The 57,488-nt window shown below is 57.7% G+C and carries 51 protein-coding genes, 4 tRNA genes and 3 pseudogenes (1 of these 58 running past the window's edge); 44 read left to right on the top strand and 14 right to left on the bottom strand.

Going from position 1 to position 57,488, the window contains the following annotated elements; all coding sequences use genetic code 11:
• The 12 genes from rfbB to HA43_RS05480 form a co-directional block, all read left to right on the top strand.
• On the top strand, positions 1–950 hold the 3' portion of the coding sequence (rfbB, locus tag HA43_RS05535; RefSeq protein WP_094111165.1) for a dTDP-glucose 4,6-dehydratase. The gene continues 127 nt to the left of window position 1, outside the view; the window shows 950 of its 1,077 coding nt (coding positions 128–1,077); the start codon falls outside the window, past its left edge; the stop codon is at positions 948–950.
• 22 nt (positions 951–972) lie between these two features.
• On the top strand, positions 973–1,854 hold the full coding sequence (gene rfbA / locus HA43_RS05530; protein ID WP_094111164.1) for a glucose-1-phosphate thymidylyltransferase RfbA: 882 nt from the start codon (positions 973–975) through the stop codon (positions 1,852–1,854).
• Positions 1,832–2,530, top strand: coding sequence for a dTDP-4-amino-4,6-dideoxy-D-galactose acyltransferase (gene rffC / locus HA43_RS05525; protein WP_039381720.1), 699 nt, complete (start codon positions 1,832–1,834; stop codon positions 2,528–2,530). Before rfbA ends, rffC begins: the two co-directional genes overlap by 23 nt.
• Positions 2,527–3,657, top strand: coding sequence for a dTDP-4-amino-4,6-dideoxygalactose transaminase (gene rffA, locus HA43_RS05520; RefSeq protein ID WP_071668217.1), 1,131 nt, complete (start codon positions 2,527–2,529; stop codon positions 3,655–3,657). Before rffC ends, rffA begins: the two co-directional genes overlap by 4 nt.
• Entirely contained in the window at positions 3,657–4,910 is a 1,254-nt protein-coding gene (wzxE, locus tag HA43_RS05515; RefSeq protein ID WP_094111163.1) for a lipid III flippase WzxE, read from the top strand. Before rffA ends, wzxE begins: the two co-directional genes overlap by 1 nt.
• On the top strand, positions 4,907–5,977 hold the full coding sequence (wecF, locus tag HA43_RS05510; protein WP_039381728.1) for a TDP-N-acetylfucosamine:lipid II N-acetylfucosaminyltransferase: 1,071 nt from the start codon (positions 4,907–4,909) through the stop codon (positions 5,975–5,977). The genes wzxE and wecF overlap by 4 nt, the downstream gene beginning before the upstream one ends.
• Positions 5,974–7,317, top strand: coding sequence for an ECA oligosaccharide polymerase (gene wzyE / locus HA43_RS05505; protein WP_039381732.1), 1,344 nt, complete (start codon positions 5,974–5,976; stop codon positions 7,315–7,317). Before wecF ends, wzyE begins: the two co-directional genes overlap by 4 nt.
• Positions 7,318–7,336: 19 nt before the next feature.
• Positions 7,337–8,080 (top strand): lipopolysaccharide N-acetylmannosaminouronosyltransferase, encoded by a 744-nt coding sequence (gene wecG, locus HA43_RS05500; protein ID WP_175540443.1) that lies wholly within the window; start codon positions 7,337–7,339, stop codon positions 8,078–8,080.
• Positions 8,081–8,238: 158 nt separating this feature from the next.
• Positions 8,239–8,315 (top strand) — tRNA-Arg (locus HA43_RS05495).
• Positions 8,316–8,405: 90 nt separating this feature from the next.
• A tRNA-His gene (locus tag HA43_RS05490) sits at positions 8,406–8,481 on the top strand.
• 16 nt (positions 8,482–8,497) lie between these two features.
• Positions 8,498–8,584: transfer RNA gene (locus HA43_RS05485), tRNA-Leu, on the top strand.
• A gap of 37 nt (positions 8,585–8,621) precedes the next feature.
• Positions 8,622–8,698 (top strand) — tRNA-Pro (locus tag HA43_RS05480).
• A 670-nt stretch (positions 8,699–9,368) separates the two neighbouring features.
• On the opposite strand, the gene hemY is transcribed toward HA43_RS05480, so the two are convergent.
• From hemY to hemC, 4 genes are read right to left on the bottom strand one after another with little or no spacing between them, the layout of a single operon-like run.
• On the bottom strand, positions 9,369–10,565 hold the full coding sequence (gene hemY, locus HA43_RS05475) for a protoheme IX biogenesis protein HemY (RefSeq protein ID WP_071668214.1): 1,197 nt from the start codon (positions 10,563–10,565) through the stop codon (positions 9,369–9,371).
• A 2-nt stretch (positions 10,566–10,567) separates the two neighbouring features.
• The gene (gene hemX, locus HA43_RS05470; protein WP_094111162.1) at positions 10,568–11,698 is read right to left on the bottom strand and encodes a uroporphyrinogen-III C-methyltransferase; all 1,131 of its coding nucleotides are present in this window, start codon (positions 11,696–11,698) and stop codon (positions 10,568–10,570) included.
• 23 nt (positions 11,699–11,721) lie between these two features.
• Complete coding sequence (gene hemD / locus HA43_RS05465) at positions 11,722–12,462, bottom strand: uroporphyrinogen-III synthase (RefSeq protein ID WP_094111161.1); 741 nt, start codon at positions 12,460–12,462, stop codon at positions 11,722–11,724.
• On the bottom strand, positions 12,459–13,400 hold the full coding sequence (gene hemC / locus HA43_RS05460; RefSeq protein WP_094111176.1) for a hydroxymethylbilane synthase: 942 nt from the start codon (positions 13,398–13,400) through the stop codon (positions 12,459–12,461). Before hemC ends, hemD begins: the two co-directional genes overlap by 4 nt.
• Positions 13,401–13,708: 308 nt before the next feature.
• On the opposite strand from hemC, the pseudogene HA43_RS05455 reads away from it, so the two are divergent.
• The 10 genes and pseudogenes from HA43_RS05455 to HA43_RS05415 all read left to right on the top strand — a co-directional run bounded on the left by HA43_RS05455 (position 13,709) and on the right by HA43_RS05415 (position 24,610).
• Positions 13,709–16,263: pseudogene (locus HA43_RS05455) on the top strand (class I adenylate cyclase).
• A 112-nt stretch (positions 16,264–16,375) separates the two neighbouring features.
• Positions 16,376–16,579, top strand: a complete 204-nt coding sequence (lptM, locus tag HA43_RS05450) for an LPS translocon maturation chaperone LptM (protein WP_039381747.1) — start codon at positions 16,376–16,378, stop codon at positions 16,577–16,579.
• Between the two features lie 29 nt (positions 16,580–16,608).
• Positions 16,609–17,433 carry a diaminopimelate epimerase gene (dapF, locus tag HA43_RS05445; protein ID WP_094111175.1) on the top strand — a complete coding sequence of 275 codons (825 nt, stop codon included), beginning with the start codon at positions 16,609–16,611 and terminating at the stop codon, positions 17,431–17,433.
• Entirely contained in the window at positions 17,430–18,134 is a 705-nt protein-coding gene (locus HA43_RS05440) for a DUF484 domain-containing protein (protein WP_094111160.1), read from the top strand. The genes dapF and HA43_RS05440 overlap by 4 nt, the downstream gene beginning before the upstream one ends.
• Positions 18,131–19,033 carry a tyrosine recombinase XerC gene (gene xerC, locus HA43_RS05435; RefSeq protein ID WP_094111159.1) on the top strand — a complete coding sequence of 301 codons (903 nt, stop codon included), beginning with the start codon at positions 18,131–18,133 and terminating at the stop codon, positions 19,031–19,033. Before HA43_RS05440 ends, xerC begins: the two co-directional genes overlap by 4 nt.
• The gene (gene yigB / locus HA43_RS05430) at positions 19,030–19,746 is read left to right on the top strand and encodes a 5-amino-6-(5-phospho-D-ribitylamino)uracil phosphatase YigB (protein WP_094111158.1); all 717 of its coding nucleotides are present in this window, start codon (positions 19,030–19,032) and stop codon (positions 19,744–19,746) included. The genes xerC and yigB overlap by 4 nt, the downstream gene beginning before the upstream one ends.
• A 167-nt stretch (positions 19,747–19,913) precedes the next feature.
• A pseudogene (gene uvrD / locus HA43_RS05425) lies at positions 19,914–22,075 on the top strand (DNA helicase II).
• A gap of 75 nt (positions 22,076–22,150) precedes the next feature.
• The gene (gene ysgD / locus HA43_RS19415; RefSeq protein WP_349919670.1) at positions 22,151–22,204 is read left to right on the top strand and encodes a YsgD/CorL family protein; all 54 of its coding nucleotides are present in this window, start codon (positions 22,151–22,153) and stop codon (positions 22,202–22,204) included.
• Between the two features lie 186 nt (positions 22,205–22,390).
• Positions 22,391–23,344, top strand: coding sequence for a magnesium/cobalt transporter CorA (gene corA / locus HA43_RS05420; protein WP_039381760.1), 954 nt, complete (start codon positions 22,391–22,393; stop codon positions 23,342–23,344).
• Positions 23,345–23,557: 213 nt separating this feature from the next.
• Positions 23,558–24,610: an AbrB family transcriptional regulator gene (locus HA43_RS05415; protein ID WP_094111157.1), complete on the top strand. Its 1,053-nt coding sequence runs from the start codon at positions 23,558–23,560 to the stop codon at positions 24,608–24,610.
• On the opposite strand, the gene rarD is transcribed toward HA43_RS05415, so the two are convergent.
• Both rarD and HA43_RS05405 read right to left on the bottom strand, forming a co-directional pair.
• Positions 24,581–25,480, bottom strand: coding sequence for an EamA family transporter RarD (rarD, locus tag HA43_RS05410; RefSeq protein ID WP_094111156.1), 900 nt, complete (start codon positions 25,478–25,480; stop codon positions 24,581–24,583). The two genes, HA43_RS05415 and rarD, sit on opposite strands and share 30 nt — an antisense overlap.
• A 41-nt stretch (positions 25,481–25,521) precedes the next feature.
• Positions 25,522–25,992 carry a thioesterase family protein gene (locus HA43_RS05405; RefSeq protein ID WP_039381765.1) on the bottom strand — a complete coding sequence of 157 codons (471 nt, stop codon included), beginning with the start codon at positions 25,990–25,992 and terminating at the stop codon, positions 25,522–25,524.
• A 166-nt stretch (positions 25,993–26,158) separates the two neighbouring features.
• On the opposite strand from HA43_RS05405, the gene pldA reads away from it, so the two are divergent.
• The 3 genes from pldA to rhtC are packed head-to-tail and all read left to right on the top strand — an operon-like array spanning position 26,159 to position 29,519.
• Positions 26,159–27,037 carry a phospholipase A gene (gene pldA / locus HA43_RS05400; protein WP_039381766.1) on the top strand — a complete coding sequence of 293 codons (879 nt, stop codon included), beginning with the start codon at positions 26,159–26,161 and terminating at the stop codon, positions 27,035–27,037.
• 19 nt (positions 27,038–27,056) lie between these two features.
• Positions 27,057–28,883, top strand: coding sequence for an ATP-dependent DNA helicase RecQ (gene recQ, locus HA43_RS05395; RefSeq protein ID WP_039381770.1), 1,827 nt, complete (start codon positions 27,057–27,059; stop codon positions 28,881–28,883).
• A 12-nt stretch (positions 28,884–28,895) separates the two neighbouring features.
• Positions 28,896–29,519: a threonine export protein RhtC gene (gene rhtC / locus HA43_RS05390; RefSeq protein WP_094111155.1), complete on the top strand. Its 624-nt coding sequence runs from the start codon at positions 28,896–28,898 to the stop codon at positions 29,517–29,519.
• 62 nt (positions 29,520–29,581) lie between these two features.
• Here the strand turns inward: rhtC and rhtB are convergent, their stop codons facing one another.
• Positions 29,582–30,205, bottom strand: coding sequence for a homoserine/homoserine lactone efflux protein (gene rhtB / locus HA43_RS05385; RefSeq protein WP_094111154.1), 624 nt, complete (start codon positions 30,203–30,205; stop codon positions 29,582–29,584).
• Between the two features lie 104 nt (positions 30,206–30,309).
• Between rhtB and pldB the strand changes: the two genes are divergently transcribed.
• Together pldB and yigL are read left to right on the top strand one after the other, a co-directional pair.
• Complete coding sequence (gene pldB, locus HA43_RS05380; RefSeq protein ID WP_094111153.1) at positions 30,310–31,305, top strand: lysophospholipase L2; 996 nt, start codon at positions 30,310–30,312, stop codon at positions 31,303–31,305.
• Between the two features lie 32 nt (positions 31,306–31,337).
• Positions 31,338–32,138: a sugar/pyridoxal phosphate phosphatase YigL gene (gene yigL / locus HA43_RS05375; RefSeq protein WP_094111152.1), complete on the top strand. Its 801-nt coding sequence runs from the start codon at positions 31,338–31,340 to the stop codon at positions 32,136–32,138.
• A gap of 33 nt (positions 32,139–32,171) precedes the next feature.
• On the opposite strand, the gene glpT is transcribed toward yigL, so the two are convergent.
• Positions 32,172–33,512 (bottom strand): glycerol-3-phosphate transporter, encoded by a 1,341-nt coding sequence (glpT, locus tag HA43_RS05370; RefSeq protein WP_039381779.1) that lies wholly within the window; start codon positions 33,510–33,512, stop codon positions 32,172–32,174.
• Between the two features lie 402 nt (positions 33,513–33,914).
• Between glpT and HA43_RS05365 the strand changes: the two genes are divergently transcribed.
• The gene (locus tag HA43_RS05365) at positions 33,915–34,775 is read left to right on the top strand and encodes a carboxylate/amino acid/amine transporter (RefSeq protein WP_039385681.1); all 861 of its coding nucleotides are present in this window, start codon (positions 33,915–33,917) and stop codon (positions 34,773–34,775) included.
• Positions 34,776–34,813: 38 nt separating this feature from the next.
• Here HA43_RS05365 and HA43_RS05360 read toward each other — a convergent pair whose 3' ends face one another.
• The 3 genes from HA43_RS05360 to HA43_RS05350 form a co-directional block, all read right to left on the bottom strand.
• Entirely contained in the window at positions 34,814–35,296 is a 483-nt protein-coding gene (locus HA43_RS05360) for a YehS family protein (RefSeq protein ID WP_071668203.1), read from the bottom strand.
• Between the two features lie 94 nt (positions 35,297–35,390).
• The gene (gene metR / locus HA43_RS05355; protein ID WP_039381784.1) at positions 35,391–36,326 is read right to left on the bottom strand and encodes an HTH-type transcriptional regulator MetR; all 936 of its coding nucleotides are present in this window, start codon (positions 36,324–36,326) and stop codon (positions 35,391–35,393) included.
• A 180-nt stretch (positions 36,327–36,506) separates the two neighbouring features.
• Positions 36,507–37,343, bottom strand: a complete 837-nt coding sequence (locus HA43_RS05350) for a dienelactone hydrolase family protein (protein ID WP_071668202.1) — start codon at positions 37,341–37,343, stop codon at positions 36,507–36,509.
• Positions 37,344–37,643: 300 nt separating this feature from the next.
• Here HA43_RS05350 and udp point away from each other — a divergent pair, with 300 nt between their 5' ends.
• The 10 genes from udp to tatD all read left to right on the top strand — a co-directional run bounded on the left by udp (position 37,644) and on the right by tatD (position 46,925).
• Positions 37,644–38,405 (top strand): uridine phosphorylase, encoded by a 762-nt coding sequence (gene udp, locus HA43_RS05345; protein ID WP_039381790.1) that lies wholly within the window; start codon positions 37,644–37,646, stop codon positions 38,403–38,405.
• A gap of 99 nt (positions 38,406–38,504) precedes the next feature.
• The gene (locus tag HA43_RS05340) at positions 38,505–39,776 is read left to right on the top strand and encodes a tetratricopeptide repeat protein (protein WP_094111151.1); all 1,272 of its coding nucleotides are present in this window, start codon (positions 38,505–38,507) and stop codon (positions 39,774–39,776) included.
• Between the two features lie 91 nt (positions 39,777–39,867).
• Entirely contained in the window at positions 39,868–41,355 is a 1,488-nt protein-coding gene (gene rmuC, locus HA43_RS05335; protein ID WP_094111150.1) for a DNA recombination protein RmuC, read from the top strand.
• 74 nt (positions 41,356–41,429) lie between these two features.
• Positions 41,430–42,188 carry a bifunctional demethylmenaquinone methyltransferase/2-methoxy-6-polyprenyl-1,4-benzoquinol methylase UbiE gene (gene ubiE / locus HA43_RS05330; protein ID WP_039381797.1) on the top strand — a complete coding sequence of 253 codons (759 nt, stop codon included), beginning with the start codon at positions 41,430–41,432 and terminating at the stop codon, positions 42,186–42,188.
• A gap of 6 nt (positions 42,189–42,194) precedes the next feature.
• The gene (gene ubiJ, locus HA43_RS05325) at positions 42,195–42,800 is read left to right on the top strand and encodes a ubiquinone biosynthesis protein UbiJ (protein WP_094111149.1); all 606 of its coding nucleotides are present in this window, start codon (positions 42,195–42,197) and stop codon (positions 42,798–42,800) included.
• Positions 42,797–44,434 carry a ubiquinone biosynthesis regulatory protein kinase UbiB gene (ubiB, locus tag HA43_RS05320; protein WP_039381801.1) on the top strand — a complete coding sequence of 546 codons (1,638 nt, stop codon included), beginning with the start codon at positions 42,797–42,799 and terminating at the stop codon, positions 44,432–44,434. Before ubiJ ends, ubiB begins: the two co-directional genes overlap by 4 nt.
• 104 nt (positions 44,435–44,538) lie before the next feature.
• Positions 44,539–44,784 (top strand): twin-arginine translocase TatA/TatE family subunit, encoded by a 246-nt coding sequence (tatA, locus tag HA43_RS05315; RefSeq protein WP_039381803.1) that lies wholly within the window; start codon positions 44,539–44,541, stop codon positions 44,782–44,784.
• Positions 44,785–44,793: 9 nt separating this feature from the next.
• Positions 44,794–45,303 carry a Sec-independent protein translocase protein TatB gene (gene tatB, locus HA43_RS05310; protein WP_094111148.1) on the top strand — a complete coding sequence of 170 codons (510 nt, stop codon included), beginning with the start codon at positions 44,794–44,796 and terminating at the stop codon, positions 45,301–45,303.
• Between the two features lie 2 nt (positions 45,304–45,305).
• Complete coding sequence (gene tatC / locus HA43_RS05305) at positions 45,306–46,052, top strand: Sec-independent protein translocase subunit TatC (protein ID WP_039381808.1); 747 nt, start codon at positions 45,306–45,308, stop codon at positions 46,050–46,052.
• 90 nt (positions 46,053–46,142) lie between these two features.
• Positions 46,143–46,925: a 3'-5' ssDNA/RNA exonuclease TatD gene (tatD, locus tag HA43_RS05300; protein ID WP_039381811.1), complete on the top strand. Its 783-nt coding sequence runs from the start codon at positions 46,143–46,145 to the stop codon at positions 46,923–46,925.
• Here the strand turns inward: tatD and rfaH are convergent.
• A complete protein-coding gene (rfaH, locus tag HA43_RS05295; RefSeq protein WP_039381813.1) occupies positions 46,922–47,410 on the bottom strand; it encodes a transcription/translation regulatory transformer protein RfaH in 489 nt (162 codons plus the stop codon). The two genes, tatD and rfaH, sit on opposite strands and share 4 nt — an antisense overlap.
• Positions 47,411–47,646: 236 nt before the next feature.
• Between rfaH and ubiD the strand changes: the two genes are divergently transcribed.
• Together ubiD and fre are read left to right on the top strand one after the other, a co-directional pair.
• Positions 47,647–49,131, top strand: coding sequence for a 4-hydroxy-3-polyprenylbenzoate decarboxylase (gene ubiD / locus HA43_RS05290; protein WP_039381814.1), 1,485 nt, complete (start codon positions 47,647–47,649; stop codon positions 49,129–49,131).
• A 31-nt stretch (positions 49,132–49,162) separates the two neighbouring features.
• Positions 49,163–49,864 (top strand): NAD(P)H-flavin reductase, encoded by a 702-nt coding sequence (gene fre / locus HA43_RS05285; protein ID WP_094111147.1) that lies wholly within the window; start codon positions 49,163–49,165, stop codon positions 49,862–49,864.
• 63 nt (positions 49,865–49,927) lie between these two features.
• Here the strand turns inward: fre and fadA are convergent, their stop codons facing one another.
• Both fadA and fadB read right to left on the bottom strand, forming a co-directional pair.
• A complete protein-coding gene (gene fadA, locus HA43_RS05280) occupies positions 49,928–51,091 on the bottom strand; it encodes an acetyl-CoA C-acyltransferase FadA (protein WP_094111146.1) in 1,164 nt (387 codons plus the stop codon).
• 9 nt (positions 51,092–51,100) lie between these two features.
• Complete coding sequence (fadB, locus tag HA43_RS05275) at positions 51,101–53,284, bottom strand: fatty acid oxidation complex subunit alpha FadB (RefSeq protein WP_094111145.1); 2,184 nt, start codon at positions 53,282–53,284, stop codon at positions 51,101–51,103.
• Between the two features lie 186 nt (positions 53,285–53,470).
• Here fadB and pepQ point away from each other — a divergent pair, with 186 nt between their 5' ends.
• The 4 genes and pseudogenes from pepQ (at position 53,471) to hemG (ending at position 57,442) form a co-directional block, all read left to right on the top strand.
• Positions 53,471–54,802 carry a Xaa-Pro dipeptidase gene (gene pepQ, locus HA43_RS05270; protein ID WP_071668198.1) on the top strand — a complete coding sequence of 444 codons (1,332 nt, stop codon included), beginning with the start codon at positions 53,471–53,473 and terminating at the stop codon, positions 54,800–54,802.
• A pseudogene (locus HA43_RS05265) lies at positions 54,802–55,418 on the top strand (IMPACT family protein). The gene pepQ and the pseudogene HA43_RS05265 overlap by 1 nt, the downstream one beginning before the upstream one ends.
• Before the next feature lie 17 nt (positions 55,419–55,435).
• Entirely contained in the window at positions 55,436–56,887 is a 1,452-nt protein-coding gene (gene trkH / locus HA43_RS05260; RefSeq protein WP_065647777.1) for a Trk system potassium transporter TrkH, read from the top strand.
• Positions 56,888–56,905: 18 nt separating this feature from the next.
• Complete coding sequence (gene hemG, locus HA43_RS05255; RefSeq protein WP_039381821.1) at positions 56,906–57,442, top strand: menaquinone-dependent protoporphyrinogen IX dehydrogenase; 537 nt, start codon at positions 56,906–56,908, stop codon at positions 57,440–57,442.
• Positions 57,443–57,488: the final 46 nt, after the last annotated feature.

The following is a 57,488-nucleotide window of genomic DNA, read 5'->3' as shown; positions in this document are numbered from 1 at the left end:
CGCTGGCGGGCGTGCAGCAGCATCCGCGTTTTGCCTTTGAACAGGTTGATATCTGTAACCGGCCGGAGCTTGATCGGGTGCTGGCGCAGTATCAGCCCGACTGCGTAATGCATCTGGCAGCAGAAAGCCACGTCGACCGCTCGATTGATGGGCCATTTGCCTTTATCGAAACTAATATTGTCGGCACTTATCATCTGCTGGAAGCGGTACGCCACTACTGGCAGGCGATGGAGAGCACGCGCAAAGCTGGCTTCCTGCTGCACCATATTTCCACAGACGAAGTCTTTGGCGATCTGCACGGTACGGATGATTTTTTCACCGAAACCACGCCGTATGCGCCGAGCAGCCCCTACTCCGCATCAAAAGCCAGCAGCGATCATCTGATGCGTGCCTGGATGCGAACGTATGGACTGCCGGTGATCGTCACCAACTGCTCCAATAATTATGGCCCGTGCCATTTTCCGGAGAAGCTGATCCCGCTGACTATCATCAATGCGCTGGCGGGCAAGGCGCTGCCGGTCTACGGCAACGGCAGCCAGATCCGCGACTGGCTCTATGTGGAAGATCATGCGCGCGCGCTCTATACCGTTGTCAGTCACGGCAAAGCAGGAGAGACCTACAATATTGGCGGGCATAATGAGCGACGTAATCTTGAGGTAGTGCACGCCCTGTGCGATCTGCTGGATGAGCTTGCCGCCGGGCAGCGTCCTGCGGCGATTAACAGCTACCGTGAGCTGATCGCCTTTGTTAGCGACCGTCCCGGACACGATCTGCGTTACGCCATCGATGCCAGCAAAATTGCCCGCGAGCTGGGCTGGACGCCACAGGAAACCTTCGAGAGCGGCATACGTAAAACGGTAGAGTGGTATCTGGCCAACCCGCAGTGGTGGCAGGCTATTCTCAACTGCAGCTATCGCGCTGAACGCCTCGGCTTAACCGCTTCGCGCTGAAGCAGAGCCAGAAGGAGCAATGATGAAAGGTATTATTCTGGCGGGTGGTTCAGGAACGCGCCTGCATCCGATTACCCGCGCAATTTCCAAGCAGCTGCTGCCGGTGTATGACAAGCCGATGATCTATTATCCCCTTTCTGTCCTGATGCTGGCAGGCATCCGCGATGTGTTGATCATTACCACGCCTGAAGACCGGGCGCACTTTGAGCGTCTGCTGGGGGATGGCAGTGAGTTTGGTGTCCGGCTCTCCTATGCTGAACAGCCAAGCCCCGATGGACTGGCGCAGGCGTTTATTATTGGTGAATCGTTTATTGGTGACGACCACTGCTGTCTGGTGCTGGGCGACAATCTCTACTTTGGTCAGGGTTTTAGTCCGAAGCTGAAAAAAGTGGCTGCCCGAACGGAAGGCGCGACGCTCTTCGCTTACCAGGTGATGGATCCCGAGCGGTTCGGCGTGGTGGAATTTGATGAGGCGTTTAATGCGCTTTCAATCGAAGAGAAGCCGGCGCAGCCAAAATCGCGCTGGGCGGTGACCGGACTCTATTTTTACGATCGCCGCGTGGTGGAGTTTGCAAAGCGCGTCCAGCTCTCGGCGCGCGGTGAGCTGGAGATTACGGCGATTAACCAGATGTACCTGGAGGCTGGCTCACTCTCTGTTGAGCTGCTGGGTCGCGGGTTCGCCTGGCTGGATACCGGTACGCATGACAGCCTGGTTGAAGCCAGCGTCTTTGTGCAGACGGTAGAAAAGCGGCAGGGATTCAAGATAGCCTGCCTGGAAGAGATTGCCTGGCGCAACGGCTGGCTGAGCGATGCTCAGCTACAGGCGGCAGGCGAGGCGTTAACCAAAACCGGCTACGGCCAGTATCTGCTGGATATTTTACATGCCCGTCCGCGTCAGTATTGATCCCCTTGAGTGGGAGAGTGACTTCTTTCATCAGCCCACGGCGCGCCTGACGCTGCAGGGTGAACTAACGTTGCCGCAGGCGCTGCAGCAGGCGACAGGCCTGCTGCAGATAAAAGTGCCGGCAGAGCAGACCGCGGCGATTGATGCGGTCTGCCAGCACGGCTTTCAGCTGGTTGAGGGAGAAGCCGATCTGACGTTACCGCTGACGCAGACGGCGCGTCAGCCTGGCGTACGAATTGCGCGTGAGGCGCAAATCCCGGCGTTGCGTGCCGCCGCTGCAGAAGCCTTCAGCCAGAGCCGGTTTCGTGCCCCGTGGTTTGACGCGGCCGACAGCGGCCGGTTTTATGCGCAGTGGATTGAAAACGCGGTGCGCGGCACCTTCGATCACCAGTGTCTGATCGCCTGCGATGAACAGGGCAGCCTGCAGGGCTTTGTCTCCCTGCGTGAAGTGAACGGCGATGTGCGTATCGGACTGCTGGCGGTGCTGCCTGATGCCCGGTCGCAGGGTATTGGCCAGCGTCTGCTGCTGGCTGCGGCTGACTGGGGCCGGGTGCGCCAGCTGGCGCAGCTGCGCGTTGCCACGCAGCTCAGCAATCTTGCAGCGATGCGCCTCTATTTACGCTGCGGTGCCCGGCTGGAAAGCACCGCCTACTGGTTTTACAGGAAAGCATCATGATCCCTTTTAACGCGCCCCCTGTGGTGGGCACTGAAACAGACTATATGCAGTCGGCGATGGCCAGCGGCAAGCTGTGCGGTGACGGCGGCTTTACCCGCCGCTGCCAGCAGTGGATGGAGCAGCATTTTGGCAGTAAAAAAGTGCTGCTGACGCCCTCCTGCACCGCCTCGCTGGAGATGGCCGCGCTGCTGATCAACATCGAGCCCGGTGATGAAGTGATCATGCCGAGCTATACCTTTGTCTCCACCGCAAACGCGTTTGTGCTGCGCGGCGCCACCATTGTCTTTGTTGACGTGCGCCCGGATACGATGAACATCGATGAGACACTGATTGAGGCTGCAATCACGCCGAAAACGCGCGCTATCGTACCGGTACACTATGCGGGCGTGGCGTGTGAAATGGACACCATTATGGCGCTGGCCGCAAAGCATCAGCTTTATGTCATTGAAGATGCTGCACAGGGCGTCATGTCACAGTATAAAGGCCGCGCGCTTGGCACCATCGGGCACATCGGCTGCTTTAGCTTTCACGAAACGAAAAATTACACCGCCGGAGGTGAAGGCGGCGCGACGCTGATAAATGATGCGGCGCTCACCGAGCGTGCTGAAATTATCCGGGAAAAAGGCACCAACCGCAGTCAGTTTTTCCGTGGTCAGGTGGATAAATACACCTGGCGCGATATCGGCTCAAGCTACCTGATGGCCGATCTGCAGGCAGCCTATCTCTGGGCGCAGCTGGAAGCGGCGCAGACCATCAACCAGCAGCGACTGCGACTGTGGCAGCGCTACTACGACGCGCTGCAGCCGCTGGCGGCTCAGGGGCGGATCGCGCTGCCGGCAGTGCCGGATAGCTGCCGTCATAATGCGCATATGTTCTATCTGAAACTGCGCGATAGTGACGATCGCGAAGCGCTGATACGCTGGATGAAAGAAGCGGAGATCCTCACGGTGTTTCACTACATTCCGCTGCATACGTCGCCTGCCGGTGAGCGGTTTGGCCGCTTCCACGGTGAAGATCGCGTCACCACGCGCGACAGCGAGCGCCTGCTGCGCCTGCCGCTGTTCTATAACCTGTCAGATAACAATCAGCGTACCGTGATTAGCTCTCTGCTGAGCTACTTTGCCTGATGTCGCTGGCAAAAGCATCGGTCTGGACCGCGGCCTCCACGCTGGTAAAAATTGCGGCTGGCCTGCTGGTGATAAAGCTGCTGGCGCTGAGTTTCGGTCCGGAAGGCGTCGGGCAGGCGGGTAACTTCCGGCAGCTGATTACCGTGCTCGGCGTACTGGCTGGCGCAGGCATTTTTAATGGCGTGACCGCCAGCGTGGCGCAGCTGCAGCATGAACCTGCGCAGCTGCGGGCGCTGACCGGTACGGCCTCTGCGATGGTGCTGGGCTTTTCGGCGCTGCTGGCCGCGGGTCTGCTGCTGGGTGCGGCACCGGTCAGCCGGATGCTGTTTGGGCACGAGCACTACCAGAGCGTGGTGCGCATCGTGGCGTTTCTGCAGTTTGGCATCGCCTGGGCGAATCTGACACTGGCGCTGCTGAAAGGCTTTCGCGATGCGCGCGGCAATGCGCTGGCGCTGATAACCGGCAGCCTGACAGGGGTGGCCGGTTATATTATTTGCTGGTGGCTGGGCGGTTATCAGGGGGCGCTGGCGGGACTGGCGCTGGTCCCGGCGCTGCTGGTGATACCGGCGCTGATTATGCTGCGGCGCCATCGTGCGGTGCTGCCGCTGCGCTGGCTCAGACCAGTATGGCAGCCGGAACTGGCACGCAACCTGGCAAAATATACGCTGATGGCGCTGATGACGTCGATCACGCTGCCGGTTGCGTGGGTGATGATGCGTAATCTGCTGGCGGAACAGCAGGGCTGGGCGCAGGTGGGATTATGGCAGGGCGTGACGACGATCTCTGACGCCTATCTGCAGTTTATTACCGCTACTTTCAGCGTCTGGCTGCTGCCGACGCTGGCACGCCTGGAGCATAAGCCGCAGATTGCACGGGAGATAGGCCGCGCGCTGCGGTTTGTACTGCCGGCGGTGGCGGCCGCCAGTTTCGCTGTCTGGCTGCTGCGCGACATGGCGATCTGGCTGCTGTTTTCCCCGCAGTTTAGCGGCATGCGCGATCTTTTTATCTGGCAGTTATGTGGCGATCTCTTTAAAGTCGGCGCCTATGTTTTCGGATATCTGGTGATCGCCAAAGCGTCGCTGCGCTTCTATATACTCACCGAGATCAGCCAGTTTGCTTTGCTGACGCTGTTTTCGCGCTGGCTGATCCCGCTTCACGGCGCGACTGGCGCAGCGCAGGCGTATATGGCGACCTATATACTCTATTTTGCCCTTTGCTGTGGCGCTTTCCTGATTTATTGCCGGACAAAATGACGTTATTTCATGTGCTGGGATCTGATATCCCGCATCACAATCAGACGGTGCTGCGTTTCTTTAATGACGTGATAGGCACTGAATTGCCTGCCGCCGCGCCGCGCCGCTTTATGGTAGTTGCTGCGCCTGGCTCGCTGCCCGCCTGTAGCCAGCTGCAGATCGAAACTTTCGCTACTAAAGCCGCGCTGGCGCAGGCGGTAATAGCGCGCGCCGCCGATCGCTCCCGGCGCTTTTTCTTTCACGGACAGTTTAACCCGCGTATCTGGCTGGCGCTGCTCAGCGGAAAGATCCGCCGCCATCAGGCGTTCTGGCATGTCTGGGGAGCTGACCTGTATGAAGAGGGTGCCGGGCTGAAATATCGTCTGTTCTATCTGCTGCGCCGCATCGCGCAGGGGCGTATGGCACAGGTGTTTGCTACGCGCGGCGATCTCTTTTTTTATCAGCAGCGGCATCCGCAGGTGCCGGCGTCACTGCTCTATTTTCCGACGCGCATGCCTGATATTGCGCTGCCGGCAGCCACAGCATCGGACAGTGCGCTGACGATCCTGCTGGGCAACTCCGGCGACCGCAGCAACCGGCACATTGAAGGATTGCAGGCGATACGCCGGCAGTTTGGCGAGCAGGTCAGCGTGCTGGTTCCGCTCGGCTACCCGGCCAACAACTATGCCTATATTGATGAGATCGATGCGGCGGCGCAGCGTCTGTTTCCGGCCGGGCAGGTTACGCTGATCCGCGACAGGCTCGATTTTCCAGCCTACCTGCAGTTGCTCAGACGCTGCCAGCTTGGCTATTTTATGTTTGAGCGGCAGCAGGGGATTGGCACGCTCTGTTTGCTGATTCAGGCTAACATTCCCTTTGTGCTGAACCGTAAAAATCCGTTCTGGCGCGATCTCAGCGAGCAGGGCATCCCGGTGCTGTTCAGCTGTGACGAACTTGATGCCAGCCGCATCGCGGAAGCGCAGCGCCAGCTGACGGCGTGCGACAAACCGGCCATCGCTTTTTTTGCGCCGGGCTATCTTGCCGGCTGGCGCCATGCGCTCAGCCTGAGTGAAGGAAGTGCATCATGAGTCTGCTGCAGTTTAGTGGTCTGCTGGTGGTTTATCTCTGCTCGCTGGGCTTTATCCTGACGCTGACCTGGCGTGAGTTCAGGCGCGTGCGCTTTAACTTTCATCTCTTCTTTACGCTGCTGTTTCTGCTGACCTTCTACTTTGGTTTTCCGCTGACCAGCGTACTGGTATTCCGCTTTGATGTGGCCGTGGTACCGCCCGCCTTTCTGCTGCAGGCGCTGCTGGCAGCCACCAGCTTCTACGCTATTTACTACGTCAGTTATAAAGTCCGGCTGCGACCGGCCAGCGCCGCGCCGCGCAAGCCGTGGCTGGTAATGGATCGGGTGGAGACGCATCTCACCTGCCTGCTGCTGGCGCTGGTGGCGATTGGCACGGTGACCGTGTTTTTCATGCACAACGGGCTGCTGCTGTTCCGGCTCTCGGCCTATAACCAGATTTTCTCGAGTGAGGTTTCTGGCGTGGCGCTCAAGCGCTTCTTCTATTTCTTTATTCCGGCGATGCTGATCCGCTATTTTCTGCATCCGACACAGCGGCAGTGGCTGCTGTTTCTGCTGGTAACGGTGGCGTTTGGCTTGCTGACCTATGCGCTGGTGGGCGGTACGCGCGCGAACATCATCATCGCCTTTGCGCTGTTTCTGTTTATTGGTATTACGCGCGGCTGGATCACGCTCTGGATGCTGGCAGGGGCAGGCGCGATGGCGATCTGCGGTATGTTCTGGCTGGCGCTGCGGCGCTACAACCTGGATGTGGCCGGGGCAGAGGCCTTTTATACGTTTCTCTACCTGACGCGGGATACGTTCTCGCCGTGGGAGAACCTGGCGCTGCTGCTGCAGAACTATGACAAAATCGATTTTCAGGGGCTGGCGCCGCTCTGGCGCGACTTTTATGTCTTTATTCCGGGCTGGCTGTGGCCCGATCGTCCCTCTGCGATCCTGAACAGCGCTAACTACTTTACCTGGGAAGTGCTGAATAACCACTCCGGCCTGGCCATTTCGCCGACGCTGATCGGTTCGCTGCTGATCATGGGTGGCGTGCTGTTTATTCCGCTGGGTGCGGTAGCGGTGGGCCTCCTGATGAAAGGCTTTGACGCGCTTTATACGCAGGGACGTGACAGCGACAACCGCTATAGCGGCGCGGTGCTGCAGAGTTTCTGCTTCGGTGCGGTGTTTAACATGATCGTTCTCGCTCGCGAGGGGCTGGACGCATTCGGCTCGCGCGTGGTGTTTTTCTGCATCATTTTTGCCGCCTGTACAGGCCTGGCAAAGCTGCTCAGCTGGCTGCTGGCGCGCGCAGGGCTTATTCGTCCGCGTCGTGTTCAGGCGCTGCGCGGCTCCTCCTGATCACCGGGCAAAACGGAAGATGAAAACCATGACGACCACTGAGCCGCATTACGCGATACGCGGCGTTGATCTGCACGCGTTTAACGATATGGAGAGCTTTGTCAGCTTTCTGCTGCCTGATAACACGCCCCGGCGCGGTACGCTGATTGCCATCAATGCTGAAAAGATGCTGACGCTGGAAGAAGATGCGCAGCTGCGCGCTCTGATTAGCGAAGCTGAGTTTAAATATCCGGATGGCATCAGTATTGTCCGCTCGCTGCGCAAAAAGTATCCGCAGCTGCAGGTCAGCCGCATTGCCGGTGCCGATCTGTGGGAGGCGCTGATGGAGCGCGCCGGACGCACCGGGATTCCGGTATTTTTAATTGGCGGCCGCGAGCAGGTACTGCAGGAGACCTGCGACAAACTGCAGCGTCAGTGGAACGTAAATATTGTCGGCAGCCAGAACGGCTATTTTGCCCCGGCTGACCGCGAGGCGCTGTTTGCACGTATCGCTGCGAGCGGCGCAAAAATCGTTACCGTAGCGCAGGGTTCACCACGTCAGGAGCTTCTGATGCGTGACTGCCGCCAGCACTGGCCCGACGCACTCTATATGGGAGTAGGCGGTACCTATGATGTTTTTACCGGCAACGTTACCCGTGCACCGCGTCTCTGGCAGCGTCTGGGGCTGGAGTGGCTCTATCGGCTGATCCGGCAGCCTTCACGCTGGCGCCGGCAGTTAAAGCTGCTGAAATATTTGCGCTATCACTGGAGGGGCGATCTCTGAGGCTGCTGATTAATCCAGCAATTTTTTAGCTTATAAGCGTGAAATTGCGCTATTTATCGACGGAATGCACAAAGCATAACCAAACGCGTTTTTTTCTTTAAAAAGCACTGGACAGGGTGAAGCCAAATACGTAGTATGCCCATCCGCAACGGCGCTACGCGCCCGTAGCTCAGCTGGATAGAGCGCTGCCCTCCGGAGGCAGAGGTCTCAGGTTCGAATCCTGTCGGGCGCGCCATTTTCTTTTGGGCGCAAGAGCTTCGGTGGTTGGGTTTAACCGCGTTATGCAGTGAATAGTAAGCGTAACAGCTTACGCACCAGAATTATGGTGGCTATAGCTCAGTTGGTAGAGCCCTGGATTGTGATTCCAGTTGTCGTGGGTTCGAGTCCCATTAGCCACCCCAGATTTTGCTGGGACATGCGAAGGTGGCGGAATTGGTAGACGCGCTAGCTTCAGGTGTTAGTGTTCTTACGGACGTGAGGGTTCAAGTCCCTCTCTTCGCACCAGGCAGAATTTTAGTAAAGAAGTAAAGAAGTAAAAAATCGGCGAGTAGCGCAGCTTGGTAGCGCAACTGGTTTGGGACCAGTGGGTCGGAGGTTCGAATCCTCTCTCGCCGACCATATTCGAAAAGCCTGCTTGAAAAAGCAGGCTTTTTTCGTTTGCGTGTAATCTGCGGCCAGGGTCGCATAAATGCGACCCCTGCAAAAAAATCCGCGATACGATGCGCGGCCCCCACCAAACCGTAGGGGCGCCATTAATGGCGCCCTGGTTTAAACCCGCAATGCGACCGCTACAGTTTTTGTCGTATTTTTGCGACAAATAACGCTTTGAATAGATTGAATTTATTCCATAAGAGATCTATTTGTCGCTGTTTTGCGACGGAAATGACCGCAATCGCATACTGCCTGCGGCATGTCGCTTTTCAGATAAGAGAACAGCAGCGTTAACTCCCTGAACCAGAAAAGCTTTTTAAGAAAAATGCCAATCTGGCACATCTTGTGCAATACTTCCTGTCGTAGATGCTCATTCCACCTCTTATGTCCGCTCAGGCGACATAAACCTGGGAATGATGCAGAGCCCCTTACGGTATCCGTTGTCCAGCCTGGCAGTAACGCTGTGCGCTACTGTAGTTAGACGGACATTACGTTGAGTCGGATACCATCAGTTGTCTTACGACCTGATCTTACACCTGCTTCTGGCAGGTGTTTTTTTATCTGCTTACGGCGGGGATGGCACGGTTCAGGCAAAAAAAAGCCGGGACAAGCCCGGCAGACAAACAACAAGCATAAATCAGGTTGCCGGATTGTTCTTCAGCGTCAGCAGCAGGCCCTCGCGGCGCATGCTGGCCGCATCCTCCGGACGCTGCAGGCGATCGTAGACATCCGCCAGCCAGGCATAATCAAACGCATCAGGACGCTGCGCCAGCGCCTGCTCAAACGCATCGGCGGCCTGTTGCCATTCGCCGTGGCGCATCAGCAGCTGCCCCAGCGTGCTGTGCAGCAGTGGCGTTGCCCCATGCTGTTTGATCTGCTGACGCAGCGCTTTCTCCAGCGCATCAGGATTGCCGCTTTTAATGCGCGGCATCAGCAGCACCAGCCGATCGTCATACTGCTTTTTCAGACCGTCCAGCACGATATCCTGAGCCGTGTCGGGATCGTTGCACTCGATCAGATGCTCACTCATGGCCACCTGCAGCGCAGTCTCCTGCCGCGTCTTGCGGCTCTGACTCTGCCACCAGCGCTTCAGACCCTCACTACCCTGATCGGCCATCGCCTGGTTCATCAGCCCCAGCCACGCCTGCTGCTGCAGCGCATGACGCTGCGCATCATCGTTAATTTTGGCCTTTTGCATCGCCGGCAGAATATCCAGCAGGGCACCCCAGGCACCGGTACGAATATAGGCCTGCTCCGCCAGACGCAGCACTTCCGGATGGCGCGGCGCAACTTCCAGCAGACGGTCAACACCGTGACGCGCCGCATGATCTTCGTTGCGCGCCAGCTGCAGCCGGACCCGGGTGATCTCCACCGGGATAGTATTGTTCTCTGCCAGTTCAGAAGCGCGTTCCAGATGCTGATTAGCACGGGTTTCATCGCCGCGCTGCTGCGCCGCTTCAGCCGCAAGCAGATAGTTTGCTACCGGCTGATCGGCGTGATCGGCATTCTTCGCCAGCAGCTTCTCTGCCTGCTGATAGTCACCTTCAGCCAGCTTCATCAGCGCATGCTGCGTATGACGCTGCGCGCTGCGACGTTTGCGGCCGGTGAACCAGCCGCGCGTACGGACGCCGGTGCGGAACAGACGACGCAGGATCCACTCTGCCAGCAGAATCACCAGCAGGCTCAGGACCAGGATGATCCCCAGCCCGGTCACGCTGGTCTCAATATTCCAGTTATCAGTCTGGATCAGCACATAACCCTGATGCCCGGCTACCATCGGGCCCAGCACGACGCCAGCCAGCAACAGCAGGAAAAGTACCAGTACTTTTAGCATGGTCAGCCTCCCTGTTGTTCAGCCGCAACCGATGGCTGCGCCAGCAGATTGCGCACGCGCGTTTGCATCAGTTTTTCCAGCAGCGGCTGACTTTCCAGCGAATCCGGCACATCCATTGAGATGGTCTGCTGGCTCAGCTCATCCAGCTGTGCAAGAAACGCCCGGGTCGCCGCATCGTTGGTGTCATACCAGGCGCGTACCCAGCTCGATACCGCATCCAGCGACTGTTTATAGATCTCCTCCTGATGACGCGGCACCGCCTGCGCAGCCACCAGCAGACGGGAGCGGATATTTTCACGCAGATAGACGTCCTGATTAGGCGCCAGAAGCGGCTGAGCGGTATTATCACGGCGGCGGATGGTAATGAAATCATCCATAAAATTATGCCAGCTCTTCACCAGATTCTGCCGCCATTCGTGCAGCGAGCCGGAGAGTTCGCCACCGTCGCTATCCATTGGCGCATCGTCGTTGTCGTTGTCCGCCAGGCGCAGATTGTCTACGCCGTTAGAGAGCTGATTCAGCTTGAGGATGATGCCGTCGTAGTCGACCTGGCTGACGGCCGAAAGTGAGCTGATATCCTGCGTCAGCGCCCGGCGGACGTTGGTCATGCTGGGATCGTTCATCTCAGCCAGACTGGTATCGGCGCTTTTCAGCAGCGCAGCGGCCGTGGTGACATCCTGATCGCTCCAGAGTTTGCGGCCCGCCAGTTTTACCAGATAGTCAGCCTGCGCCAGCAGCCAGGTGCGGGTGTCATTACCGGAGATAGTGGCGACTTTTTCACGCAGCGTCTCCAGCTCTTTTGCGCTGTTATCCTGCTTAGCGCGCGCTTCCTGCAGAGCAGTGCCCGCATCAGTCAGCTGCTGCGTCAGCTGGCGTTTGTCGCTGCCAAGCTGCTGCTGCAGCGCGCTGAGCTGCTCGCTGAGCTGCTGGTTAGTCTGAGCCTGTACATCGGCCTGATGTTTCCCGTTGAGGTAAAGGCCTGCGCCAATCGCCAGCGCAATCACAATTGCCACGGCGCTTAATACCCGGCCATCGCGCTGTTTTTCGCGTGGCGGCTGGTTTTCTGGCGTCGGGGAAGTGTCCGCTGGGGTAGTTTCTTCAACCATGGCGGAGGAAGCTTTGTGTTCCGTCATTGTGGCTCATCCCATTGTTAAGTTCAGCGTAACGCACGCAGCAGCGCGTCGTTATCGGCACCATCGGCTACGTCTATCTCCTGCCAGCCCGCTTCAGCGGCCTGGGTAGCCAAACGTTCACTGACGACCACCAGTCGACAGTGCAGTAACCACTCCCGCCGATCGATTGGCGGAAACAGTGCATGGAGTTGTTTTAACATTTCACCGCTGGTCACCACCAGCGTGGTAATCCCGCGGTCGCGCCAGCGCCGACCCTCAATAGCGCCGTCGTAGTGCTTCTCATTGCGCTGATAGCACTCACAGTATTGCACTTCTGCGCCACGTTCGATGAGAGTTTCCGCTAATAATTCCCGACCGGGAGTGCCGCGCAGGATCAGCGCGCGCTTGCCGCTGACCTGCTGCAGGCGCTGCAGGCGAACCAGCTCTTCGCTGGTCTCCCGCGCATGAGGATAGTCTACTTTGAGATTTGTGACGGTATGCAGCGCCAGCGCGGTTGAGCGACCAATCGCATAGTAGTCAGCGGCAGCGGGCCAGGTTGTCTGGCTGTGCTGCAGCGCCGGATGGGCGAAATTCACTACCTGCTGTGACAGCAGAAACACCAGATCGCCCGGCCGCAGCGCCGTCAGCTGTTGCGGTAACTGTGCTAAATCGCGACCCGGCGTAAATTCAATCAGCGGAAACGCCCACGCCAGCTTGCCCAGGCTGCGCAGGCGCGCAACCAGCTCGCTGGCAGCCGGTTCCGGACGGGTCACAAGAATAGTCATACCGGCGGCTGTCCCTGATAGACCTCATGCAGAATTTCGCGCGCGCCCTTATTCAGCAGCTCTTCAGCCAGCGAAATGCCCATCTGCTCCGCCTGCTCACGCGGGCCACGGCGTTCACCGGTTACCATCTGGCTGCCGTCGGGCGCACCGACCAGACCGCGCAGCCAGAGCTGGTCATCTTCCAGTACGGCAAAACTGCCGATCGGCACCTGACATCCACCCTCAAGCCGGGTATTCATGGCGCGCTCAGCGCGCACGCATACTGCTGTCTCACTGTGGTTCAGCGCCTGCAGCAGCGTAATTAATGCGCTGTCATCAAGCCGGCACTCAATGCCTACGGCACCCTGTCCCACGGCGGGCAGTGAAAGCTCTGCAGGCAGTGCCTGACGAATGCGATCTTCCAGCCCAAGGCGTTTCAGACCGGCAGCGGCCAGAATAATGGCATCATATTCACCCGCATCAAGCTTGCCGAGACGGGTGCCGACATTGCCGCGCAGCGAACGGATAATCAGGTCAGGCCGGCGTGCGCTCAGCTGACACTGGCGGCGCAGGCTGGAGGTGCCAACTACTGCACCCTGAGGCAGCTCATCGATAGCGTTATAGTGATTAGAGACAAAGGCGTCGCGTGGATCTTCACGTTCGCAGATAGTCACCAGACCCAGGCCTTCCGGAAAGTTAACCGGCACATCTTTCATGGAATGCACCGCCAGATCGGCGCGATTCTCCAGCATGGCCTGTTCCAGTTCTTTAACGAACAAACCCTTGCCGCCCACTTTTGCCAGCGGGGTATCGAGAATAACATCGCCTTTGGTCACCATCGGCACCAGCTCTACCTGCAGGCCCGGATGGGCTGCCATCAGGCGCTGCTGAACATATTGTGCCTGCCAGAGTGCGAGAGGACTTTGACGGGTAGCAATTCTGAAAATTTTGTTTAACATACCGTTAACCATTTTGATCGTTCATCGATTATCCTATCATCGATAGGGGAATGCTGTCAGTTTCAACGGATTGAAAAGGCCGCACTATTCATTTGTGGCTCGCCATACCTCAGCAGGCGTGGCGCAAAAAAAGCGGGTTGCTCTGCGGCAGATGCTAAACTGTCATGTAGCGCAACTTTCTTTACGGTCAATCCTTCTGGTGTTAGATTGATCACGTTTCCAGCAATAATTTGCCTGCATACCTCATTATTAAAATGGCAAACGCTGGAAGCAGGGTGCTTAACACTGGGACAATCAGGCGAAACGTCTTGTACCTCTACATTGAGACACTTAAACAGAGACTGGATGCGATTAACCAGCTGCGCGTAGATCGCGCGCTGGCTGCCATGGGGCCTGCTTTCCAGCACGTCTACAGTCTGCTGCCAACATTATTGCACTATCATCATCCTCTGATGCCGGGTTACCTCGAAGGTAACGTTCCACACGGCGTCTGCTTCTTCACGCCTGATGAACAGCAACAGCAGCTGCTGCATACCGTTACCGGCAAACCGGCGGCAGACCTGACGCCAGCGGCCGGGGGCGAACGGCCAATTACCGCTATCTACTCGATGGGCAGCACCTCGTCGGTCGGGCAGAACAGCGCATCCGATCTGGATATCTGGGTGTGCCACCACTCCTGGCTTGATAACGAAGAGCGTCTGGCCCTGCAGCGTAAGTGTACGCTGTTACAGAAGTGGTGTGTGTCAATGGGTGTGGAAGTCAGCTTTTTCCTTATTGATGAAAACCGTTTTCGTCACAACGAGAGCGGCAGCCTCGGCGGTGAGGATTGCGGATCGACCCAGCATATTTTGCTGCTTGATGAGTTCTATCGCACGGCGGTGCGTATGGCGGGTAAGCGCATCCTGTGGAATATGGTGCCGAATGAGGAAGAGCATCACTATGACGATTACGTCATGTCGCTCTATTCACAGGGCGTACTGACACCGAACGAATGGCTCGATTTAGGCGCCTCGGTACGCTGTCGGCAGAAGAGTATTTTGGCGCCAGCCTGTGGCAGCTCTATAAAAGTATCGACTCCCCTTATAAAGCGGTGCTGAAAACGCTGCTGCTGGAAGCGTACAGCTGGGAGTATCCGAATACGCAGCTGCTGGCGATGGATATCAGACAGCGTCTGCATGAAGGCGAGATCGTCAGCTTCGGGCTGGATCCCTACTGCATGATGCTGGAGCGGGTCACGCGCTATCTGACCAGTGTGGAAGATCACGCCCGCCTCGATCTGGTGCGGCGCTGTTTCTATCTGAAAGTGTGCGAGAAGCTTTCCGGTGACGATCAGCACGCCCGCAACGGCTGGCGGCGCGAAATCCTGCTACAGCTGGTAAAAGCCTGGGGCTGGGACGAAGCGAAACTCGCCGTTCTGGATAATCGGGCGGAGTGGAAGATCGAGCGCGTGCGCGAGGCGCATAATGAGCTGCTGGATGCGATGATGCAGAGCTATCGTAATCTGATCCGCTTTGCGCGCCGGAACAATTTAAGCGTCAGTGCCAGCCCGCAGGATATCGGCGTATTGACGCGTAAACTGTATGCCGCTTTTGAAGCGCTGCCGGGTAAAGTCACGCTGGTCAACCCGCAAATATCACCCGATCTGTCAGAAGAGAATCTGACCTTTATTCACGTGCCCGCCGGGCGCGCTAACCGGCCAGGCTGGTATCTCTATAATCAGTCGCCGGATATGAGTTCGATTATCAGCCATCAGCCGCTGGAATATAACCGCTATCTGAACAAGTTGGTGGCGTGGGCATGGTTCAACGGATTACTGACGCAGAAAACGCGGCTGCACATTAAAGGTAACGAGCTGTGCGACCTGGCGCGTCTGCAGGAGCTGGTCAGCGATGTCTCCGGCCACTTTCCGCTGCGCCTGCCGGCGCCTACGCCAAAAGCGCTCTACAGCCCGTGCGAAATCCGCCATCTGGCGATTATTGTCAATCTTGAGCACGATCCCACTGCGGCATTCCGTAACCAGGTGGTGCACTTTGATTTCCGCAAGCTGGATGTATTCAGCTTTGGTCAGCAGCAGTGCCTGATTGGCAGCGTCGATCTGCTCTACCGCAACTCGTGGAATGAAGTACGTACCCTGCATTTCAGCGGTGAACAGGCGATGATTGACGCGCTGAAAACCATTCTGGGCAAGATGCATCAGGATGCGGCGCCGCCCGATACGGTTGAGGTATTTTGCTACAGTCAGCATCTGCGTGGCCTGATCCGCACGCGGGTACAGCAGCTGGTATCAGAGTGCATTGAGCTGCGCCTGTCGAGTACGCGGCAGGAGCCGGGCCGCTTCAAAGCGATTCGCGTCGCGGGACAGACCTGGGGACTCTTCTTTGAACGCATGAGCGTCTCGGTGCAGAAGCTGGAGAACGCGGTAGAGTTTTACGGCGCGATTTCCAACAACAAGCTGCATGGGTTATCGATTAAGGTGGAATCGAACCAGACTCCGCTGCCGCCGGTGGTAAACGGCTACGCCAGCGAAGGCATTATTCAGTTCTTCTTTGAAGACACCAGCGACGATCGCGGATTCAACATCTATATTCTCGATGAGAGCAATCGCGTGGAGATTTACCACCACTGCGAAGGCAGTAAAGAGGAGCTGGTGCGCGACGTCAGCCGTTTCTACTCTTCATCACACGATCGCTTTACCTACGGCTCAAGCTTTATCAATTTCAATCTGCCGCAGTTTTATCAAATCGTGAACACCGGCGATCGTTTTCAGGTGATCCCGTTCCGCAGTCAGACCCTGACGCAGCTCTGTCCGACCCCGCCGGATAACGACAACGCCGATTTTATGCCGCGTTATCAGGTGCACTGATCGCGGGTTTTCAGCCAGCCTGCACGGCCACTCTGTCCGATATTTCCTGTTGCTTTTACACCATCAGCTGCGATGATAAGCAGCTGAGAATTGGACAATACGAGCAGATAAAATGAGACGAGTCATAAGCCAGTTGGGCATGGCGCTGATGCTGGTCAGCCTGGCAGGCTGCGGCCTGAAAGGCCCGTTATACTTCCCGCCCGCGGATAAGCCGCAGCAGAACGACAAGCCGACAGAACAGCAGCAGCAGGCCGCTCAGCAGGCGGATACCGGGGGCCTGGTCACCGGCAGCTCATCAGGCGTACAGTCAAACTAAATTTAATGAGTAATCCGGCGGAGCAGAAAATGCAGTTCTCGAAAATGCACGGTCTCGGCAACGACTTTATGGTCGTGGATGCAGTGACACAAAACGTCTTTTTTTCGCCGGAATTGATTCGCCGCCTGGCGGATCGGCATCTGGGGATCGGCTTTGATCAGCTGCTGATCGTAGAGCCACCCTACGATCCGGATCTCGACTTTCACTATCGCATATTTAACGCTGACGGCAGTGAAGTGGCGCAGTGTGGCAACGGCGCGCGCTGTTTCGCCCGCTTTGTGCGCCTCAAAGGGCTGACCAATAAAAATGACATTCGCGTCAGCACCCAAACCGGACGTATGGTGCTGAGCGTGACCAGCGATGAGCTGGTACGGGTCAATATGGGCGAGCCTGATTTTGATCCGCAGCGTGTGCCGCTGCGCGCTAACAAGGCGGAGAATCTCTATCTGCAGCGCGTCGCTGAGCAGACCGTGATGTTTGGTGCCGTCTCAATGGGTAATCCGCACTGTGTAATTCAGGTGGAGAGCGTGATAACTGCAGCCGTTGAGACGCTGGGGCCGGCGCTGGAGAGTCATGAGCGCTTCCCGGAACGCGTTAACGTCGGCTTTATGGAAGTGGTCAGCCGTGAGCACGTACGCCTGCGCGTTTATGAGCGCGGAGCCGGCGAAACCCAGGCGTGCGGCAGCGGCGCCTGTGCAGCGGTAGCCTGTGGTATTCAGCAGGGGCTGCTGGCAGAAAAAGTGCGCGTCGATCTGCCCGGCGGGACGCTGCATATCGCCTGGAAGGGGGCCGGACAGCCGCTATATATGACCGGACCCGCCACCCACGTTTATGACGGATTTATCCATTTATGAAATACCCGGAAGAGCAGACTGACAGCGCGGTGCAGCTTGACGATCGCGCCGTCAGCGCTTATCTGCAGCAGAACCCCGATTTTTTTATCCGCAACGCACGTCAGGTTGAACAGATGGCGGTGCCGCACGCGGTGCGCGGCAGCGTCTCGCTGGTAGAGTGGCATATGGCGCGCCAGCGCAACCACATCCGTCAGCTGGAAGAGGAGATCACGCTGCTGATGGAGCAGGCCAACGCCAATCATCAGCTGTTCGATCGCCTGCTGGCGCTGCAGGGACATCTCGCCGCCGCTGACAGCCTGCAGGAGATGCTGAACCGCCTGCAGCGCTGGGCGCGCGAGCTGGGTCTGGCGGGCGCCAATGTACGGCTGTTCAGCGATCAATGGCGCCTCGGTGCACCCTCTGATTTTATCCAGCTGGGTCTGGCGCGACAGGCGTTTGAGCCGCTGCGTATTCAGCGTTTTGGTCAGCAGCAGCACTATCTTGGCAGCCTGAACGGACCGGAGCTGCTGCTGCTGCTGCCGCAGGCGAAAGCCGTCGGCTCGGTTGCGATGTCGCTGCTGGGCGAGCGGGGTGAAGCGGGCGTCGTCATCTTCAGCAGCCGCGATAATCAGCACTATCAGGCCGGCATGGGGACACTCTTACTGCAGCACCTGGCCCAGATGCTGCCGGCGCTGCTGGCGCGCTGGATCGAGCGCGTATGAGTACGCTGCTGCCCGCCGTCGACGCCTTTCTGCGCTATCTGCAGGTAGAACGCCAGCTCAGTCCGCTGACGCAGAAAAACTATCGTCGCCAGCTGCTGGCGCTTGTGGCGCTCGCGGAGAGCATGCAGTTAACCGAATGGTCGCAGCTGGAGCCGGCGCAGGTGCGCAGCCTGGCGGCGCGCAGCCGGCGCGATGGCCTGCAGGCGAGCAGTCTGGCGCTGCGTATGTCTGCCCTGCGCAGCTTTCTTGACTGGCAGGTCAGCCAGGGCATGCTGAGCGCAAATCCGGCGAAAGGTATCGCCACGCCGCGTAACGCCCGCCATCTGCCAAAGAATATGGACGTGGATGAAGTCACGCAGCTGCTGGAGATTGACCTTAATGACCCGCTGGCGGTGCGCGATCGCGCAATGCTTGAAACCATGTATGGCGGCGGCCTGCGTCTCAGCGAGCTGGTCGGGATAAACTGCCGCGATCTTGATGCGGAGTCGGGTGAAGTCCAGGTGCTGGGCAAAGGCAGTAAAGAGCGGCGCGTGCCGGTTGGCGCAACGGCGGTGACCTGGCTGCAGCACTGGCTGGCGCTGCGCGACAGTTTTGCTCCGCAGGATGATGCGCTGTTTGTCTCTTCGCGCGGTAGCCGGATTTCCGCGCGCAACGTGCAGAAGCGGTTTGCCGAGTGGGGCATCAAACAGGGCGTGGCCAGCCATATTCATCCGCATAAGCTGCGCCACTCTTTTGCCACCCACCTGCTGGAGTCAAGCGGCGACCTGCGCGCGGTGCAGGAGCTGCTCGGGCATGCCAATCTCTCGACCACCCAGATTTACACCCATCTCGATTTCCAGCATCTGGCCTCGGTCTACGATGCCGCGCATCCGCGTGCTAAACGAGGAAAATCAGAATGAAGTTTTACCGCTCCCTGCATCCGGTTAAGGCGCTGACCTTCGATCTGGATGATACGCTGTATGACAACCGCCCGGTGATCCGTAAGACCGCGCAGGAGACGCATGCGGCGCTGCAGGCGTTTCACCCGGCGCTGCGTGAATTCACACCGGCCGATTATCAGCAGCTGCGTGATGAGCTGCTGGCGCGCGAACCCGATATTTATCATGACGTCTCAGAGTGGCGCCGCCGTTCGGTGGAGCTGGCGTTACTGAATATTGGCCTGCCGGCCGCCGACGCTGCCGCGGGCGCAGGAGAGGTGATGCGCACCTTTCACCACTGGCGCAGTCAGGTTGTGATGCCGGAAGAGACGCACCAGACGCTGCGCTGGCTCGGCGAGCGCGTGCCGCTGGTGGCGATCACCAACGGCAATGCCGATCCGAAAAAGCTCGGCATTCAGCACTACTTTCAGTTTACGCTGCGTGCCGGTCCGCACGGTCGCGCCAAGCCGTGGCAGGATATGTATCATCTCGCGGCGGAGCGGCTTGCTATTGCGCCGGAGGCGATCCTGCACGTTGGCGATGACCTGACCACCGATGTTGCAGGCGCGCTGCGCGCCGGCCTGCAGGCGTGCTGGATCAACCTGAACAGCGGCAATCTGATGCAGATTGATGACGCCCGTCTGCTGCCGCACGTTGAAATTCATCGGTTGGCATCCCTGACCTCACTGCTATAATGGCTGTAAATTTATCCAGTCGTATCCTCCGGCGCACGGCTTTACGAGCTGTGCCGGTTCACTCTGGCGACTTACCTGCGTAAGCGCGCGACCATTCAGAGATCTGCGGCATCGCTGCAGGACGAATGACTCAGGGTACGCAACTCTATTCTTTAAAAACGGTGCTTATGGACGTTTCTGATCTGCTCGACGGCTTGAATGACAAACAGCGTGAGGCGGTTGCCGCACCGCGCAGCAATCTGCTGGTGCTGGCCGGAGCAGGCAGCGGCAAAACCCGTGTGCTGGTGCACCGCATCGCCTGGCTGCTGTCGGTGGAGAACTGCTCGCCATACTCCATCATGGCGGTCACCTTCACCAATAAAGCGGCGGCTGAGATGCGTCATCGTATCGATCAGCTGATTGGCAGCGGACAGGGCGGCATGTGGATTGGCACATTCCATGGCCTGGCGCATCGCCTGCTGCGGGCGCACCATCTGGATGCCGGACTGCCGCAGGATTTTCAGATCCTCGACAGCGAAGATCAGCTGCGGCTGCTGAAGCGTCTGATTAAGTCAATGAATCTGGATGATAAGCAGTGGCCGGCACGGCAGGGCATGTGGTACATCAACGGCAAGAAAGATGAGGGTCTGCGGCCAAAACATATCGAAAGCTACAACAATCCGGTTGAGCAGACGTGGCTGCGTATTTATCAGGCCTATCAGGAGGCGTGCGATCGCGCAGGCCTGGTCGATTTTGCCGAGCTGCTGCTGCGCGCGCATGAGCTGTGGCTGCATAAGCCACAGATCCTGAATCACTATCGCGAGCGCTTTAGCAATATTCTGGTTGATGAGTTTCAGGACACCAACAACATTCAGTATGCGTGGATCCGCATGCTGGCGGGCGACAGCAGCCGGGTAATTATTGTCGGCGATGACGATCAGTCCATCTACGGCTGGCGCGGCGCGCAGGTTGAGAATATCCAGCGCTTCCTGCAGGACTTTCCCGGTGCGGAACGATCCGCCTTGAGCAGAACTACCGCTCCACTAATCATATCCTGAAGTCCGCCAACGCCCTGATCGCCAACAACAGCGGACGGCTCGGAAAAGAGCTCTGGACCGACGGCAGCGACGGCGAAAAAATCTCAATCTACTGTGCGTTTAACGAGCTGGATGAAGCGCGCTTTGTGGTTAACCGCATTAAAACCTGGCATGAGAACGGTAATGCGCTGCAGGATTGCGCGATTCTCTATCGCAGTAACGCCCAGTCGCGCGTGCTGGAAGAGGCGCTGCTGCAGGCCAGCATGCCCTATCGTATTTATGGCGGTATGCGCTTCTTTGAACGCCAGGAGATCAAAGATGCGCTCGCCTATCTGCGCCTGATCGCCAACCGTAATGACGACGCTGCATTTGAGCGCGTGGTCAATACGCCGACGCGCGGCGTGGGCGATCGGACACTTGATGTGGTGCGTCAGACGGCGCGCGAAAAACAGCTTACGCTGTGGCAGGCCACGCGGGAACTGCTGCAGAATCGCGCCCTGGCAGGGCGGGCGGCGTCGGCACTGCAGCGCTTCTGCGAACTGGTTGATGCGCTGGCGCATGAAACCGCAGAGATGCCTCTGCATGTGCAGACCGATCGCGTGATTAAAGATTCCGGTCTGTGGCTGATGTATGAGCAGGAAAAAGGCGAAAAAGGCCAGGCGCGTATTGAGAACTTAGAGGAGCTGGTCACGGCGACCCGCCAGTTCAGTTATCAGGATGAAGATGAAGATTTAATGCCGCTGCAGGCGTTTTTATCGCACGCCGCGCTGGAAGCGGGCGAAGGTCAGGCGGATAAATGGCAGGATGCCGTACAGCTGATGACGCTGCACTCGGCAAAAGGGCTGGAGTTTACTCAGGTCTTTATTGTCGGCATGGAAGAGGGCATGTTCCCGAGCCAGATGTCGCTGGATGAGGGCGGGCGTCTGGAGGAGGAGCGGCGGCTGGCCTATGTTGGCGTCACCCGGGCGATGGTCAAGCTGACGCTCACCTACGCCGAGACGCGGCGGCTTTACGGCAAGGAAGTCTATCATCGCCCGTCGCGCTTTATTGGCGAACTGCCGGAAGAGTGCGTGGAGGAAGTGCGCCTGCGCGCCAGCGTCAGCCGTCCGGTCAGCCATCAGCGCATGGGCACGCCCACCAGCAAAAGCGACAGCGGCTTTACCCTGGGTCAGCGGGTGCGCCACGCGAAGTTTGGCGAAGGCACCATTATTAATCTGGAAGGCAGCGGCGAGCACAGTCGCCTGCAGGTCGCTTTCCAGGGGCAGGGCATTAAGTGGCTGGTCGCCGCGTATGCGCGGCTGGAGGCGATGTAGCGCGGCTGCGCTACCTTGACGACTTTTTCGTCTCAGCGTAACATGCGCGCACTATTATCATGAGAGGACAATGCCTTGGACGCGCCCAGTCGATGCTGGCTCAACATCCTGTTTAGCAGGAATATCTAAGGCTACCTCTTTACGCAGGTAGCCTGAAAGGTTATCCGCGACCTCCTTTGCTTATCCGTCGCATGAGTCAGCACTGATCACACCCTGAAGCGAAAGTTTCCGCGTTAAGGCTTTGCCGTGTCCGTTACGTTTCGGACGTGACGGGCACCGCCCTGTCCCATTTGGTCTGCAATGGGGAGTATTGCTATGCTGAGCGCATTTAAACTCGAGCGCGATCGCCTGACGCGCATCGAGCTGGAAGATAACAACGATAAACTCAACACGTCGGTATGGGTCGATCTCATCGAGCCGGATGACAGCGAGCGCGAGCGCGTGCAGTCAGAGCTGGGACAGAGCCTGGCAACGCGTCCGGAGCTGGAAGATATTGAAGCCTCGGCGCGCTTCTTTGAAGATGAAGATGGCCTGCATATCCACTCGTTCTTTTTCTTTGAGGATGCTGAAGATCACGCCGGCAACTCCACCGTGGCCTTTACAATCCGCGAAGATCGCCTCTATACGCTGCGCGAGCGCGAGCTGCCAGCCTTTCGTCTTTACCGCATGCGCGCCCGCAATCAGCAGCTGACCGACGGCAACGCTTACGAGCTGCTGCTGGATCTGTTCGAGACCAAAATTGAGCAGCTGGCGGATGAGATTGAAAATATCTATAGCGCGCTGGAGAAGTTGAGCCGCGTGATTATGGAAGGCCAGCAGGGTGAAGAGTATGACGAGGCGCTGTCGCGTCTCGCCGAGCTGGAAGATATCGGCTGGAAAGTCCGTCTCTGCCTGATGGATACGCAGCGTGCGCTCAATTTCCTTGTGCGTAAGGCGCGCCTGCCAGGTAACCAGCTGGAGCAGGCACGTGAGATCCTGCGCGATATTGAATCGCTGCTGCCGCACAATGAATCCCTGTTCCAGAAGGTCAACTTTCTGATGCAGGCGGCGATGGGCTTTATCAATATCGAACAGAACCGCATTATCAAGATCTTCTCGGTGGTCTCGGTGGTGTTCCTGCCGCCAACGCTGGTGGCTTCCAGCTATGGTATGAACTTTGAGTTTATGCCTGAGCTAAAATGGAGCTTCGGCTATCCTGGCGCAATCTGCCTGATGATGCTGGCAGGCCTGGCACCTTATCTCTATTTCAAACGCAAAAACTGGCTGTGATCGTGGGGTGCCATTCATGGCGCCCTGGTTGAACACCGCACCCGTCTGACGCCAGGGGCGCATAAATGCGCCCCCTACATTTCTGTAGGGGCGCCATTCATGGCGCCCTGGTCAAACATCGCCCCCGCCTGCTGATTAAAAAACGATTTGCGCTGGCTCCGGGGGCGCAACCTGCGTAACCTGTTGAACTCTTATCTTTGTCTGATTTTGCTCATGTCACACTACTCTCTCCGCTTACAATGGATGCTGCTGGTGGTTGCATCTTTGACGCTGGGCGTTGCTCTCCAGCTGCTTCACCTGCCTGCTGCGCTGCTGCTTGGCCCGATGATCACCGGAACCGTAATGGGACTCAGCGGCGCAACGCTGCGCATCGATAAGCGGCTGTTTATTCTGGCACAGGCGGTGCTGGGCTGTATGATCGCTCAGAGCCTGTCGCCCGCCATACTGACCCCATTATTAAACGACTGGCCGGTGGTGCTGGCGGTTCTGATCCTCACGCTGGCCGCCAGCGGTCTCTCAGGTTTTTTGCTGGTGCGCTTCAGTAACCTGCCGGGTCCTACCGGTGCATGGGGATCGTCGCCCGGCGGCGCCTCGGCAATGGTGGCGATGGCGGGGGATTTCGGGGCTGACGTGCGTCTGGTCGCGTTTATGCAGTATCTGCGCGTCCTGTTTGTCGCCACGGCGGCGGCGGTGGTGGCGCGTATTGGTCTGGATACCAGCGGCGGTGCGACCAGACCGATCTGGTTTCCGGCGCTTGATCACGGTTTTTTGCTGACGCTGGTGGTGATGATCGCCGGTGCCTGGCTCGGGCAGCGCCTGCGGATCCCCTCCGGTGCGCTGCTGCTGCCGGCGCTGACTGGGGCCACGCTGCAGGGGAGCGAAATCGCGACGTTGCAGGTGCCGGAGTGGCTGCTGGCGCTGGCCTATGCGCTGATTGGCTGGAGCGTCGGACTGCGCTTTACGCGCCCGATTTTCCTGCTGGCGCTGCGGACGCTGCCGCAGATGCTCGCCTCAATCCTCGGGCTGATGGTGCTGTGTGCGGCGCTGGCATGGATGCTGACGCGGGTATTGCATATTGACCTGATGACCGCCTATCTGGCTACCAGCCCGGGCGGGCTGGATACCGTCGCTATTATCGCCGCCGGCAGCCGGGTCGATATGGCGTTTGTTATGGCGCTGCAGACGCTGCGTCTGTTTACCATTCTGCTCACCGGCCCGGCACTGGCGCGCTTTATCTCACGCTTTGCGCATCCGCGTGCGGGCTGAGAAGAGTATGGCGTCAAAAATAAACACCGCCAGCGCCAGCCAGATAAAGCCAAAGGTGACCAGCTTATCGGGAGTCAGGCGCTCGCCATAAAACAGTACCGCCAGCAGAAACATCAGCGTCGGGCCAAGATACTGGAAAAAGCCCACGGTTGAGAGACGCAGACGCGCGCAGGCTGCGGCAAACAGCATCAGCGGAATGGTGGTCAGCACGCCGGCGGCCACCAGCATCAGATTGAGGCTGAGCGGATTGGCGCTGAGATGACTGGTCGCGCTGTCGGCAATACCAAACAGATAGATCGCCGCCAGCGGGAACAGCCACAGCGTCTCGATCAGCATGCCGCTTTGTGCATCAACCTGGATCTTTTTCCGCACCAGGCCATACAGCGCAAAGCTCAGCCCCAGCCCCAGCGCAATCACCGGCAGCGAGCCAAACTGCCACAGCTGCACCAGTACGCCCGCCGCCGCCAGCACAACCGCCAGCCACTGCAGACGGCGAAAGCGTTCACGCAGGAACAGCATGCCGAACACCACATTAATCAGCGGATTGATAAAGTAGCCGAGGCTCGCCTCCAGCATATGCTGATTATTCACCGCCCAGATAAACAGCAGCCAGTTGCCGCCGATGGTAACGGCGGTCAGCGCCAGCAGCAGAACTTTTTTCGGCTGAGCGGCCACCTGACGCACCTGCTTCCAGCTGCGGCTCAGCGTAATCAGGATCAGCATAAACAGCACGGACCAGATCACCCGATGGGTCATGATTTCGGCGGGCGGCACTGCCCTGACCAGTTTGAAGTAGGCCGGAGCAACGCCCCAGATAAAATAAGCGCCGAGCGCATAAAAAATGCCCTGCCGCGTTTGCTGGCTGTCCATTGTATTGTCCATAAGGCGGCGCACCGGTTGCGCTGCGTGAGTTAACCGATCAGGTAGGTTGCGGTGGCCGTAGCGATATAATCGTGCTGCTCATTATGCAGTTCAACGCGCGCCACGGCGACTTTATTACCGGCACGCAGCAGAGTACCGGTAGCGATAAAACGCTCGCCGCGGCCCGGGCGCAGATAATCAACCCGCAGATCGATAGTGCCCATCCGCGCCAGCCGCTGACGCAGCTCCTCTTCGCTGATGCTCTCCTGCCGCGTCAGCGCATGGCTGACGCAAACCAGCCCGGCGGTAACATCCAGCACCGAGGCAATTACGCCGCCATGCAGGATCTGCTGTGCGGCGTTGCCTACCAGCATGGTTTTATTGGCAAATGCCAGCCGGACCGTATCAGCATCAAGGTGTTCCAGTTCCAGGCCCAGCGCCTGATTAAACGGCATATGATAAACAAAAATTTCACCAATCAGCTGGCGCGCGTCCTGCTGAGTCAGCATCGGAGATGACATAGTTACGGCCTTAAGATGTTAAGAAGTTGTGTATATTATGCTGCTCCCGCGCTGCTTTCCAGTTTCAGAAATCGGCGCTGATCAACGCCCCGCTTTGCGTGTAGAATGGCCTGCTTTTTGTACCACCGCCCTGAAAACCTTCCCACGCAGCGCACTGGAGAACACTATGCGTAAGCAATACGTCATGCTGGCCGCGGCATTAACCGTTCCTGCACTGGCGCAGGCAGATGAAGCCACGATTAAAAATATTCACGACGCACCTGCGGTGAAGGGGAGCGTGATCGCAAATCTGCTGGAAAAGCATGACAATCCGTTTGTGCTTTACCCCTATGAAAACAACTACCTGCTTTACACCTACACCAGCGACATGAATAAAGAGGCGATTTCCTCTTACAACTGGGCAGACAAAGCGAAAAAAGATGAAGTAAAATTCCAGCTCAGCCTGGCGTTTCCGCTGTGGCGCGGCATTTTAGGTGATAACTCAGTACTGGCCGCCTCGTATACTCAGCGTTCATGGTGGCAGCTGTCGAATCGCGGCGCGTCGTCACCCTTCCGCGAAACGAATTATGAGCCACAGCTGTTTCTGGGCTGGGCAACGGACTACTCACTGGCAGGCTGGACGCTGCGCGATGTGGAGCTGGGCGTTAATCATCAGTCCAATGGTCGCAGCGATCCCACTTCCCGCAGCTGGAACCGCCTTTACGCCCGCCTGATGGCAGAAAACGGCAACTTCCTTGCGGAGATCAAGCCCTGGTATCGTCTGCCGGAAAGCGCCAGCAATGACGATAACCCGGACATTACCAAATACATGGGTTATTACCGCGCGAAGCTCGGCTATATGATGGGCGACAGCATTTTCAGCGTGGAAGGCAACTATAACTGGAACAGCGGCTACGGCGGCGCAACCTTCGCCTGGAGCTATCCTCTCACTGAACACGTTCGCTTTTATACGCAGCTGTTCAGCGGCTATGGCGAATCGCTTATCGACTATAACCACCGTCAGACCCGTTTAGGCGTGGGCGTAACGCTTAACGATCTGTTCTAATCAGTAAAACAGGATTACCGTGGCAATTTCGGCAGTGCACAATCAGGAAACGCTGGCGCAGCAGGTGTTACATGACACCTTCGGCTATCAGCAGTTTCGTCCGGGTCAGCAATCCATTATCGAGTCAGCGCTCTCGGGGCGCGACTGTCTGGTCGTCATGCCGACCGGCGGCGGCAAATCGATCTGTTATCAGATCCCGGCGCTGGTGCAGGACGGGCTGACACTGGTGGTCTCCCCGCTGATTTCACTGATGAAAGATCAGGTTGATCAGCTGCTGGCCAACGGTGTGGCGGCGGCGTGTCTTAACTCGACGCAGACGCGCGAACAGCAGCAGCAGGTTTTTGCCGATTGCCGTACCGGGAAGCTCAAACTGCTCTACATCGCTCCGGAACGGTTGATGATGGACAACTTCCTCGAGGGGCTGCAGCACTGGAATCCGGTGATGCTGGCCGTCGATGAAGCGCACTGTATTTCGCAGTGGGGGCATGACTTCCGGCCGGAGTATGGCGCACTCGGGCAGCTGAGGCAGCGCTTTCCGCAGTTGCCGGTGATGGCGCTGACCGCCACGGCCGATGAAACCACGCGTAACGACATTGTCCATTTGCTGCAGATGCGCGATCCGCTGATTCAGGTCAGCAGCTTTGATCGTCCTAACATTCGCTATACCCTGGTGGAGAAGTTTAAACCCACCGATCAGCTGCTGCGCTACGTACAGGAGCAGCGCGGCAAAAGCGGCATTATCTACTGCAACAGCCGGGCAAAAGTGGAAGATACCGCCGCGCGTCTGCAGAGCCGTGGTCTGAGCGTGGGCGCCTATCACGCCGGCATCGACAGCGCACAGCGCGCGCATGTGCAGGAAGCGTTTCAGCGCGACGATCTGCAGATTGTGGTCGCTACCGTGGCGTTTGGCATGGGGATCAACAAACCCAACGTACGCTTTGTGGTGCATTTTGATATCCCGCGCAACATCGAATCCTACTATCAGGAGACCGGCCGCGCCGGCCGCGATGGCCTGCCTGCTGAAGCGATGATGCTTTACGATCCGGCGGATATGGTCTGGCTACGCAAATGCCTGGAAGAGAAAGTCCCGGGGCCGCTGCAGGATATCGAGCGTCACAAGCTGAATGCGATGGGCGCGTTTGCGGAAGCGCAAACCTGCCGGCGTCTGGTACTGCTGAACTACTTTGGCGAAGGGCGTCAGCAGCCCTGCGGCAACTGTGATATCTGCCTCGATCCTCCCCGCCGCTATGACGGGCTGGTTGACGGGCAGAAAGCGCTGTCGTGCATTTACCGTACCGGCCAGCGTTTTGGCATGAGCTACATTGTGGAAGTATTGCGCGGCTCAGCCAGCCAGCGTATTCGCGATAACGGCCACGACAAACTGCCGATCTATGGCCTGGGGCGCGAGCAGAGCCTGGAGCACTGGATCAGCGTACTGCGTCAGCTCATTCACCTTGGCATGGTGACACAAAATATCGCCATGCACTCTGCGCTGCAGCTCACCGAGGCCGCGCGTCCGGTACTGCGCGCTGAAATACCGCTGATGCTTGCGGTACCGCGCACCGTGACGGCGAAAAGCCGCAGCAGTGCGCCAAAAGTGTACGGCGGCAACTACGATCGCAAGCTGTTTGCCAAGCTGCGTAAGCTGCGCAAGGCGATAGCAGATGAAGAGAATATTCCGCCTTACGTGGTGTTTAATGACGCCACGCTGATTGAAATGGCGGAACAGTTGCCGGTCAGCGCGTCAGATATGCTGAGCGTAAACGGCGTAGGGCATCGCAAGCTGGAGCGCTTTGGTAAGCCGTTCCTGCTGATGATCCGGGAACATCTTGATAATGACGAATAAAGGACTAAACGTATGCTGATATTATTTGCTACCGTCGCGCTGGTGCACCTGGTTGCGCTGATGAGCCCCGGCCCTGACTTCTTTTTTGTGTCGCAAACTGCGGCCAGCCGCTCGCGTAAAGAGGCGATGATGGGCGTGCTGGGCATTACGCTGGGCATTGTTGTCTGGGCGGGCGTAGCGCTGATGGGGCTGCACCTGCTGCTGGCCAAAATGGCGTGGCTGCATGAAATTATCATGGTGGGCGGCGGGCTCTATCTGCTGTGGATGGGCTGGCAGCTGCTGCGCTCGGCGCGTCAGCGCCATAAGCAGCCGCAGAGTGATGCACCCGTGGTGGAGCTGCCGAAGCGCGGCATGAGCTTTCTGAAAGGGCTGCTGACAAACCTGTCCAATCCCAAAGCCATTATCTATTTTGGCAGCGTCTTTTCGCTGTTTGTCGGTAATGATGTCGGTGCCGCGACGCGCTGGGGGCTATTCCTGCTGATTATTGCGGAAACCTTTGCATGGTTTGCGCTGGTGGCCGCTATCTTTGCCCTGCCGTGGATGCGCGAGAAGTATCAGCGCATGGCAAAGTGGGTGGATGGCATGGCGGGCGTGCTGTTTGCCGGTTTTGGCATTCACCTGATTATTTCGCGCTAGGCCCGGTCGCCTGAAACGGCGACGCTGCGCCGGGTGTGGCTGACCGCACACCCGGCCGTTTATTACGCTATTTTACGCGCGCTGGCTAACAGCGCGCCGACCGCCATAAACAATCCACCAAAAATGCGGTTCAGCAGCTTCATCTGTCTCGGGCCTTTGATCCAGCCCGCAATGCGCGTCGCCAGCGTGGCGTAGCCAATCATCACGATGATATCGACCACAATCGTGGTCACGCCGAGGATCAGATACTGCATCAGCTGCGGCTGATGGGGCAGAATAAACTGCGGAAACAGCGCGGCGAGAAACACGATGCTTTTAGGGTTGGTCAGGTTCACCAGCAGCGCGCGCTGAAACAGGTGCCGGCGCGGCATCGCTTTGGCAACGGCGTTCAGGTCGAGGCTGCCAGCGGCGCGCCACTGCTGAATACCCAGCCAGATCAGATAGGCAGCGCCGGCCCATTTCAGGATCTCAAACGCCAGCAGCGACTGTGAAAATAGCGCGCCGAGTCCGGCCCCCACCAGCACAATATGCACCGCCAGTCCGAGCTGTAAGCCGGTAATCGATACGGCCGCACCGCGATAGCCGTGGCTGATACCGGTGCTCATGGTATTGATAGCGCCTGAGCCTGGTGAAAGGCTGAGGATGGTTGTGGTAAGCAGGTAGGTTAACCACCATTCTGTCGTCATGTGTGACATTCCCTGAAGCGAGCGAAGTATGACACAATACGCCAGAAAATTGCGCTGCGCTATGGCATACCAGCAGGGCGAACTGAACTCTCCGGGAGGGGCAGATGCAGCATCACAGAGAGAGCTGGCTCAGGCGTGAACGCGCTTTTGCGGCGTTTGCTACCGGTCCGCTGCTCGACTTCTGGCGGCAGCGGGAAGAGTGTGAGTTCACCGGAACGGGCAATCTTACTCTCCGCTATGTACGTTTTACTGCGCCACACCACACGCGCGTGATCCTGATTGTGCCGGGGCGTATTGAAAGCTATATCAAATACCCGGAGCTGGCATACGACCTGTTTCACTGCGGCTACGATGTGGTGATTATTGACCATCGCGGGCAGGGGCGCTCTGAGCGGCTGCTGGCAGATTCGCACCGCGGACACGTGGTGGAGTTCAGCGACTATGTTGACGATCTGGAGACGCTCTACCTGAAAGAGATTGTCAGCCAGCATTATCAGCAGCGCTATGTCCTCGCTCACTCAATGGGCGGTGCGATTGTCGCGCTGTTTCTGGCCCGGCAGCCGCGGGCATTTCATGCGGCGGTGCTGTGCGCACCTATGTTTGGCATTGTGCTACCGCTGCCGCCCTTTCTGGCGCACCGTATTCTTGACTGGGCAGAGAAGCGGCCGGCGCTGCGCGACGGATACGCCCTTGGCACCGGACGCTGGCGCGCGCATCCGTTTGGCATTAACCGCCTGACGCACAGCCGCGAGCGCTATCGACGCAATCTGCGCTTTTATGCTGACGATCCGGCTATTCGCGTCGGCGGTCCGACCTATCACTGGGTGCGTGAAGGCGTGCAGGCCGGACGCAATATTATGCGTCAGGCGGCAAATATCACCACGCCGCTGCTGCTGCTGCAGGCGAGTGAAGATGATGTGGTGGACAACCGTTCACAGGATCTCTTCTGCCAGGCGCTGGCGGCAGCCGGGCATCCCTGTGAAGGTAACGTACCGCGCGTCATTGAAGGCGCGCGACATGAAATTCTGTTTGAATCAGATGCAATGCGCGCCGAAGCGCTCAATGCCACCGTGGATTTTTTTGCCCGTCATCTCAGCTGACGTTATTTCCGTTATTACAACCCGAGGTTTCCATGTTTCACATCGTTGCATCCGATCTGGATGGCACGCTGCTCTCGCCGCAACATCGTCTGACGCCGTTTGCCCGTACCACGCTGCAGGCGCTGGTGGCGCGTGATATCCATTTTGTTTTTGCCACCGGCCGCCACCATATCGACGTGGGACAGATGCGCGACAAGCTCGGCATTCCGGCGTACATGATCACCTCCAACGGCGCGCGCGTGCATAACGCCGCAGGCGAGCTGATTTTCAGCCACAATCTTGACGGCGATATCGCCAGCGAGCTTTACGCCCTGAAATATCAGGATGAAAATATTCTGACCCATGTTTATCGCGATGATGAGTGGTTTATGAACCGTCACCATCCCGATGAGCAGGACTATTTCCAGGAGTCGGAGTTTATGTATCAGCTTTATGAGCCGGGAATATTGCCCACCGATGGCATCAGCAAAGTCTTCTTCACCTGCAGCGATCCGGCTCGTCTGCTGCCGCTGGAGCAGGCGATTGAAGCGCGCTGGGGCGATCGCGTTAACGTCAGTTTCTCGCTGCCAACCTGTCTGGAAGTGATGGCGGGCGGCGTGTCGAAGGGGCACGCGCTGGAAGCTGTGGCAAAACAGCTGGGGCATTCGCTGAAAGCGTGCATCGCATTCGGCGATGGCATGAATGATGTTGAGATGCTGAGTATGGCCGGTAAAGGGTGCATTATGCACAACGGTCAGCAGCGCCTGAAGGATACGCTGCCATCGCTGGAGATCATTGGCAGCAATGCGGACGATGCGGTGCCGCACACGCTGCGTAAACTCTTTCTGGAGTAAAAAAACGGGCCGGTCTCTCCCGGCCCGCCTCGCTTATCCGAGCTGTTTCTTATGCTTATGTTCGTTGATCATGGTGAGCAGCAGCAGCACCACTGCCAGCACCGAGCCGGCGATCATCACCATAAACCCGCCATCCCAGCCGAAGAAATCAACGGTATAGCCAACGATAGCGCTGGCTGCCACGGAGCCACCCAGATAACCGAACAGGCCGGTAAAGCCCGCTGCGGTGCCGGCGGCCTTCTTCGGTGCCAGTTCCAGCGCGTGCAGGCCAATCAGCATCACCGGGCCGTAGATTAGAAAGCCAATCACAATCATACAGAGCATATCGATGCCCGGATTGCCCGGCGGGTTAAGCCAGTAGATCACGGTAGCGATTGTCACCAGCGTCATAAAGAACACGCCGGTCGCGCCGCGATTGCCTCTGAACACTTTGTCTGACATCCAGCCGCACAGCAGCGTACCGGGAATGCCCGCATACTCATACAGGAAGTAGGCCCAGGAGGATTTATCCAGCGTAAAGTGTTTCACCTCTTTCAGATAGGTCGGCGACCAGTCGAGGATGCCGTAGCGCAGCAGATAGACAAAGACGTTTGCCAGCGCGATATACCACAGCAGCTTATTGGGCAGGATGTACTGCATAAAGATCTGCTTTGCGGTCAGCTCCTGCTCATGGTTCTCGCTGTAATCAGGCGGATAGTCATTTTTCCACGCTTCAATCGGCGGCAGACCGCATGATTGCGGCGTATCGCGCATCATGGCAAACGCAAACAGCGCGATCAGAATGGCGCCAAACGCGGGCATATAGAGCGCCGCTTTCCAGTCGTTAAACCACGCCATACCGAGCAGGAACAGCAGTGGCGGGATACCGCCTCCGACGTTATGCGCGCAGTTCCACACGGAAACAATGCCGCCGCGCTCTTTCTGTGACCACCAGTGCACCATGGTGCGGCCACACGGCGGCCAGCCCATTCCCTGGAACCAGCCACACAGGAACAGCAGCACAAACATCACCATAATGCTGGAGGTCGCCCAGGGCACGAAGCCCATAAACAGCATGACCGAGGCGGCAAGAATCAGGCCCGCCGGCAGAAAAACGCGCGGGTTTGAGCGATCGGAAACAGAACCCATGATAAATTTGGAAAAGCCGTACGCAATAGAGATGCCGGAGAGGGCAAACCCTAAATCCCCGCGCGAGAACCCCTGTTCAACCAGATAGGGCATCGCCAGCGCGAAGTTTTTGCGTACCAGATAGTAAGCCGCATAGCCGAAGAAGATCCCGAGGAAGATCTGCCAGCGCAGCCGGCGATACAGTGGATCAACACGATCGTCAGCGACCTGAGGCCGATGCGGTGCAGGTTTAAAAATACTCAGCATGAGTGTGGCCCTCCGGGGCGCAGAATAGTTATGAATTTCCCAGCAGGTTGGGGCAGAAATACGCATAAGCGCAAAGGAAACCTGGTGTTTCCATATCGCGCAAAGGATAGAGATGGTTGCTGCACGTTACTGTGACGTGTGACACATATGTTACAGTTTTATGACAATCAGGAGCGAAAAAAACCAGGAAATGTTGGATTTCGCGCATTTTGCCAGGTTTTAAGCCGGTGTTCATGCGCATTCTGACCAGAGCCTGTGTAAGGAGGTAACAGCTGACCAGCGCGTATCGCCAGCTGTCCGCCACAAGCGGGCAAAATATGCTCAGTTGTAAACCAGATTATTCAGCTGGTTCATGAAGGTTTGATTACACTAGCGCCTCTGTTTATCGGGGAATGGTGTGCCGTGCTGTTACTTATTATCACCACTGTATTGTGGGCTTTTTCTTTTAGCCTGATCGGCGAATATCTGGCCGGCCAGGTGGATAGCTGGTTTTCCGTGTTGATGCGCCTGGGCCTGGCCGCGCTGGTTTTTCTGCCGTTTTTGCGCTGGCGCGGCTACCGGGCATCAACGCTGCTGCTTTATATGCTGGTGGGAATGCTGCAGCTCGGCATTATGTATCTGCTCAGTTTTGAAGCCTATCTCTACCTGAGCGTATCTGAGTTCCTGCTGTTTACGGTGATGACGCCGCTCTATATTACGCTGATTTATGACCTGCTGAGCCGGCGTCCGCTGCGTATCGGCTACGCCTTCAGCGCGCTGCTGGCGGTAGCGGGGGCAGCCATTATTCGCTATGACAAAGTCAGCGATCATTTCTGGCTGGGTCTGCTGCTGGTGCAGGCGGCGAATCTCTGCTTTGCTGTCGGCATGGTGGGATACAAACGGCTGCAGGAGACGCGGCCCATGCCGCAGCATACGGCGTTCTCCTGGTTCTATCTCGGAGCGGTGCTGATTGCCGCCCTGGCCTGGTCGCTGTGGGGCAATCCGCAGAAGCTGCCCACGACCACGCTGCAGTGGAGCGTGCTGATATGGCTGGGCGTTGCCGCATCCGGGCTGGGCTATTTTATGTGGAACTATGGAGCCACGCAGGTGGATGCCGGCACGCTGGGCATTATGAACAATATGCATGTTCCGGCGGGGCTGCTGGTAAATCTGGCGATCTGGCAGGAGAAGCCGCACTGGCCGAGCTTTATTGCGGGCGCTGCGGTGATCTTCGCTTCACTCTATGTGCATAAACGCTGGGTGATCGGCAGGCGTCACGCCTGAGCACGTGGCGGGCGCAGCCTGCAGGCTGCGCCGTGCGATCAGCTTTTCTTCGCCGGCGTTCCCGGACGCTGGATAAGCGTTAACCCTTTCAGGAAATTACGCAGAATTTGATCGCCACATTCGCGATAGTTCTTGTGATCCGGATTGCGGAAGATAGCGCCGATTTCACCCTGTGAAACCTTGAAGTTGGCTTTCAGCAGGATGTCGGGAATATCGGTGGTTTTCAGCGCAAACGCGATACGCAGCTTCTTCAGAAAGATGTTATTGCTCATGCGACGTTCAACAGAGGGCGCCGGCGCATCGTCGCTCTTACCGCGCCGGTAGTAGATCAGGCCGTTGAGGAAATAGCCCATCAGTACATCAGGTAGTTTGCGAAACGCGGCGTCATCCTCTTTTTTCAGCCAGGCCTGCACATCCTCCAGCGGCACATCGCTTCCCGCAAGGGCAAAAATCTCCACCACTTTGCTATCGCTCAGATCAAGCATATAGCGCACGCTGCGCAGAACATCGTTATTGGTCATGGTGAAACTCTCCGGGTATGCAGTAAAAGGCGGCGCATTATAGTGCAGGCGGGGCGGGGATAACAGCGCGGCGCACGCACGCCGCACCGGACCATCAGGATGCGCCGGGTAATACCGCGCCCGGCTGCGAGGCGTCGCGCACAAACGGCAGGTGATCGCAGGCGTGCTGGCGGGCAAAGCGCACAAAGGCTTCCAGCACCGGCTGACGCTGTTCGCCTTCGCGTACGGCGGCGTAGAGCCGGCTCCAGAGACCGTCGCCCAGCGTTTTGGTGACGACCAGCCCCTGCTTTTCAAAGTTCTCAACCACCCAGTGCGGCAGGGCGGCGATCCCCATCTGCGCCGAAACCATCTGAATCAGCAGCAGTGTATTGTCCACGCTTTTCAGCGCCGGGCTGACGCCGGCGGGCTGCAGAAAGTGACGCCAGACATCCAGCCGCTGGCGCTGTACCGGGTAGATCATTAAAACTTCATCAGCGAAATCCTGCGGCGTAATATGCGTGCGCTGCGCCAGCGGATGATCGGGTGCCAGCACCAGCCGCATCTCAAAATCAAACATCGGCGTATAAAACAGCCCGCTGCGCGGCAGAATATCCGAGGTCAGTACCACATCCAGTTCGCCCTGCTGCAGCGCCGGCTGCGGATCAAAGGTGACGCCGGATTTAAAATCCATCACCACCTGCGGCCAGCTCTTGCGGAAGTTATTCAGCGCAGGCGTCAGCCACTGAATACAGCTGTGACATTCAATAGCGATGCGCAGCGTGGCCTGCTGCTGTGGCTCATGACACGCCTGCAGCGCCTGCTGGATCTGCGGCAGTACCTGCTCTGCCAGCTGCAGTAAAATCTCACCCTGCGGCGTAAAGCGCAGCGGCTGGCTTTTACGCACAAACAGCCGGAAGCCAAGGCGCTGCTCCAGATCGCTGAACTGATGCGATAACGCAGACTGCGTCTGGTGCAGCTGCGCCGCAGCGGCGGCGAGCGAGCCGGTGTTGTGTAACGCCTGCAGCGTTCGCAGGTGTTTGAGTTCGATCATGAGAATCCTTCACAGCGGGACAAAACGAATAACGCGGTAAGCTATACACTACCCGCAGATTGTGGCGGTGTAAACATCTGGATGGCTAAATGGGATGGGCTGCTGTGCGCAGAGGCAGCAAACGCGGGCGTCAAAAGCAGAACGTGCATGAAAAAGGGCGCCTTAGCGCCCCGGATAACGTTATGCGCTGGGGGCTACCCCATACTGTTTGAACCACGCCAGCATACGCTGCCAGCCATCCCGGGCCGATTCTGCATGGTAGCCTGGACGATAATCGGCGTTAAACGCATGACCGGCATCCGGATAGACCACAATTTCCGCTCTGGCATTGGCGGCATGCAGCGCCTGACGCATTTTATCGATACTCTCCAGCGGAATACCCTCATCCTGCCCGCCATACAGGCCGAGCACCGGCGCGTTCAGATCGACGGCGACATCAATCGGATGCTTCTGCTGCTTCAGCGTTTTTTCTCCTTCCAGGCGGCCATACCACGCCGCTGCGGCACGCACCTGAGGATTGTGTGCGGCAAACAGCCAGCTGATGCGCCCGCCCCAGCAGAAGCCGGTAATCGCCAGACGACGAATATCGCCATCGTGCCGTGCAGCCCAGTTTGCCGCATGATCGAGATCGGCAAGCACCTGGCTGTCGGGCACTTTGCTCACCAGCTCGCTGAGCAGCGTCGGGATATCGTGATACTCCTGCGGATCGCCTTCGCGGAAATAGAGTTCCGGTGCCACTGCGAGGTAGCCCTCCAGTGCCAGGCGGCGACACAGATCGCGGATATGCTCATGTACGCCGAAAATCTCCTGAACCACCAGTACCACCGGCAGCGTACCGCTGAATGATTTAGGTCGTGCGTACCAGGCGGGCAGATTTTCCCCCTGGCTGGGAATTGAGGTCTCGCCACACTGAATCGCATCGCTTTGGGTAATGATTGTGCTGCTGGCGGCGGGCTGCGCCGCTGAGGCGAAGCCACCCGGGGTCGATTCTTGTGCCATATTTTCTGTGGTTTTCATGGTTCTCTCCGTGCTGGCAGGTGCGCAATCAGGTAACTATAGCCTGGTCATAATAGCCGGATGGTTACAGGGTAAAAGGAACAGATTCTCAGATGCGGCTTCTGTATTAACATTGCCGCTGAAGCTTACGCAGCACCGTGCCGGATAAATGTGTGAAACGGCGCGTTATATTGTGACAAAAATCACAAATAGTGCGGTTGGTAATGTAACTTTCATTATTTGAAGTGAGAGATGTCACATATTTGTCGCGCTGCCTCACGTAGAGTGCGCGACACAATACTTAATTAGCAGGAGTCTGATATGACCCAGTCTGACGTTTTCCACCTTGGTATCACTAAAGCTGACCTGAAAGGCGCTACGCTGGCGATCGTCCCGGGCGACCCGGAGCGGGTGAAAAAAATCGCTGCGCTGATGGAGAATCCGCAGCATCTGGCGTCGCATCGTGAATTCACTACCTGGCTGGCGGAGATCGACGGCAAGCCGGTAGTGGTCTGCTCAACCGGTATCGGTGGTCCTTCAACCTCAATTGCGGTAGAAGAGCTGGCGCAGCTCGGCGTCCGGACCTTCCTGCGTGTCGGCACCACCGGTGCCATTCAGCCGCACATTAACGTCGGTGACGTGCTGGTGACGACCGCCTCAGTACGCCTGGATGGCGCCAGCCTGCACTTTGCTCCAATGGAGTTTCCGGCCGTGGCCGATTTTGCCTGTACCACGGCGCTGGTCGCGGCGGCAGAAGAGTGCGGCGCGCGTACCCATATCGGCATCACTGCCTCTTCTGACACCTTCTACCCGGGTCAGGAGCGTTACGACACTTTCTCTGGTCGCGTGGTCAATCGCTTCCAGGGCTCCATGCAGGAGTGGCAGGCGATGGGCGTACTTAACTATGAGATGGAATCCGCTACACTGTTAACCATGTGCGCCAGTCAGGGACTGCGTGCCGGCATGGTGGCTGGCGTCATTGTGAACCGTACGCAAAAAGAGATCCCGGACGCGGCAACCATGAAGCAGACCGAGAGCGACGCTGTGAAAATTGTGGTGGAAGCCGCGCGTCGCTTACTGTAGCGCGCCAGTTGGCAATGGATGCGGGACCCGCCTCACAGGGAACTCAGCCGCTGACGAATCAGGATGCGCACCTATTCAGCGAACTCTGGGATCCCTTTTATGCGTAAGACCTTCTCCGCTCCCCGTTCCGCCTCTGTCAATAATCCCGCTGCTGCGCAGGCGCGCGTTGAACACGCCGCCGCGCAGTTTCGCCAGGCGATGGCCGACGGCGACTACGCGCAGGCGCGTCAGTGCTGTGAAGCGGTATTGCGGGTAATGCCGAACCATATGCAGGTGCTCAGCGACTATGCACTGACGCTGATGCGCACCGGCGACTATAAAAAATCGTACAAAATCTATCAGAAAATCTGCCAGGCGCCTGACGCACAGCGTGCACAGGCTTCGGAAACCTGGCTGGATGGCCTGACCGAGGTCTGTGGCTGGCTGGATAAGCCGGATGAGGTGGCACGCTACGGCCTGGCTTCGCTGATGCACTCCGATGCGCGCTTTTCTGCCGGACAAAAGCAGCCGTTTCCGGCTGATGCGCCGCCGGCGTTTAACCCGCACAACCCGGCGGAAAACAGTATTGCGTTCAGCCTGTATGGCAACCAGCCGCGCTACTGCGAAACGCTGATTAAAAACGTTGAAGTGGCGCGCGAGCTCTATCCGGCATGGCAGTGTCGCGTCTATCTGGATGAAAGCGTGCCGCAGCATGTCTGGCAGCGCCTGCAGCACGCCGGCGCGCAGCTGGTGGATATGTCGCACGAAAAAGAGATTCAGCCTACGCTCTGGCGCTTTCTGGTGATGGATGACCCCACGGTCAGGCGCTTTATCATTCGCGACGCCGACTCGCTGCTGTCAGAGCGCGAAGCTGCGGCCGTGCAGGCCTGGCTCGACTCGCCGTTCTGGTTTCATCATATGCGTGACTACTTTACCCATACCGAACTGCTGCTGGCCGGAATGTGGGGCGGCTGTCACGGCGTCGTCCGCAACCTTGCGCAGCAGATGCGCGACTTTATGGCGCGCTACACCGGCAATCAGCGCTTCACCGATCAATATTTCCTCAAAGTGGCGCTGTGGCCCACCGTTCGTGCCAGCCTGCTCAGTCATGACGATATTTTTCATTTTCATCAGGCGCAGCCGTGGCCCGCTCACGCCCCCGTTCGCTGGCAGACAGAACATTTTCATGTCGGCAGTAACGCCGGCTATGCCAGCATGACCGGTAAGGCCACTGCCCCCTGCAACGGTGCGCAGCAGGTTGAACTCGCCTGTGGCGGCCAGAGCTGGTGTTATCCGGCGCGCGTGGTGAATGAGAGTGAATGGGTGCTGCCGATGCCGTTTTTCCTGATCGATGCCTGGAAAGCGGGCGAACTCACGGTCAGAGCCTGCTGACCTCCTGCGGCCTGGCGGTCAGAGATTTCAGTAGACATTCCTCCAGGCCAACTTTACCTTTCCCCTGAGCATCGCGAGGGGCGGGGGGATCATGGATCAGCAACTTATTATTACGCTTGTACTGGCACTGGCCGGTCTGGGTATCGGCTGGCTGCTGGCGCAGCTGCGTGCCGGTCAGCAGCACGCCAGCCTGACTGCGGAGCATCGCCTGCTGGAAGCGGCGCAGCAGCGTCAGCAGCGCGAACAGGAACAGCTGCAGCTGCAGCTCCGGCAGCGTGAACAGGAGCTGCGGCAGCTGCATGGCACCCTGAGCGGGGCGCAGGAGCGCCTGCAGCAGCTGGATTACTGGCGTGCTGAAAGTGAACAGCTCAGCCGCGAGCTGCGTAATCAGCTGGAGATCAACAGCGCACAGGAAGCGGAGCTGCGCGAGGTAACTATCCGGCTGGAGGAGACGCGCTTTGCCGCTGAAGAGAAGCAGCGGCTGCTGACCAGCAGCGAGCAGCGTCTGAGCGCCCAGTTTGAGAATCTTGCGAACCGCATTTTTGAAAACAGCGGTCGCCGTGTTGATGAGCAAAATCGTCAGAGTCTTAACAGCCTGATTGCGCCGCTGCGCGATCAGCTGGATGGCTTTCGCCGTCAGGTCAATGAGAGTTTTGGTCAGGAGGCGCGTGAGCGTCATACGTTAACGTATGAGATCCGCCAGCTGCAGCAGCTCAATGCACAAATGGCGCAGGAGGCGTTAAACCTGACCAAAGCGCTGAAAGGCGACAACAAGATTCAGGGTAACTGGGGCGAAGTGGTGCTCAGTCGGGTACTGGAAGCGTCCGGCCTGCGTGAGGGGTATGAGTATGAAACCCAGGTTAACATCGCGCTGGAGCAGGGGCGCATGCAGCCCGACGTGATTGTCCGGCTGCCGCAGGGCAAAGATGTGGTGGTGGATGCCAAGATGACGCTGGTCGCGTATGAGCGCTACTTCAACGCTGAGGATGATGCCGCACGGGAGCTGGCTATTCAGGACCATGTTGCGGCGATGCGCGGTCATATTCGTCTGCTGGGGCGAAAAGATTATCAACAATTACCCGGTTTACGCTCGCTGGATTATGTGCTGATGTTTATACCGGTGGAGCCGGCGTTTTTGCTGGCCATCGATCGGCAGCCTGAACTGATTAGCGAGGCGCTGCAGCAGAATATCATGCTGGTCAGTCCGACTACGCTGCTGGTGGCGCTGCGTACTATCAATAATCTGTGGCGCTATGAGCATCAGAGCCGCAACGCCCAGCGGATTGCCGATCGCGCCGCACGGCTCTATGACAAAATGCGGCTGTTTGTCGATGATATGAGCGGCATCGGACATAATCTGGACAAGGCGCAGCAGAGCTATCAGCAGGCGATGAAAAAGCTGGCAGAAGGGCGCGGCAATCTTATCGCCCAGAGCGAGGCGTTTAAGTCGCTGGGAGTCGAAGTTAAGCGGCCCATTAATCCGCAGCTGGTGCAGCAGGCGCTGCCGGATGAAGCGGATGAGCGCTGGGCAGAGGATGATGCGGAAACGGCAGCGGAAGTGCGCCGTATCAATGAATAACCGGCGGCAACGTGCTCGGATCGCGCGACTCTGATACACTTCGGAGAGAATTATTTGTGGAACAGGTAAAACCGATGGCAGATGAATCACAGCAGGAAACTACTCACTTTGGCTTCCAGACCGTAGCAAAAAGTGAAAAGGCCGATAAAGTCGCGGACGTGTTTCATTCCGTTGCGGCAAAATATGACCTGATGAACGATTTGATGTCGTTCGGCGTCCATCGCGTATGGAAGCGTTTTACCATTGACAGCAGCGGCGTGCGTCGCGGTCAGCGCGTGCTCGACCTGGCAGGCGGCACGGGCGATCTCACGGCGAAATTTTCCCGTCTGGTGGGTGAAACCGGGCAGGTGGTTCTGGCGGATATTAACAGCTCGATGCTGAAAATGGGCCGTGAAAAGCTGCGTAATCTTGGGGTCACCGGCAACGTCAGCTATGTGCAGGCGAATGCGGAAGCTCTGCCGTTCCCGGATAACTATTTTGACTGCATCACCATCTCGTTTGGCCTGCGCAACGTCACGGAAAAAGAGAAAGCGCTGGCTTCAATGTTTCGCGTGCTGAAGCCGGGCGGTCGTCTGCTGGTGCTGGAGTTTTCTAAGCCGGTGCTGGATCCGCTGAGCAAGGCGTATGACGCCTATTCATTCCATATTCTGCCGCGTATCGGGCAGCTGGTGGCGAATGACGCAGAGAGCTATCGCTATCTGGCTGAATCTATTCGTATGCATCCCGATCAGGAGACCCTGAAAGCGATGATGAACGACGCCGGTTTTGAAAACAGCACGTATCACAACATGACTGGCGGCATTGTCGCGCTGCATCGTGGCTTTAAGTTCTGAGTGACCATGACGCTAACCCCTCTTATTACCGGCGCGTTTGAAACCGCGCTGAATCGTGTACTTTATCGCGATCGTAGCCTGAAAGCCGCCCGGCAGCGCCTGGCAGGTAAGGTGCTGCTGCTGCGGCTGCAGGAGCTCGATTTTCCCCTTGTGCTGGTCTTCAGCGAAACGCGACTGGACGTGCTGGGCGACTGGCAGGACAGCAGCGACTGCAGCGTCAGCCTGCGCCTGAGTACGTTGCCTAAACTGCGCGATCGCCAGCAGCTCACCGGCCTGATCCGCAGCGGCGAGCTGAACGTTGAGGGCGATCTGCAGGTGGTACAGCAGTTCTCCGCATTAATGGATCTGGCTGAACTCGATCCGGCAGAGTATCTGGCACCCTGGACCGGTGATATTGCGGCACAGGGTATCAGTCAGGCCGGCAGGCGGGCGCTGGCTTTTGCGCAGCAGCAGGTAACGCGCCGTCAGGACTATCTCAGCCAGGTGGTAACCGAAGAGTGGCGGCTGGCGCCGGGTGCGCTGGAGCTGGCATGGTTTGCAGAAGAGGTTGAAGCGATGGAGCGTTCACTAAACGCCTTTGAGGCGCGTCTGGCACAGCGGGAGGCGAAATGACGCTCGGAGAACTTCGGCGCTTATATTTTATCGTTAAAATTTTTCTGACCTACGGGCTGGATGAACTCATACCGCACATGCGCATCACGCTGCCGCTGCGGCTGTGGCGCCGCTGCGTATTCTGGATCCCCAACCGGCATAAAGAAGCGGAGATGGGCCTGCGCCTGCGTCTGGCAATGGAGCAGCTTGGCCCGGTCTGGATCAAGTTTGGTCAGATGCTCTCAACCCGTCGCGATCTGTTTCCGCCTAAAATTGCCGACGAGCTGGCAATCCTGCAGGACCGCGTCGCGCCGTTTGACGGCGTAAAAGCAAAAGCGCAGATTGAGCGCTCGATTGGCGGTCCGGTTGAGACCTGGTTTGACGATTTCGATATCAAACCGCTCGCCTCTGCCTCTATTGCTCAGGTCCACACCGCGACGCTGAAATCTAACGGCCGCAAAGTGGTCATCAAAGTGATCCGCCCTGATATCCTGCCGGTAATCAAAGCGGATATGAAGCTGATCTACCGGCTGGCACGCTGGGTGCCGCGCCTGTTGCCGGATGGTCGCCGCCTGCGTCCGATGGAAGTGGTCCGCGATTACGAAAAAACGCTGATTGATGAACTCAATCTGCTGCGGGAAGCGGCCAATGCGATTCAGCTGCGCCGTAATTTTGATCAGAGCCGCATGCTCTACGTACCGGAGGTCTACTCCGATTACTGCAGCGAAACCATGCTGGTGATGGAGCGGATTTACGGGATCCCGATCTCCGATGTCGCCACGCTGGAGCAGCACGGCGTCAATATGAAGCTGCTGGCTGAACGCGGCGTGCAGGTTTTCTTTACCCAGGTATTTCGCGACAGCTTCTTTCACGCCGATATGCATCCGGGCAACATTTTTGTCAGTTACGATCGTCCGGAAGATCCGCAATATATCGGTATCGACTGCGGGATTGTGGGATCGCTTAACAAAGAAGATAAGCGCTATCTGGCCGAAAACTTTATTGCCTTTTTTAACCGCGACTACCGCAAGGTAGCGGAACTCCACGTGGATTCCGGCTGGGTGCCGCCCGATACTAACGTTGAAGATTTTGAGTTTGCAATCCGCACCGTCTGCGAACCGATTTTTGAGAAGCCGCTGGCGGAGATCTCATTTGGTCACGTGCTGCTCAACCTGTTCAACACGGCGCGCCGCTTTAATATGGAAGTGCAGCCGCAGCTGGTGCTGCTGCAAAAAACGCTACTCTATATTGAAGGGATTGGACGTCAGCTCTATCCGCAGCTCGATTTATGGAAAACCGCGAAGCCGTTTCTGGAAGAGTGGATCAAAGATCAGATTGGTCTTCCGGCGCTGGTACGTAAGGTTAAAGAGAAAGCGCCTTTCTGGGCAGAGAAACTGCCAGAACTGCCGGAACTGTTTTACGACAGCATGCGCCAGCATAAGTTATTGCAGCACAGCGTTGATAAACTGGTTAATGAACTGAACGCGCAGCGCACCCGGCATCACCAGTCGCGCTACCTGTTTGGCGTGGGGGCCACGCTGCTGTTAAGCGGGACGGCAGTACTCCTGAGCCGGCCTGACTGGGACTTCTTCCCGGCGCTGTTAATGGCGGCGGGCATCGTGACCTGGCTGGTGGGCTGGCGCAAGACAAACTAATTGTTTGCCTGGTGCAAATCGCGTAATGTCGCAGGCCGGAGCCGGTTTCCCGGCCCGCCACATTACAGTTTTTCGTTTTGTTAAGTATTTCAGAGGCATATCTCATGGGCGGTATCAGTATCTGGCAATTGTTAATCATTGCCGTCATCGTTGTACTTCTGTTCGGCACCAATAAACTGCGCAACCTCGGTTCAGATCTTGGCTCATCCATTCGCGGCTTTAAAAAAGCGATGAGTGATGAAGATGAGAAAAAAGATCTGCCTAAAGAGCAGGATGCTGACTTCAATGCCAAAACGCTGGCAGATAAACAGCATGACCCGGTGAATAAAGATCAGCCGCGGGATAAGTAAGGTGTAACTGTGTTCGATATTGGCTTTAGTGAACTGGTTCTGGTGTTCGTGATCGGCCTGATTGTACTCGGGCCGCAACGTCTGCCGGTGGCGGTAAAAACGGTAGTGGGCTGGATCCGGGCAATTCGCTCGCTGGCGGCTAATGTGCAGCACGAGCTGGCGCAGGAGCTAAAGCTGCAGGAGTTGCAGGACAGCCTGAAGAAAGTGGAAGAGGCGGGAAAGGGAACGCTCTCTCCGGAGCTGAAGCAGTCAATGGAAGAGCTGCGTAAAACCGCTGACTCCATGAAGCGCTCTGTTCAGCAGAGTATTGATATCGAAAAAGCGGAGGATGAAGCGAATACGATTCATCAGCCTGCCGTGGTTAAACCTGATGTGCCGCCGGCTGCCGCCGTTACGCCGGCACAGGCGGAGCATCACGCCAGCGCACCGGCGCAGGCACCTGCTGCTGCAGAAACGCTCAGCGATCGGGCTGATGCGGCGCACTCACCCACTCCCCTTTCTGCAAAAGATGAACGATAACCATGGCTGTTGAAGATACCCAGCCGCTCATCAGCCATCTGATCGAGCTGCGTAAGCGTCTGCTGAACTGCATCATTGCCGTGTTTGCGATTTTTCTCTGCCTGATCTATTTCGCTAACGATATCTATCACGCGGTCGCCGCACCGCTGATCAGCCAGATGCCGGCCGGCGCCAGTATGATTGCCACAGATGTTGCCTCGCCATTTTTTACGCCGATCAAGCTGACCCTTATTGTCTCGGTGTTTCTGGCGGTTCCGGTGATCCTCTATCAGGTATGGGCATTTATCGCGCCAGCGCTCTACCGGCATGAACGCCGGCTGGTTATGCCGCTGCTTTTCTCCAGTACGCTGCTGTTCTACGTGGGTGTGGCTTTTGCCTACTTTATTGTCTTTCCGCTGGCGTTTGGCTTTTTTGCCAAGACCGCGCCGCAGGGCGTCACCATTGCGACCGACATTACGAACTATCTCGACTTTGTCATGACGCTGTTTATGGCATTTGGCGTTGCGTTTGAAGTGCCAATAGCCATCGTGCTGCTCTGCTGGACCGGGATCACCACGCCAGACGATTTGCGGAAAAAACGGCCTTATATTCTGGTCGGCGCTTTCGTTGTTGGGATGCTGCTCACACCGCCAGACGTTTTTTCCCAAACTTTGCTCGCTATTCCGATGTACTGCCTGTTTGAAGTCGGCGTATTCTTTTCCCGCTACTACGTGGGTAAAGGGCGTAAAGCGGCAGAGGAAGACTCCTGATCGCGTTTACGCAGGACGCCCCGTTGCGCGCGGGGTGAAAGCATTTTACAAACCGCCCGCCTGCCGGGCGGTTTTTATTTGGGGAAAGAGATGTTTGATATCGGTGTAAACCTGACCAGCACGCAATTCGCAAAAGATCGCGCTCAGGTGGTTAAGCGCGCGCGCGAAGCAGGTGTCACCGGCATGCTGCTTACCGGCACTAACGCGCTGGAGAGCCAGCAGGCACGACAGCTGGCAGCACAGCATCCCGGCTACTGCTGGTCTACGGCCGGCGTCCATCCGCATCACGCCAGTGAGTGGTCCGCAGAAACAGCCAGCACGCTGCGCCGCCTGGCAGAGAGCGAACAGGTGGTTGCCATAGGGGAGTGCGGGCTCGACTTCAACCGCAATCTGGCTGCGCATCAGCAGCAGGAGTATGCATTCGATGCCCAGCTGGCGCTGGCTGCAGAGCTGCAGCTGCCGGTGTTCTTACACTGCCGCGAAGCGCACGATCGCTTTGTTGCGGTGCTGGAGCCGTGGCTGCCGAAGCTGACGGGAGCGGTGGTACACTGCTTTACCGGCACGCGTGCGGAGCTGGAAGCCTGTCTGGCGCTGGGCCTCTCCGTGGGCATTACCGGCTGGGTGTGTGATGAACGCCGCGGAATGGCGCTGCGTGAGATGCTGCCGCTGATCCCGGCGGAGCGTTTACTGCTGGAGACGGACGCGCCTTATTTACTGCCGCGCGATATGCGGCCCCGTCCGGCCTCGCGGCGCAATGAACCCTGTTTTCTGCCTCATCTGGTACAGCAGGTGGCGGGCTGGCGCGGAGAGACGGCGGAGGCGCTGAGTGCGCAGGCCGACGCAAACGCGCGTCAGCTGTTCAGGCTGGCTTAAACCTTACGAAAAAGTTTGTTATCCACACTGCGCATCACCTGCTTATTCAGCAGGTTCAGCAACAGGATCGAACGGGTTTCTCCGTCGGGCTCGGCAAAAATCGCCCGCAGCCCTTCAAACGTGCCGTCGGTGATAAGCACTTCATCGCCCGACTGCGGCGTTTCAGGATCCAGAACAATCTGTGGTGTATCGGTCTGCAGTGCTTCAATCACTTCATAGGGCACCGTGGCGGGCATAGCGCCGAAGCGCACAAAATGGCTGACGCCGCGCGTGCTGCTGATGGTGGTGGTATGAATCGCTTCCGGATCGAATTCGATAAACAGATAGTTAGGGAACAGCGGCTCACTGACAGTGGTGCGTTTACCGCGCACCAGCTTCTCCATCGCGATCGTTGGACTGAGGCATGTTACTGCCTGACGCTCAAGATGTTCCTTAGCGCGCAGCAGCTGTCCGCGTTTGCAATAGAGTAAGTACCAGGATTCCATAATTGCCCCCAAATAATGGATGCCAAGAATAACAAACCTGCAGTCAGAGTTATAGCGCATCGGCTGGCGTATACCGTGCCGGCCAGAGAAATTCTCTGCGAATTTTCTGATTAGTGCGTTATCTGTGCGCTTTGCGGCAAGAGAATTGACGACCAGGGCGCATCTGTATCAGACTGCCAGACCATTACGGATCTGCACGATTTCCCGATTCACTCTGGCCGGAAAACTGAAGCCACATGAAATACCAGGACTTACGAGATTTTCTTTCGCTGCTGGAACAGCGTGGCGAGCTCAAGCGCATCACTCAGGAGATTGATCCTGAACTGGAGATGACCGAAATCGCCGACCGCACGCTGCGTGCCGGCGGCCCGGCGCTGCTGTTTGAAAACCCCAAAGGGTATGACATGCCGGTGCTGTGTAACCTGTTTGGCACGCCAAAGCGCGTGGCCATGGGTATGGGGCAGGAGGAGGTCAGCGCGCTGCGCGACGTCGGTAAACTGCTGGCATTTCTGAAGGAGCCGGAGCCGCCCAAAGGCTTCCGCGATCTCTTTGACAAAATGCCGCAGTTTAAGCAGGTGCTGAATATGCCAACAAAGCGTCTGCGCAATGCTCCCTGTCAGGAAGAGATCTTCAGCGGCGATGAGGTTGATTTGTCGCGTATTCCGGTGATGAAGTGCTGGCCTGGCGATGCGGCACCGCTGATTACCTGGGGGCTGACCGTTTCGCGCGGACCGCATAAAGAGCGGCAGAACCTGGGGATCTACCGCCAGCAGGTTATCGGCAAAAACCGGCTGATTATGCGCTGGCTGTCGCACCGCGGCGGCGCGCTCGATTTTCAGGAGTGGTGCAAAGCCCACCCCGGCGAACGCTTTCCGGTCGCGGTGGCGCTGGGTGCCGATCCCGCCACCATACTGGGCGCGGTCACGCCGGTGCCGGATACGCTCTCGGAGTACGCCTTCGCCGGCCTGCTGCGCGGCAATAAAACCGAAGTGGTAAAATGCGTCTCCTGCGATCTGGAAGTGCCCGCCAGCGCGGAAATTGTGCTGGAAGGCTACATTGAACCGGGCGACATGGCGCCGGAAGGTCCCTATGGCGACCATACCGGTTACTATAATGAAGTAGACAGCTTTCCGGTCTTTACCGTTACGCACGTTACGCAGCGGCGTAAACCGATCTATCATTCCACCTATACCGGTCGTCCACCCGATGAGCCTGCGGTACTGGGGGTGGCACTGAATGAAGTGCTGGTGCCAATCTTAATCAAACAGTTTCCGGAAATTGTCGATTTTTATCTGCCGCCTGAAGGCTGCTCCTACCGCCTGGCGGTAGTGACGATTAAAAAACAGTACGCAGGACATGCCAAGCGGGTGATGTTTGGCGTCTGGTCATTTCTGCGTCAGTTTATGTACACCAAATTTGTTATTGTGTGTGACGACGACGTAAACGCGCGCGACTGGAATGATGTGATTTGGGCGATTACCACCCGCATGGACCCGGCGCGCGATACCGTACTGGTAGAGAATACGCCGATCGATTACCTCGACTTTGCTTCACCGGTTTCGGGGCTGGGCTCCAAAATGGGGCTGGATGCTACTAATAAATGGCCGGGTGAAACGCAGCGCGAGTGGGGCACGCCGATCGTCAAAGATCCGGCGGTCACCGCGCGTATTGACGCAATCTGGGATGAGTTAGCAATCTTTGCCGAACCGCCGCAGCGCTGACGGCAGCAGAGAACCATAAGAAAGGGCAATTATGACGACGTTAAGCTGCAAAGTGACTTCGGTTGAGGCGATTACCGACACCGTATATCGCGTGCGCCTGATCCCGGAAGCGGAATTTAGCTTTCGCGCCGGTCAGTATCTGATGGTGGTAATGGATGAGCGCGACAAGCGTCCTTTCTCCATTGCCTCAACGCCAATGGAGAAAGAGATTATTGAGCTGCACATTGGCGCATCCGATCTCAATCTTTACGCTATGGCCGTGATGGATCGCATCAGAAGCGACCGCCAGGTAACGATTGATATGCCGCATGGTGATGCGTGGCTGCGGGAAGAGAGCGAGCGCCCGGTGATTCTGATCGCCGGCGGCACCGGCTTTTCCTACGCGCGTTCACTGCTGCTGACCGCGCTGGCGCAGCAGCCCGATCGTGATATCGCCATTTACTGGGGCGGACGTGAACTGCAGCACCTCTACGATATGGATGAGCTGGAAGCGCTGGCGGTAAAACACCCGAATCTCAGGGTGATTCCAGTGGTTGAGCAGCCTGCAGATGGCTGGCAGGGGCGCAGCGGGACGGTACTGACCGCCGTTATGCAGGATCATGCCGATCTGAGCGGCCATGACATCTATATCGCCGGACGCTTTGAGATGGCAAAAATTGCCCGTGAGCGTTTCTGCAGCGAGCGCGGCGCGCTGGAAGCGCAGATGTATGGCGATGCCTTTGCGTTTATCTGAGGCGCAGCCGTAAAAAAGCCCGCCCGGAAGGGCGGGAACACGTGCGATTCACAGGTCTCTGTTTTAGATACGTTCAAATACGGTGGCGATGCCCTGACCCAGGCCGATACACATGGTTGCCAGGCCAAACTGCACGTCATGCTGTGTCATCTGGTTGAGCAGGGTGGTGCTGATGCGCGCGCCGGAACAGCCCAGCGGATGCCCCAGTGCAATGGCACCCCCGTTCAGGTTGACTTTCTCATCCATCTGCGCCATAAGCCCTAAATCTTTGATGCAGGGCAGGGTTTGCGCAGCAAAAGCCTCATTGAGTTCAAACAGTCCGATATCCGCTACGCTGAGTCCGGCGCGCTTCAGCGCCATTTTGCTGGCGGGAACCGGGCCGTATCCCATAATTGAAGGATCGCAGCCGGTTACCGCCATACTGCGGATACGCGCACGCGGGGTGATGCCCAGTTCACGGGCGCGGCTTTCACTCATGATCAGCATGGCGGCAGCGCCGTCAGAAAGCGCGGATGAACTGCCGGCGGTCACCGTGCCGCTCACCGGATCAAACGCCGGCCGCAGCGCGGCCAGACCCTCCAGGCTGGTCTCCGGACGGATGACCTCATCACTCTCATAGCGCTTCAGCACGCCATCGGCGTCGTGCCCCCAGGTGGGAATAATTTCGCGGGCAAAATCGCCGCGCTGCGTCGCCGCCCATGCACGCTGATGCGAACGGAAAGCAAACGCATCCTGCTGTTCGCGGCTGATATGGTGCATGCGCGCCAGCATTTCCGCTGTCAGGCCCATCATGCCGGCGGCTTTTGCCACTGTCCGGCTCAGGCCGGGATGGAAATCAACGCCGTGGCTCATCGGGACATGGCCCATATGCTCAACGCCGCCAATCAGGCAGGTCTGCGCATCGCCGGTCATAATGGCCCGGGCAGCATCATGCAGCGCCTGCATAGATGAACCGCAGAGGCGATTCACCGTGCTGGCGGGCACGCGGTGCGGAATTTCCGCCAGCAGCGCCGCGTTGCGCGCAATATTAAATCCCTGCTCCAGCGTCTGCTGCACGCAGCCCCAGATGATATCATCCAGCGAGGCGGGGTCGATCGCCGGGTTGCGGCTCAGCAGCTCCCGCATCAGATGTGCTGAGAGATCTTCCGCCCGCACCTGACGAAAGGCGCCGCCTTTAGAGCGGCCCATGGGCGTGCGTGCGGCATCAATAATGACGACATTTTCCATCTCTGTTCCTCAGGCGCGCTGCAGCGACGCTTCATCAATAGGTTGAACGGCGGGGTACCAGCTCTGATGCGCGTGCGCACGCTGCACCAGCGCCTCCGGCAGCGTATAAAGCGTGCCGAGATGTGCGTAGCGTCTGGCCTGGTCGACCACATTGCTGTTACCGAGCGTATCAAGATAGCGGAAAGCGCCGCCGCGGAATGGCGGGAAGCCGAGGCCATAGACCAGCGCCATATCCGCTTCTGCCGGTGAGGCGATAATCTTCTCTTCCAGACAGCGCACCACTTCATGCAGCATCGGCAGCATCATACGATTAATAATCTCTTCATCGCTGAACGCACGCGCAGGTTCGCTGACGCTGCTCAGCAGCTTACCGGTGTCAGGGTCCTGTATTTTCTGCGCTTTACCTTTTTTATCCTGTTCCCAGCGGTAAAAGCCGAGGCCGTTTTTCTGCCCAAACCGGCCCGCATCAAACAGGACATCGATGGCATCCCGATAGTTTTTCTGCATGCGCGCCGGAAAGCCCTGCGCCATGACCTGCTGCGCATGATGGGCGGTATCGATACCGACCACATCCAGCAGCCACGCTGGCCCCATTGGCCAGCCAAACTGCTGCTCCATGACTTTATCAATCTGGCGATAATCAGCGCCGTCGCGCAGCAGCAGGCTGAAAGCCGCAAAATAGGGAAACAGTACCCGGTTAACAAAGAAACCGGGACAATCGTTAACCACGACCGCTGTTTTTCCCATTTTGCTGGCCCACGCCACCACCTTACTGATGGTCGCTTCTGAGGTCTGTTCGCCGCGGATCACTTCCACCAGCGGCATGCGCGGTACCGGATTGAAAAAGTGCATACCGCAGAAATTTTGCGGACGCTGCAGCGCTTTCGCCAGTTCGCTAATCGGGATGGTTGAGGTGTTGGAGGCGAGAATGGCATCGTCCCGCAGCTGCTGTTCGGTCTCAGCGAGCACTTTCGCTTTGACCGCCGGATTCTCCACTACCGCTTCTACCACCACATCAGCGCGGCGGAAACCGCTATACTCCAGCACCGGCTGGATAGTTGTCAGCACGGCAGCAAGTTTCGCACCATCAATTTTGCCGCGCGCCAGCTGCTTATTCAGCAGCTTGCTGGCTTCATTCATACCCAGCGTCAGCGCTTTTTCACTGATATCTTTCAGGATAACGGGTACGCCTTTCCACGCTGACTGCCAGGCAATCCCGCCCCCCATGATGCCGGCACCCAGCACGGCGGCCTGCTGCGGCAGCTCTGCGCGGGCGCTATGTTTTTTCGCCAGGCTTTTGACATATTGATCGTTAAGGAAAATGCCGACCAGCGCGCGGGCAACATCGCTCTGTGCCAGCGGCACAAACGCAGCCGTTTCAAGCTTAAGCGCATCATCGCGCGTCAGCCCGGCGGCAGCTTCAATTGTTTTCACCGCTGTCAGCGGGGCAGGGTAGTGTTTACCTGCCGTCTGCAGCACCATGCTTTTCGCCAGCGTAAAGCTCATCGCGGCTTCAACCGGACTCAGCTTCAGCGGCGCCAGCTTCGGCGCCCGGCGTGCCTGCCAGCTCTGCTGGGTAATGGCGTCGTGTAGCATAGTGAGCGCGGCGCTGCGCAGTTTGTCGCGGCTGACCACGGCATCGACCAGACCCAGCTTCAGCGCGCTTAATCCATCCACATCTTTGCCGGCGGCAATGATCTCCAGCGCGCTGTCGGCTCCCAGCAGGCGCGGCAAACGCACGCTACCGCCAAAGCCTGGCATGATGCCGAGTCGGGTTTCCGGCAGGCCAATACGCGTCTCCGGCGTCGCGACGCGCAGATCGGTTGCCAGCACACACTCGCAGCCACCCCCCAGCGCATAGCCATCAATGGCGACAATGGTCGGTACCGGCAGATCTTCCAGCCGGTTAAAAATGCTGTTAGCAAAGGTCAGCCACGCGCTCAGTTTCTCTTCAGGGGCATCAAACAGCGAAAGAAACTCGGTGATATCCGCGCCGACGATAAAAGCGGGTTTGGCGGAGCTTAACAGCAGACCGCGCAGACCGGGCTGCTGCTGCAGTACATTCAGCGCCTCTCCCAGGCTGGCGACGGTTTTAATATCAAGTTTATTGACCGAGCCGGGAGCATCGAAAACCAGCTCGGCAACGCCGTCTTCGAGCCAGTGTAATGAAAGGGTATCGCCTTGGTAGAGCATATCCGTCTCCTGAAACCGCGAAAAGTGATCTGGTCATACCAGATGAACAGGAGTGTGAGCGGCCTGCCCCTCTTTTGCAAACGGCAGTGTGCTTATTTGATACCGCGATCACAGGCTGGCTGGCGCGCCAATAGCGGCGCGGCTATGCTACACTGCGGCCACTTTCGCGACATCGGAGACTCGTTCATGGATTCACTGAAAACACTGTATCAGGCGCATATCAAAACGCTGCAGCAGCGGGCGCAACAGATTCTGGCGCGCGGCAAACTCGATGCGCTGCTGATCCACTCCGGCGAGCTACAGACCGTTTTTCTGGATGATCACACCTATCCGTTTAAAGTGAATCCGCAGTTCAAAGCCTGGGTGCCGGTCACGCAGGTGCCGAACTGCTGGCTGTGGGTCGACGGCAGCAATAAACCTAAACTGTGGTTCTATTCACCCGTCGACTACTGGCATAACGTCGAGCCGCTGCCGGAGAGCTTCTGGACCGGAGATGTTGATGTCATCGGGCTGAAAAATGCAGATGAGATTGCACAGCTGCTGCCAGCATCGCGTGAAAACGTCGCCTACATTGGCCCGGTACCGGAACGTGCTGCGCAGCTGGGCTTCAGCAGCGCGCAGATCAACCCGCAGGCGGTCATCGATTTCCTGCATTATCATCGCAGTATCAAAACGGATTATGAGCTCGCCTGCCTGCGTCAGGCGCAGAAGCTGGCGGTTGCTGGCCATCGCGCGGCTAAAGAGGCGTTTTTCTCCGGCATGAGCGAGTTCGATATTAACCTCGCCTATCTTACCGCTACCGGGCACCGGGATACGGATGTGCCGTATGGCAATATTGTGGCGCTGAACGAACATGCAGCCGTGCTGCACTACACCCGGCTCGATCACCAGCCGCCAGCCAAACGTCACAGCTTCCTGATTGACGCCGGCGCTGAGTATGCAGGATATGCAGCAGATTTAACCCGCAGCTATGCGGCGCAAAGTAAAACGCGCTATGCCGAGCTGGTGGAGGCAATGAATAAAGAGGAGCTGGCGCTGATCGCTACGCTGAAAGCGGGCGTGCGCTATACCGATTATCATCTGCAGATGCATCAGCGCATTGCGCGTTTGTTGCTGAAATTTGGTCTGGTAAAAGGCCTGACGGAAGAGGCGCTGGTGGCAGAGAATCTCACCGGACCTTTCATGCCGCACGGCCTGGGTCATCCCCTCGGGCTGCAGGTACATGATGTGGCCGGTTTTATGCAGGACGATCGCGGCACGCATCTGGCTGCGCCGGCGCAATACCCTTATCTGCGCTGCACCCGGGTGCTGGAGCCCGGCATGGTACTGACCATTGAGCCGGGCTTCTATATTATCGATTCGCTGCTGGCGCCGCTACGCGGGGGTAAGTACACCCAGCACTTTGACTGGCAGGCGATTGATGCGCTGAAGCCGTATGGCGGAATTCGCATTGAAGATAATGTGGTGATCCACCCTAATCGCATTGAGAACATGACGCGCGACCTGCACCTGGCCTGATGGACGCTTATGATATTCCGGCTGAGGCGATAAGCAGCAGCGAAGAGACGATCAAAAAAGCCGCTTTATCACTCTGCTGGCGCATACGCCGGGTGCTGAAGCGGCGCGGGCGTTTGTGCAGCGGGTCAAAAGCGAGCATCCCGCTGCGCGGCATCACTGCTGGGCCTGGGTTGCCGGTGCTCCGGACGATTCACAGCAGCTGGGCTTCTCCGACGATGGCGAACCCTCCGGCACGGCAGGTAAGCCGATGCTGGCGCAGCTGATGGGGAGCGGCCTTGGTGAGATCACTGCCGTAGTCGTACGCTATTATGGCGGCATCATGCTGGGGACCGGCGGGCTGGTCAAAGCTTACGGCGGCGGGGTGCAGCAGGGACTGAAACAGCTGCCGCGTCAGCGCAAAGTGCCGATGCAATCTTTTATGCTGCGCTGTGATTATGCACAGATGAGCGATATAGAACGCCTGCTGCAGCGTTTTGACGGCATTACTGAAGAGAGCCGCTATGAAGATTGCATCACGCTGCGCATTGCGCTGCCTCATGCGCAGATAGCGGCCTTTAAGCAAAACCTCTCTGACTACAGCCGGGGTGCGCTAGCGCTGCTCCCGCTGGATAACTGAACAAAGGACACGGCTGAATGCACTTCCGCGCCATTACCCGCATTGTGGGTCTGCTGGTTATTTTATTCTCGGTAACTATGATTGTACCGGGTTTAGTGGCGCTGATTTATCGCGACGGTGCCGGCCGCGCCTTCAGTCAGACGTTCCTGATGGCGATTGTCATTGGTTCGCTGCTCTGGTGGCCCAACCGTAAACAGAAGACCGAACTTAAACCGCGCGAAGGCTTTCTGATTGTGGTGCTGTTCTGGACGGTACTGGGCAGCGTCGGTGCAATGCCGTTTATCTTTGCCGAGCAGCCTCACCTCTCCGCGACCGATGCCTTTTTCGAATCCTTTTCCGGCCTGACGACGACGGGTGCAACGACGCTGGTGGGGCTCGACTCCCTGCCGAAAGCGATTCTGTTTTACCGGCAGATGCTGCAGTGGCTGGGCGGTATGGGGATTATCGTGCTGGCCGTTGCCATACTGCCGATTCTGGGCGTTGGTGGCATGCAGCTCTATCGCGCCGAAATGCCCGGGCCGCTGAAGGACAATAAGATGCGGCCGCGTATTGCAGAGACAGCAAAAACGCTGTGGCTGATTTATGTTGTGCTGACCATCGCCTGCGCGCTGGCCCTGTGGCTGGCCGGCATGCCGATGTTTGACGCTATCGGGCACAGCTTTTCTACCATCGCTATTGGCGGTTTCTCCACGCACGATGCCAGCATCGGCTATTTTAACAGCCCGACGATCAACACGATTGTTGCGGTGTTTCTGCTGATTTCCGGCTGTAACTACGGCCTGCACTTTTCACTGCTGAGCGGGCGTAACCTGAAGGTTTACTGGCGCGATCCTGAATTCCGGATGTTTATTGGCGTGCAGTTTACGCTGGTGGTGATCTGCACGCTGGTGCTCTGGCTGCATAATGTTTATGACAGCGGCTGGCAAACGCTGAATCAGGCTTTTTTCCAGGTAGTGTCATGGGCAACAACGGCGGGCTTCACCACAGATAGCATTGCACGCTGGCCGCTGTTCCTGCCGGTGCTGCTGCTCTGCTCAGCATTTATCGGTGGTATGGCTGGCTCAACCGGGGGCGGCCTGAAGGTTATTCGTATTCTGCTATTGTTCAAGCAGGGTTCACGTGAGCTAAAACGTCTGGTGCACCCTAATGCGGTTTACACCATTAAGCTTGGCAACCGGGCGCTGCCGGAGCGTATTCTGGAAGCGGTATGGGGTTTCTTCTCCGCCTATGCGCTGGTGTTTCTGCTCAGCATGCTGGCCATTATCGCGACCGGCGTTGATGACTTCTCCGCGTTTGCTGCTGTTGCGGCAACGCTGAACAACCTTGGGCCGGGACTGGGTGTAGTCGCAGACAACTTCACAACCATGAATGATGTGGCGAAATGGATATTGATCCTGACGATGCTGTTCGGGCGTCTTGAGGTCTTTACGCTGCTGGTGCTGTTCACGCCGACTTTCTGGCGTGAATAAGAGAAACAGGAACCTGTAATGAAAGCATTAATACTTTATTCCACCCGCGACGGACAAACCCGCGAAATTGCAGCGCGTATTGCTCAGACTCTGGTACCGCAGCAGTTATGTGATGTGCAGGATCTTGCAGAGACGAGACAGATTGACTGGTCGCAGTACGATCGCGTACTGATAGGCGCCTCGATTCGCTATGGTCATTTTGATACGGCGCTGATGACGTTTGTCACGCAGCACCGGCAGTCGCTGCAGCAGCGGGTAAGCGGATTTTTTAGCGTGAATCTGACGGCGCGCAAAGCTGACAAGCGTTCCCCGCAAACCAATGCCTATACCCGCAAATTTCTTGAGCAGTCACCGTGGCAGCCCGACTGCTGCGCTGTGTTTGCCGGCGCGTTACGTTATCCGCGCTATCGCTGGTTTGATCGGGTAATGATTCAGTTAATTATGCGCATGACCGGTGGTGAAACCGATACCTCTAAAGAAGTCGAGTACACCGACTGGTCTGCAGTGAGCAGATTTGCGTATGAATTTGCGCAGTTACCAGGCAAATCGTTGTGAAATAGAGCGTTGTGGCGAAAAATAGCGCGAACGATTCTTTTTTTGT

Source organism: Pantoea eucrina, from assembly GCF_002095385.1.
Taxonomy (GTDB): domain Bacteria; phylum Pseudomonadota; class Gammaproteobacteria; order Enterobacterales; family Enterobacteriaceae; genus Pantoea; species Pantoea eucrina.
Note: the sequence above shows the minus strand (reverse complement) of the source record. Positions and strands in the feature narration are given on the sequence as shown.

Coding starts and splice junctions, on each gene's coding strand:
- rfbA (WP_094111164.1), top strand. CDS start 973: ATGAAAGGTATTATTCTGGCGGGTGGTTCAGGAACGCGCCTGCATCCG.
- rffC (WP_039381720.1), top strand. CDS start 1,832: ATGCCCGTCCGCGTCAGTATTGATCCCCTTGAGTGGGAGAGTGACTTC.
- rffA (WP_071668217.1), top strand. CDS start 2,527: ATGATCCCTTTTAACGCGCCCCCTGTGGTGGGCACTGAAACAGACTAT.
- wzxE (WP_094111163.1), top strand. CDS start 3,657: ATGTCGCTGGCAAAAGCATCGGTCTGGACCGCGGCCTCCACGCTGGTA.
- wecF (WP_039381728.1), top strand. CDS start 4,907: ATGACGTTATTTCATGTGCTGGGATCTGATATCCCGCATCACAATCAG.
- wzyE (WP_039381732.1), top strand. CDS start 5,974: ATGAGTCTGCTGCAGTTTAGTGGTCTGCTGGTGGTTTATCTCTGCTCG.
- wecG (WP_175540443.1), top strand. CDS start 7,337: ATGAAAACCATGACGACCACTGAGCCGCATTACGCGATACGCGGCGTT.
- hemY (WP_071668214.1), bottom strand. CDS start 10,565: ATGCTAAAAGTACTGGTACTTTTCCTGCTGTTGCTGGCTGGCGTCGTG.
- hemX (WP_094111162.1), bottom strand. CDS start 11,698: ATGACGGAACACAAAGCTTCCTCCGCCATGGTTGAAGAAACTACCCCA.
- hemD (WP_094111161.1), bottom strand. CDS start 12,462: ATGACTATTCTTGTGACCCGTCCGGAACCGGCTGCCAGCGAGCTGGTT.
- hemC (WP_094111176.1), bottom strand. CDS start 13,400: ATGTTAAACAAAATTTTCAGAATTGCTACCCGTCAAAGTCCTCTCGCA.
- lptM (WP_039381747.1), top strand. CDS start 16,376: ATGAGACGAGTCATAAGCCAGTTGGGCATGGCGCTGATGCTGGTCAGC.
- dapF (WP_094111175.1), top strand. CDS start 16,609: ATGCAGTTCTCGAAAATGCACGGTCTCGGCAACGACTTTATGGTCGTG.
- HA43_RS05440 (WP_094111160.1), top strand. CDS start 17,430: ATGAAATACCCGGAAGAGCAGACTGACAGCGCGGTGCAGCTTGACGAT.
- xerC (WP_094111159.1), top strand. CDS start 18,131: ATGAGTACGCTGCTGCCCGCCGTCGACGCCTTTCTGCGCTATCTGCAG.
- yigB (WP_094111158.1), top strand. CDS start 19,030: ATGAAGTTTTACCGCTCCCTGCATCCGGTTAAGGCGCTGACCTTCGAT.
- corA (WP_039381760.1), top strand. CDS start 22,391: ATGCTGAGCGCATTTAAACTCGAGCGCGATCGCCTGACGCGCATCGAG.
- HA43_RS05415 (WP_094111157.1), top strand. CDS start 23,558: ATGTCACACTACTCTCTCCGCTTACAATGGATGCTGCTGGTGGTTGCA.
- rarD (WP_094111156.1), bottom strand. CDS start 25,480: ATGGACAGCCAGCAAACGCGGCAGGGCATTTTTTATGCGCTCGGCGCT.
- HA43_RS05405 (WP_039381765.1), bottom strand. CDS start 25,992: ATGTCATCTCCGATGCTGACTCAGCAGGACGCGCGCCAGCTGATTGGT.
- pldA (WP_039381766.1), top strand. CDS start 26,159: ATGCGTAAGCAATACGTCATGCTGGCCGCGGCATTAACCGTTCCTGCA.
- rhtC (WP_094111155.1), top strand. CDS start 28,896: ATGCTGATATTATTTGCTACCGTCGCGCTGGTGCACCTGGTTGCGCTG.
- rhtB (WP_094111154.1), bottom strand. CDS start 30,205: ATGACGACAGAATGGTGGTTAACCTACCTGCTTACCACAACCATCCTC.
- pldB (WP_094111153.1), top strand. CDS start 30,310: ATGCAGCATCACAGAGAGAGCTGGCTCAGGCGTGAACGCGCTTTTGCG.
- yigL (WP_094111152.1), top strand. CDS start 31,338: ATGTTTCACATCGTTGCATCCGATCTGGATGGCACGCTGCTCTCGCCG.
- glpT (WP_039381779.1), bottom strand. CDS start 33,512: ATGCTGAGTATTTTTAAACCTGCACCGCATCGGCCTCAGGTCGCTGAC.
- HA43_RS05360 (WP_071668203.1), bottom strand. CDS start 35,296: ATGACCAATAACGATGTTCTGCGCAGCGTGCGCTATATGCTTGATCTG.
- metR (WP_039381784.1), bottom strand. CDS start 36,326: ATGATCGAACTCAAACACCTGCGAACGCTGCAGGCGTTACACAACACC.
- HA43_RS05350 (WP_071668202.1), bottom strand. CDS start 37,343: ATGAAAACCACAGAAAATATGGCACAAGAATCGACCCCGGGTGGCTTC.
- udp (WP_039381790.1), top strand. CDS start 37,644: ATGACCCAGTCTGACGTTTTCCACCTTGGTATCACTAAAGCTGACCTG.
- HA43_RS05340 (WP_094111151.1), top strand. CDS start 38,505: ATGCGTAAGACCTTCTCCGCTCCCCGTTCCGCCTCTGTCAATAATCCC.
- rmuC (WP_094111150.1), top strand. CDS start 39,868: ATGGATCAGCAACTTATTATTACGCTTGTACTGGCACTGGCCGGTCTG.
- ubiE (WP_039381797.1), top strand. CDS start 41,430: ATGGCAGATGAATCACAGCAGGAAACTACTCACTTTGGCTTCCAGACC.
- ubiJ (WP_094111149.1), top strand. CDS start 42,195: ATGACGCTAACCCCTCTTATTACCGGCGCGTTTGAAACCGCGCTGAAT.
- ubiB (WP_039381801.1), top strand. CDS start 42,797: ATGACGCTCGGAGAACTTCGGCGCTTATATTTTATCGTTAAAATTTTT.
- tatA (WP_039381803.1), top strand. CDS start 44,539: ATGGGCGGTATCAGTATCTGGCAATTGTTAATCATTGCCGTCATCGTT.
- tatC (WP_039381808.1), top strand. CDS start 45,306: ATGGCTGTTGAAGATACCCAGCCGCTCATCAGCCATCTGATCGAGCTG.
- tatD (WP_039381811.1), top strand. CDS start 46,143: ATGTTTGATATCGGTGTAAACCTGACCAGCACGCAATTCGCAAAAGAT.
- rfaH (WP_039381813.1), bottom strand. CDS start 47,410: ATGGAATCCTGGTACTTACTCTATTGCAAACGCGGACAGCTGCTGCGC.
- ubiD (WP_039381814.1), top strand. CDS start 47,647: ATGAAATACCAGGACTTACGAGATTTTCTTTCGCTGCTGGAACAGCGT.
- fre (WP_094111147.1), top strand. CDS start 49,163: ATGACGACGTTAAGCTGCAAAGTGACTTCGGTTGAGGCGATTACCGAC.
- fadA (WP_094111146.1), bottom strand. CDS start 51,091: ATGGAAAATGTCGTCATTATTGATGCCGCACGCACGCCCATGGGCCGC.
- fadB (WP_094111145.1), bottom strand. CDS start 53,284: ATGCTCTACCAAGGCGATACCCTTTCATTACACTGGCTCGAAGACGGC.
- pepQ (WP_071668198.1), top strand. CDS start 53,471: ATGGATTCACTGAAAACACTGTATCAGGCGCATATCAAAACGCTGCAG.
- trkH (WP_065647777.1), top strand. CDS start 55,436: ATGCACTTCCGCGCCATTACCCGCATTGTGGGTCTGCTGGTTATTTTA.
- hemG (WP_039381821.1), top strand. CDS start 56,906: ATGAAAGCATTAATACTTTATTCCACCCGCGACGGACAAACCCGCGAA.